The sequence below is a fragment of the Chryseobacterium taeanense genome (assembly GCF_900099685.1).
Classification (GTDB): Bacteria; Bacteroidota; Bacteroidia; order Flavobacteriales; family Weeksellaceae; genus Chryseobacterium; species Chryseobacterium taeanense.
In genome coordinates this window covers 346,028-403,698 of sequence record NZ_FNDW01000002.1, presented here as the reverse complement: position 1 = coordinate 403,698, position 57,671 = coordinate 346,028, and the positions used below count along the sequence as shown (strand labels likewise).

48 protein-coding genes and 3 tRNA genes (2 of these 51 running past the window's edge) are annotated in these 57,671 nt (G+C 36.9%); 27 read left to right on the top strand and 24 right to left on the bottom strand.

All coding sequences use genetic code 11. The features are described from left to right. From BLR30_RS04775 to BLR30_RS04750, 6 genes are all read left to right on the top strand, one after another. Window positions 1-2,781, top strand: the 3' portion of a protein-coding gene (locus BLR30_RS04775) for a TonB-dependent receptor (protein ID WP_089855544.1). It extends 504 nt beyond the left edge of the window; the window shows 2,781 of its 3,285 coding nt (coding positions 505-3,285); its start codon lies beyond the left edge, outside the window; the stop codon is at window positions 2,779-2,781. Window positions 2,782-3,065: 284 nt separating this feature from the next. After that, window positions 3,066-4,385, top strand: coding sequence for a hypothetical protein (locus BLR30_RS04770; protein ID WP_089855541.1), 1,320 nt, complete (start codon window positions 3,066-3,068; stop codon window positions 4,383-4,385). A gap of 72 nt (window positions 4,386-4,457) precedes the next feature. Continuing rightward, complete coding sequence (locus BLR30_RS04765; protein ID WP_089855928.1) at window positions 4,458-5,375, top strand: T9SS-dependent choice-of-anchor J family protein; 918 nt, start codon at window positions 4,458-4,460, stop codon at window positions 5,373-5,375. A 139-nt stretch (window positions 5,376-5,514) separates the two neighbouring features. Next, the gene (locus BLR30_RS04760) at window positions 5,515-6,255 is read left to right on the top strand and encodes a hypothetical protein (RefSeq protein WP_089855538.1); all 741 of its coding nucleotides are present in this window, start codon (window positions 5,515-5,517) and stop codon (window positions 6,253-6,255) included. A 68-nt stretch (window positions 6,256-6,323) separates the two neighbouring features. After that, a complete protein-coding gene (locus tag BLR30_RS04755) occupies window positions 6,324-7,631 on the top strand; it encodes a S41 family peptidase (RefSeq protein ID WP_228400716.1) in 1,308 nt (435 codons plus the stop codon). 6 nt (window positions 7,632-7,637) lie between these two features. Further along, window positions 7,638-7,913 carry a hypothetical protein gene (locus tag BLR30_RS04750; RefSeq protein WP_089855532.1) on the top strand — a complete coding sequence of 92 codons (276 nt, stop codon included), beginning with the start codon at window positions 7,638-7,640 and terminating at the stop codon, window positions 7,911-7,913. Between the two features lie 131 nt (window positions 7,914-8,044). Here the strand turns inward: BLR30_RS04750 and BLR30_RS04745 are convergent, their stop codons facing one another. After that, a complete protein-coding gene (locus BLR30_RS04745; RefSeq protein WP_089855925.1) occupies window positions 8,045-9,442 on the bottom strand; it encodes an alkaline phosphatase in 1,398 nt (465 codons plus the stop codon). 153 nt (window positions 9,443-9,595) lie between these two features. On the opposite strand from BLR30_RS04745, the gene BLR30_RS04740 reads away from it, so the two are divergent. The 9 genes from BLR30_RS04740 (at window position 9,596) to BLR30_RS04700 (ending at window position 21,363) form a co-directional block, all read left to right on the top strand. Then, a complete protein-coding gene (locus tag BLR30_RS04740; protein ID WP_089855528.1) occupies window positions 9,596-9,991 on the top strand; it encodes a Fur family transcriptional regulator in 396 nt (131 codons plus the stop codon). A 276-nt stretch (window positions 9,992-10,267) separates the two neighbouring features. After that, window positions 10,268-12,292 (top strand): hypothetical protein, encoded by a 2,025-nt coding sequence (locus BLR30_RS04735; protein ID WP_089855525.1) that lies wholly within the window; start codon window positions 10,268-10,270, stop codon window positions 12,290-12,292. Beyond that, window positions 12,292-13,329 (top strand): HlyD family secretion protein, encoded by a 1,038-nt coding sequence (locus tag BLR30_RS04730; RefSeq protein ID WP_089855522.1) that lies wholly within the window; start codon window positions 12,292-12,294, stop codon window positions 13,327-13,329. Before BLR30_RS04735 ends, BLR30_RS04730 begins: the two co-directional genes overlap by 1 nt. Window positions 13,330-13,339: 10 nt before the next feature. Next, on the top strand, window positions 13,340-14,290 hold the full coding sequence (locus BLR30_RS04725) for a TackOD1 domain-containing metal-binding protein (protein WP_089855519.1): 951 nt from the start codon (window positions 13,340-13,342) through the stop codon (window positions 14,288-14,290). A gap of 8 nt (window positions 14,291-14,298) precedes the next feature. Beyond that, window positions 14,299-15,606, top strand: a complete 1,308-nt coding sequence (locus BLR30_RS04720) for a glycosyltransferase family 2 protein (RefSeq protein WP_228400715.1) — start codon at window positions 14,299-14,301, stop codon at window positions 15,604-15,606. A 49-nt stretch (window positions 15,607-15,655) separates the two neighbouring features. Beyond that, on the top strand, window positions 15,656-17,683 hold the full coding sequence (locus tag BLR30_RS04715; RefSeq protein ID WP_089855516.1) for an LVIVD repeat-containing protein: 2,028 nt from the start codon (window positions 15,656-15,658) through the stop codon (window positions 17,681-17,683). Window positions 17,684-17,803: 120 nt separating this feature from the next. Beyond that, window positions 17,804-18,175, top strand: coding sequence for a response regulator transcription factor (locus tag BLR30_RS04710; protein WP_089855513.1), 372 nt, complete (start codon window positions 17,804-17,806; stop codon window positions 18,173-18,175). A gap of 144 nt (window positions 18,176-18,319) precedes the next feature. Then, complete coding sequence (locus BLR30_RS04705; RefSeq protein ID WP_089855511.1) at window positions 18,320-19,450, top strand: serine hydrolase domain-containing protein; 1,131 nt, start codon at window positions 18,320-18,322, stop codon at window positions 19,448-19,450. A 188-nt stretch (window positions 19,451-19,638) separates the two neighbouring features. Continuing rightward, a complete protein-coding gene (locus BLR30_RS04700; protein WP_089855508.1) occupies window positions 19,639-21,363 on the top strand; it encodes an FAD/NAD(P)-binding protein in 1,725 nt (574 codons plus the stop codon). 692 nt (window positions 21,364-22,055) lie between these two features. Here BLR30_RS04700 and BLR30_RS04695 read toward each other — a convergent pair. The 9 genes from BLR30_RS04695 to recQ all read right to left on the bottom strand — a co-directional run bounded on the left by BLR30_RS04695 (window position 22,056) and on the right by recQ (window position 35,146). Continuing rightward, entirely contained in the window at window positions 22,056-25,271 is a 3,216-nt protein-coding gene (locus BLR30_RS04695) for an efflux RND transporter permease subunit (protein ID WP_089855505.1), read from the bottom strand. Between the two features lie 6 nt (window positions 25,272-25,277). After that, a complete protein-coding gene (locus BLR30_RS04690; protein WP_089855502.1) occupies window positions 25,278-26,339 on the bottom strand; it encodes an efflux RND transporter periplasmic adaptor subunit in 1,062 nt (353 codons plus the stop codon). A 9-nt stretch (window positions 26,340-26,348) separates the two neighbouring features. After that, the gene (locus BLR30_RS04685; protein ID WP_089855499.1) at window positions 26,349-27,701 is read right to left on the bottom strand and encodes a TolC family protein; all 1,353 of its coding nucleotides are present in this window, start codon (window positions 27,699-27,701) and stop codon (window positions 26,349-26,351) included. A 92-nt stretch (window positions 27,702-27,793) separates the two neighbouring features. Further along, the gene (locus BLR30_RS04680; RefSeq protein ID WP_089855496.1) at window positions 27,794-28,387 is read right to left on the bottom strand and encodes a TetR/AcrR family transcriptional regulator; all 594 of its coding nucleotides are present in this window, start codon (window positions 28,385-28,387) and stop codon (window positions 27,794-27,796) included. Between the two features lie 312 nt (window positions 28,388-28,699). Then, window positions 28,700-29,524: a CvfB family protein gene (locus BLR30_RS04675; RefSeq protein WP_089855493.1), complete on the bottom strand. Its 825-nt coding sequence runs from the start codon at window positions 29,522-29,524 to the stop codon at window positions 28,700-28,702. A gap of 133 nt (window positions 29,525-29,657) precedes the next feature. Beyond that, on the bottom strand, window positions 29,658-31,061 hold the full coding sequence (lpdA, locus tag BLR30_RS04670) for a dihydrolipoyl dehydrogenase (RefSeq protein ID WP_089855490.1): 1,404 nt from the start codon (window positions 31,059-31,061) through the stop codon (window positions 29,658-29,660). Window positions 31,062-31,273: 212 nt separating this feature from the next. Further along, the gene (locus tag BLR30_RS04665; protein ID WP_175443602.1) at window positions 31,274-31,612 is read right to left on the bottom strand and encodes a hypothetical protein; all 339 of its coding nucleotides are present in this window, start codon (window positions 31,610-31,612) and stop codon (window positions 31,274-31,276) included. Window positions 31,613-31,683: 71 nt separating this feature from the next. Further along, the gene (locus BLR30_RS04660) at window positions 31,684-32,763 is read right to left on the bottom strand and encodes a glycosyltransferase (protein WP_089855483.1); all 1,080 of its coding nucleotides are present in this window, start codon (window positions 32,761-32,763) and stop codon (window positions 31,684-31,686) included. A gap of 178 nt (window positions 32,764-32,941) precedes the next feature. Beyond that, window positions 32,942-35,146 carry a DNA helicase RecQ gene (recQ, locus tag BLR30_RS04655; RefSeq protein ID WP_089855480.1) on the bottom strand — a complete coding sequence of 735 codons (2,205 nt, stop codon included), beginning with the start codon at window positions 35,144-35,146 and terminating at the stop codon, window positions 32,942-32,944. A gap of 156 nt (window positions 35,147-35,302) precedes the next feature. Here recQ and BLR30_RS04650 point away from each other — a divergent pair, with 156 nt between their 5' ends. From BLR30_RS04650 to BLR30_RS17845, 5 genes are all read left to right on the top strand, one after another. Beyond that, entirely contained in the window at window positions 35,303-36,262 is a 960-nt protein-coding gene (locus BLR30_RS04650; RefSeq protein ID WP_089855477.1) for a KpsF/GutQ family sugar-phosphate isomerase, read from the top strand. 87 nt (window positions 36,263-36,349) lie between these two features. Then, window positions 36,350-37,177: a twin-arginine translocase subunit TatC gene (gene tatC, locus BLR30_RS04645; RefSeq protein WP_175443601.1), complete on the top strand. Its 828-nt coding sequence runs from the start codon at window positions 36,350-36,352 to the stop codon at window positions 37,175-37,177. Window positions 37,178-37,335: 158 nt separating this feature from the next. Then, window positions 37,336-38,967, top strand: coding sequence for a M1 family metallopeptidase (locus BLR30_RS04640; protein WP_089855474.1), 1,632 nt, complete (start codon window positions 37,336-37,338; stop codon window positions 38,965-38,967). A 114-nt stretch (window positions 38,968-39,081) separates the two neighbouring features. Continuing rightward, window positions 39,082-40,359, top strand: coding sequence for a M61 family metallopeptidase (locus BLR30_RS04635; protein ID WP_228400714.1), 1,278 nt, complete (start codon window positions 39,082-39,084; stop codon window positions 40,357-40,359). Continuing rightward, window positions 40,337-40,927, top strand: a complete 591-nt coding sequence (locus BLR30_RS17845; protein WP_228400713.1) for a PDZ domain-containing protein — start codon at window positions 40,337-40,339, stop codon at window positions 40,925-40,927. Before BLR30_RS04635 ends, BLR30_RS17845 begins: the two co-directional genes overlap by 23 nt. Window positions 40,928-40,983: 56 nt before the next feature. Here BLR30_RS17845 and BLR30_RS04630 read toward each other — a convergent pair whose 3' ends face one another. From BLR30_RS04630 to pepE, 3 genes are all read right to left on the bottom strand, one after another. After that, a complete protein-coding gene (locus tag BLR30_RS04630) occupies window positions 40,984-42,144 on the bottom strand; it encodes a sensor histidine kinase (protein WP_228400721.1) in 1,161 nt (386 codons plus the stop codon). Continuing rightward, window positions 42,144-43,514: a D-alanyl-D-alanine carboxypeptidase/D-alanyl-D-alanine endopeptidase gene (gene dacB / locus BLR30_RS04625; RefSeq protein ID WP_089855468.1), complete on the bottom strand. Its 1,371-nt coding sequence runs from the start codon at window positions 43,512-43,514 to the stop codon at window positions 42,144-42,146. The genes BLR30_RS04630 and dacB overlap by 1 nt, the downstream gene beginning before the upstream one ends. Window positions 43,515-43,623: 109 nt before the next feature. Then, window positions 43,624-44,316, bottom strand: coding sequence for a dipeptidase PepE (gene pepE, locus BLR30_RS04620; RefSeq protein ID WP_089855465.1), 693 nt, complete (start codon window positions 44,314-44,316; stop codon window positions 43,624-43,626). A gap of 197 nt (window positions 44,317-44,513) precedes the next feature. Here pepE and BLR30_RS04615 point away from each other — a divergent pair, with 197 nt between their 5' ends. Beyond that, window positions 44,514-45,068, top strand: coding sequence for a tetratricopeptide repeat protein (locus tag BLR30_RS04615; RefSeq protein ID WP_228400712.1), 555 nt, complete (start codon window positions 44,514-44,516; stop codon window positions 45,066-45,068). A gap of 63 nt (window positions 45,069-45,131) precedes the next feature. Here BLR30_RS04615 and BLR30_RS17540 read toward each other — a convergent pair whose 3' ends face one another. Further along, the gene (locus BLR30_RS17540; protein ID WP_139164588.1) at window positions 45,132-45,368 is read right to left on the bottom strand and encodes a hypothetical protein; all 237 of its coding nucleotides are present in this window, start codon (window positions 45,366-45,368) and stop codon (window positions 45,132-45,134) included. Window positions 45,369-45,587: 219 nt separating this feature from the next. On the opposite strand from BLR30_RS17540, the gene fsa reads away from it, so the two are divergent. Next, a complete protein-coding gene (gene fsa, locus BLR30_RS04610) occupies window positions 45,588-46,241 on the top strand; it encodes a fructose-6-phosphate aldolase (RefSeq protein WP_089855462.1) in 654 nt (217 codons plus the stop codon). A 58-nt stretch (window positions 46,242-46,299) separates the two neighbouring features. On the opposite strand, the gene BLR30_RS04605 is transcribed toward fsa, so the two are convergent. The 4 genes from BLR30_RS04605 to BLR30_RS04590 all read right to left on the bottom strand — a co-directional run bounded on the left by BLR30_RS04605 (window position 46,300) and on the right by BLR30_RS04590 (window position 50,141). Continuing rightward, complete coding sequence (locus BLR30_RS04605) at window positions 46,300-46,860, bottom strand: sugar O-acetyltransferase (protein ID WP_089855459.1); 561 nt, start codon at window positions 46,858-46,860, stop codon at window positions 46,300-46,302. A gap of 96 nt (window positions 46,861-46,956) precedes the next feature. After that, window positions 46,957-47,862, bottom strand: a complete 906-nt coding sequence (locus BLR30_RS04600) for a GLPGLI family protein (RefSeq protein ID WP_089855457.1) — start codon at window positions 47,860-47,862, stop codon at window positions 46,957-46,959. Window positions 47,863-47,934: 72 nt separating this feature from the next. Continuing rightward, window positions 47,935-49,770, bottom strand: a complete 1,836-nt coding sequence (locus tag BLR30_RS04595; RefSeq protein ID WP_089855452.1) for a M56 family metallopeptidase — start codon at window positions 49,768-49,770, stop codon at window positions 47,935-47,937. A 5-nt stretch (window positions 49,771-49,775) separates the two neighbouring features. After that, a complete protein-coding gene (locus BLR30_RS04590; RefSeq protein ID WP_089855449.1) occupies window positions 49,776-50,141 on the bottom strand; it encodes a BlaI/MecI/CopY family transcriptional regulator in 366 nt (121 codons plus the stop codon). Window positions 50,142-50,472: 331 nt separating this feature from the next. Here BLR30_RS04590 and BLR30_RS04585 point away from each other — a divergent pair, with 331 nt between their 5' ends. Then, window positions 50,473-51,054 carry a hypothetical protein gene (locus BLR30_RS04585; protein ID WP_089855446.1) on the top strand — a complete coding sequence of 194 codons (582 nt, stop codon included), beginning with the start codon at window positions 50,473-50,475 and terminating at the stop codon, window positions 51,052-51,054. 114 nt (window positions 51,055-51,168) lie between these two features. Beyond that, a complete protein-coding gene (locus tag BLR30_RS04580; RefSeq protein WP_089855444.1) occupies window positions 51,169-51,375 on the top strand; it encodes a hypervirulence associated TUDOR domain-containing protein in 207 nt (68 codons plus the stop codon). Window positions 51,376-51,410: 35 nt separating this feature from the next. Here the strand turns inward: BLR30_RS04580 and BLR30_RS04575 are convergent, their stop codons facing one another. From BLR30_RS04575 to BLR30_RS04560, 4 genes are all read right to left on the bottom strand, one after another. Further along, window positions 51,411-51,821 carry a hypothetical protein gene (locus tag BLR30_RS04575; protein ID WP_089855439.1) on the bottom strand — a complete coding sequence of 137 codons (411 nt, stop codon included), beginning with the start codon at window positions 51,819-51,821 and terminating at the stop codon, window positions 51,411-51,413. A gap of 161 nt (window positions 51,822-51,982) precedes the next feature. Beyond that, window positions 51,983-52,055 (bottom strand) — tRNA-Met (locus tag BLR30_RS04570). Between the two features lie 38 nt (window positions 52,056-52,093). Then, window positions 52,094-52,166, bottom strand: a tRNA-Met gene (locus tag BLR30_RS04565). A 38-nt stretch (window positions 52,167-52,204) separates the two neighbouring features. Next, window positions 52,205-52,277: transfer RNA gene (locus BLR30_RS04560), tRNA-Met, on the bottom strand. A gap of 100 nt (window positions 52,278-52,377) precedes the next feature. Between BLR30_RS04560 and BLR30_RS04555 the strand changes: the two genes are divergently transcribed. The 3 genes from BLR30_RS04555 (at window position 52,378) to prmC (ending at window position 54,673) form a co-directional block, all read left to right on the top strand. Next, window positions 52,378-52,989 (top strand): L-threonylcarbamoyladenylate synthase, encoded by a 612-nt coding sequence (locus BLR30_RS04555; RefSeq protein WP_089855436.1) that lies wholly within the window; start codon window positions 52,378-52,380, stop codon window positions 52,987-52,989. Between the two features lie 76 nt (window positions 52,990-53,065). Continuing rightward, the gene (gene yaaA, locus BLR30_RS04550) at window positions 53,066-53,824 is read left to right on the top strand and encodes a peroxide stress protein YaaA (RefSeq protein ID WP_089855433.1); all 759 of its coding nucleotides are present in this window, start codon (window positions 53,066-53,068) and stop codon (window positions 53,822-53,824) included. After that, a complete protein-coding gene (gene prmC / locus BLR30_RS04545) occupies window positions 53,825-54,673 on the top strand; it encodes a peptide chain release factor N(5)-glutamine methyltransferase (RefSeq protein WP_089855430.1) in 849 nt (282 codons plus the stop codon). A gap of 51 nt (window positions 54,674-54,724) precedes the next feature. Here prmC and BLR30_RS04540 read toward each other — a convergent pair whose 3' ends face one another. Both BLR30_RS04540 and BLR30_RS04535 read right to left on the bottom strand, forming a co-directional pair. Further along, window positions 54,725-55,378 carry a rhomboid family intramembrane serine protease gene (locus tag BLR30_RS04540; RefSeq protein ID WP_089855427.1) on the bottom strand — a complete coding sequence of 218 codons (654 nt, stop codon included), beginning with the start codon at window positions 55,376-55,378 and terminating at the stop codon, window positions 54,725-54,727. 11 nt (window positions 55,379-55,389) lie between these two features. Next, window positions 55,390-57,671, bottom strand: the 3' portion of a protein-coding gene (locus tag BLR30_RS04535; protein ID WP_089855423.1) for a DNA gyrase/topoisomerase IV subunit A. It continues 304 nt past the right edge of the window; only the last 2,282 of its 2,586 coding nucleotides appear in the window; its start codon lies beyond the right edge, outside the window; it ends in the stop codon at window positions 55,390-55,392.

The window sequence follows — 57,671 nt, the reverse complement described above, 5'->3', positions numbered from 1 at the left end:
GAAAAACTTCAGGTAAGCAACAACGAAACCAACTCTGTTTCTTTCCTGATGAAATCTGCATCAGATAAAATTGCCAATATAAAAGAAGTAGTGATCCGTGGAACCCGAAAAGCTGATACTCAGGCCGGATTATTGGCCCAGCAAAAAAAAGCAGCCCAGATGAGTGACGGAATTTCAGCGGAACAGATTGCCAAAACACCTGATAATGATTTGGGTGCAACATTGAAAAGAGTAACGGGAATTACAACCATTGACAATAAATATGTAGTGGTGCGATCTATGGGAGAACGATGGAATACTGCCGCAATGGATGGAATTAACCTTCCCAGTACGGAAGCTTACAACCAGAATTTCTCATTCGATATTATTCCGACCTCTATGGTAGAGAGCGTCATTGTAAGCAAAACCGCCACTCCCGACATGAATGCCAGCTTTGCCGGCGGATATGTGGAAATTAGGACGAAAGATATTCCTAATGAAAATTTCACGACAGTTACCTTGGGTACTTCCTATAATGATCAGGCTACTTTTAAACAATTTCTCACCCGTCAACGCGGAAAATACGATTATTTTGGATATGATGACGGAACAAGAGACTTCCCGATGGGATTGAAAGCCGTTAACTGGGAAGATCCCCTATTTTTCCAACAGTCGAAACAGTTTACTCATGATAATTTTACGAATTATGCAACAACAGCCGATATGGGATCTAATATACAGCTTGCATTAGGAAGAACATATAAGTTAAAAAACAACAATAAATGGGGATTTGCAGGCGCTTTAGTATTGAGAAATGAACAAAATAAGCTTACAATAGATCATACAGGAAGAGGAAACTGGCTGGATACGACTTACCTTACCAGTAACACTGCAGAAGATTATCTGCAGTCACCTGTGAAATTTTATGATTTTAAAAATCAGGGAGCATCCTATTCTTATAATTCAACGGTTGCAGGAATGTTGAATTTTGGACTGCAGCTGGGTAAGAACAGATTTTCTTTCAGAAATGCATATACACACATCTACGATAATACACTGACAAGAATTACGGGATGGAATGAATATACATCGGGAAGTGGATTGCCGGCCAATGCAGAAAAGGCCTACCATTATTTTTATAACGGAATTATTCCCAATAACAATCCCGACGAGATAAAAAATTTAGATACTCCTTACACAGACAATGCCAACTATCCTGTTTTTCAGACACTTTTACAAAATAAACTTGAAGGAAATCACAAAGCAGGAAATGTTGATATCGACTGGTTTGTAGCCCGCACAGGCGTTGCATCGGATACCAAAGATTACACACTGCATCAGACTCTTTACAACTTTATAGGAAATGAAATTATTGCCTATCACCAGGTAAATAATTCTTCCAGTGATTTTGCAAGAGGATATATCGAAAACCGGGAAACCGATTATAATTACGGAGCATCTTTTAAATGGAATAAAGAATTCGGAAACTTTAAGAATGATATCAAAGTAGGTTATGCAGGAGCCTCAAAAAGTAATACTAATATGCAGCAGAAATTTTTGCTGAGAGTAGATGAAGCAGGAGCCGGAACTAATATCCTGTCAATGACAGGTTTATTATCAGATTGGTTTGATGGTTCGCATTATGTTCCGGGAGGTATAGGCTGGCTGACAAGACCACTTTACAGTGATGAAAAATATGAAGGAAAAGTAGATCAGCATGCGGGCTTTATCATGTTTGATAATCGCTGGAAGAATAAATTCCGACTGGTTTGGGGACTGAGAGCAGAATATTTTAAATATGATATGATTTCCCAACAGCTGGATCCCAGTGATCCTCAGAATGTATATAAAGTACCTGTAGAAGATAAACCCTGGCAGTTCATGCCGTCAGTTAATTTCACGTACAGCCCTACCAATAAAATTAATGTAAGGCTGGCTTACAACAAAATGGCGATCCGTCCTCAATTTAATGAAAGAACAGGGCTTCCCTATTTCGACCCCATTGCCAACGGACTGATTCACAATATGGAAATGGTATCATCCATAGTGAATAATTATGATTTTAAATTTGAATGGTTTCCAGGACTTGGAGAAATATTTTCGGCTGGTTTATATTATAAAAATATCGACCGCCCTATTGAAAGAGAAGGATATATTTCCAACGAAGGGAATTTACACCTTTTTAACGGAAATTCTAAAAACGCAAAATTAAAAGGATTTGAAGCTGAAATAAGGAAAAGCCTGGGCTTCATCGCAGCAGATTCTTTCCTCGAAAAATTATTCATCAGCGGAAATTTCACCTACAATGACACCAAAGTAATTGCTTTTAAAGACAGAGCAAAAACAACAGATCAAGATGCGACCTATGAAGTAGAGAGACCGCTTTACGGACAGACTCCTTACGCTTACAATTTGGGCGTAATGTATGATGGTGAGCGATTAGGCTTAAGTTTTTTATATAACGCAAAAGGCGATCAGTACATCACTGTGGGCTACGGCTACAACGGAGAAGAGATACAGCGTCCTTATGCTGTTGCCGATGCGCAGATCTCATATAAATTTCTTAAAAGCAAAAACTTAGAGATAAAATTTAATGCAAGAAATATTTTCAACCGGGTAAAAGAATTTTACAACAATTACAACTCTTATTCTGTATCGAAAGGCGGTGCCCAGCAGACTGAAAGAGAAATGCTTGAACTCCTTCCCGGAGCCACAGACAAATACGATAAGAATATTGATAAAATATTATTCCGTGCCTATAGCGGAAGAATATTCGGATTGAGTGTGAACTATACTTTTTAAGATCATTATAAAAATAAGAAAAGAGCTCATGCAATGTACAGGTTACGGCAGCCTGAAAAGAATCATAAACCTTACTGATGATGCGCGCCACAGTATTGATTCGGGAAAAAAGCCGCTGCCTATGTCTTCCCAAACATAGCAGTAAATATTGGGAACACTTCCCTACAGCTCCTCATGTGTGAAGTGTAACAATAAACCAAATCGCAGAAATACAGAGGCGGGTATTTCTAAATATTAAATCCAGGCTAAAAAAAACAATCAGCCTGATGATAAAAACTTTAACAATGAGAAAATTAACTTTAATCGCAGTAGCAGCATTATCTCTTACTGCTTGTCAGAATGATTCTTTAGCAGATTCTTCAAACTCTTTCGATCTGAAGTCTACTTCAGCTGAATATGTTACAGCTTCATCACTTCCTGTAACTACCGTAAATGCTGATATTACTTCAAATACTACATGGAGCGGAGTTATTGAACTTGACGGTAACATCGCAGTAAAAAATGGTGCTAAGCTTACAATCATGCCGGGAACATTTATCAAAGCTAAACCTAACTCAATTGGTGAAGGAAGAGGGGTTTTAATTATTACAAAAACCGGTTCAATCGATGCTACAGGTACAGAATCCCAGCCAATTGTTTTTACCAGCTACAGACTATTGGATGGCGATGAAGATACGACAGCAAAACCGGGAGATTTCGGAGGGGTAATTATATTGGGAGATGCTCCTACCAATTTACCTACAACAACTACGGTAGAAGGTCTTCCTTCAAGTCCTGACTTTTATTTCGGAGGAAATAATGCCAGTCACAGTGCCGGAATTATGAAATACGTTCGTATTGAGTTTGCAGGTTATGACTTTGTAGGAGCCAACTCTGGTAATGAAGTAAATTCATTGACACTTGCTGGTGTAGGAAGTGGTACTACTTTAGATCATATTCAGGCTTCTTATGGTCAGGACGATTCTTTTGAATTCTTCGGAGGAACGGTAAACGCTACCAACTTAGTTTCTTTCGCAGCTGAAGACGACAACTTCGACTTCGACAACGGATATACAGGGACAATCACTTGTGCATTGGCGCTGGCAGATTATAATTCAGATCACACCGTAAGCGGACAGGTTTCTGATACCAATGGTATTGAGCTTGATAACAATGCTGGTGGTACTTCCACTGCATTAATCACACATCCGATAGTAAACAACCTTACGATTGTAGGGCCACAGACTAATCCGCTTTATTCTTCGCCGTCTCCTTATACAGGATCTAAATATGAAAACGGAATTCATATCAGAAGAAACGGTAGATTGACCCTAAATGACGCTGTGGTTACAGGATATCCTACAGGAATCAGAGTAGAAGGTTCAGGTTCTGAATTGTCTTCTGCTTCTACGTACAGCTCAATCAAAGTACACGGATTCACTACCGCTGTTACAGGATTGGGAACTGCTGGTATTCCTGCTGCTAACCTTGTAGTTTCTGCGACTGCAGATGCTTTTGGTATGTCTCAGCCATTCTTCAACAATGGTGGATGGAATGTATCTCCAAGAAACTGTGGAAACTTCCAAGGTACTTGGACGAAATATGATTTCTCACTTGTAGATTAATTTTTAATGCAGGGAAAGTATGATTGCTTTTCCCTGCTTTTCCTTTTTTTAAATAAATTAATAATTCGTATTATGAAAAAAATAATTTTATTATCTGTAATTCTTCTGTCGCAGGCTATATTTGCCCAATATCCGGTCTGGACTAATTCTTTCGATACACCAGCCGATTTGCAGGGATGGACGTTTCATGATTTGAACAACAACGGAAACGGATGGGTGCAGGGACAAAACATTTACCATAACGGAACGAGTCTTGCCTACGGCTCCTCAGGTGTTCTTCGTTATTCGATCAACCTCGTTCCTACAGGAAACGCAACCGGTTTTGCAGGCGAAAACGACTGGATTATCTCTCCTGAGATTGATCTTTCTAATGCAGGAGGTACACTTACTTTGGCTGGCTACATCGGAAGACAGAGATCTACTCACACCAGTGTAAGCCGGGATGTATATATTTTCGTAAGTACACCGCAAAAACAGGTTCCGGAATTATCAGATTTTCAACAATTAGCTACTGACGCACAAAATACAGGAGGAGCTCCTTATAAATTCAGTGCTACAACAGCAAATCTTCCGACTGATCTTACTCAGTTTGCAGAATCTCTGATCGATATTTCCGCATTTGCAGGAAAGAAAATCTATATAGGGCTTTGGTCAAACAGAATTACTACGGGGTCAGCACCAAATTCACAAAACATAAACATCGATGAAATAACGATTTTTGCTTCAGTTTTAAAAACAAATGAAACTAAAAAAGGGAAAAGCCTTACAAAAGTGATGGAAAACCCTGTAGGAAATACTTTAAGCTTACAATTAAATCCTGAATTAAAGGAAAATGCTACAAAAATAAGTATTTACAATATGGCAGGTCAGGAAATTCTGAACACAAACTACTCTAAGAATATAAATGTCAGCACGCTTACCGCAGGAACATACATCGCGAAAGTGTCAGACGGAAAGATTACTGAAAGAGTAAAATTCATTAAGAAATAACTCATCAGTATAAAACCAATAACCATGAAAACTCATTATTTAGAAATATATCCAATTCAATTTTTATAATTCTCCTGCCCTGTGCTTTTTTCGGGACAGGGCAAGTTTTCTGAATTAATTTTTTATTTAAATAATAAAGATGAAAAAAATCTTAGCAATTACAATATTTACCGTATTATTTTCATGTACCGACAACAGCACTTTAGAGGTTTTTGATAAAGATCAACAGGCCGCAGAGGTGAACGTGAAAGGATTTTCAAAACCGGATGTCATTCAGATGAGACTGAATGGGCAACCTATTTCCATTAACGGACAAAATTCTTACACGGATAAAATTGAAACAAAAATTTCGTTTGTTCTTGACAAAGGCGAAACGGACGATCTTGAAATCTATAACAGCCAGACCGGAACTCAGATCGCAAAATATACCATTACGTATGATAATTTTAAAAATTACTACAATCTGTCATTCTTTAATCTACCTGGTATTTTCTTAAAAACCTATGCGGTAAAACCCCAGGTAAATTTAGGAAAAGTAGGCTTTCAGTTTATTTTTCCTAATCTCGGAGAATTTTCAGGATCTTCTCTGGAAGGAGTAAAAGGTATTTTGAAAAGAGAGAATGGACTTGTCCTTGCAGAATTTGATAATATCGGGAAAAATGATTTTTCAGCAGTGAAAATTTATAGTTTCTTCAGTGTTTCGGCTCCTGTTTACCTTGAGCTTTATAAGCCCGGAACTACGGAACCATATAGCAATCAGCCTTTGATAAAAGTTACTTTAAAACAGGATATCGGTGCCAATATGATTGTTCTTCAGGAAAAAATGGAAAACGGAAATGTCGTTGTCAAAGGCGATATCGATGTGGCAGATTATTTATAAAAGATCTTAGATTCATGAAAAAGTTTTTAAAAATTCAAATAATAGTTCTCATACTCATATCAATAGTAATGATATCGTGCAACCGAACTGATGATGATTCGCCGGATTTCCCCGAAGGAAGTACAGAGTACGTGAATCTTTGGGTTCAGGACAGTATGAAAAGATACTATTATTGGGCAGATCAGATGCCTGCAAAACCGGACTATCACTTGCCTACAAAAGATTTTTTTAAAAGTTTACTGTCTCCTCAGGATCGTTTTTCATTTATCGTCAATACATCAGACTCTTCTACATATCCGCTTTCTGTACGCACAATGTTTGGATTTGACTACACTCTTCTCCAATTGCCAGGAGGTGAAGTGGTAACGGTTATCAAACTGGTTCTTAAAAATTCTCCTGCTTCCAACGCCGGGTTGGAAAGAGGAGTGTTGATTAAGAAAATTAACGGACAGAATATTACCGCCTCCAATGCAGAACAGCTGACTTCTGCTATTCCGTCTCATACGGTTCTCGATCTTACGGTCGGCAGCTGGGTAAACGGATCGATTGAAAATGAGAAAGATATTAAAGTTTATTATGGCTATTCACTTTCCCAGCCCCTGGAATCGAAAATTTTTGAAAAAAACGGGAAAAAGACAGGTTATCTTTATGTGTATGATTTTCCGGATGGAATGGTGAATGTTCTCATTCAGAAATTTGCCGAATTTAAATCGTTAGGAATTCAGGAACTTATTTTAGATCTGAGGTATAATTATGGTGGTTCCGTTTCGTCTGCAGCAGCGCTTTGCTCATTGATTCCGTCAGGAATTTCTGCTAATTCGCCCTTCATTATTTATAAAGGAAATAAAAACGGCGGAGAGGTAAAAAGAACATTTTCAGAACAGATTGCCTATACATCCGGCGCTCCTGATTTCAGTGTTTTACAGGCTTATTCTTTAGGTTTAAGTAAAGTTTATGTGTTGACCTCGGGAAGTACGGCTTCTGCTTCGGAAATTGTCATTAATAATCTAAAGCCTTATTTGCAGGTGATTCAGGCAGGTGATACAACGTTGGGAAAAGATATGGCAGGATTTGTAATAGAAGACAAACGAAAACCTAAAAAAATTACCTGGCAGATTCATCCTGTTATTTATAAAGTTTTTAATGCACAAGGAGAAGGAAATTACAGTAGTGGAATTGCACCACAACTTCAGGTAAATGAGTTTAAAAATCTACCATTAAGTCCTTTAGGAGATCCTGACGAAGTATTGCTTTCATCGGTTTTAAATACAATTTATTCAAAATCAATATATAACGGAAATCCTCAGGAACAGCCAAAAATATTGTATCAGAGTGACAGTCCGGCTGCAGGATTATCAGGGTTAAAATTTAAATAAGATACTATGCAGGGAATAGAGCCAAAATTTCATCACAGCCTTACGGAAAGATTAAAATATTACAGTTTTCTGTTGAAAGAAACGGCAGATGAGTCTGAGCTGCAACAATGTGATGCCATGATCCGTGCTTCAGAATTGTCTGATCTCTATCAGGATTATTTGAATAACAAAAGAAAACTGGAAGTAAGCATTAAAAACTACAGAGACCATCATCAAAGCTTACAAAAACTGCTGACACCAAAAATCCGATATTTGATAAAAAAGTCAAAAAAGCGGCAATAAAACAAGCAAATTTTACCTGAAACAAAAATTTCACATTACATCATAATTTAAACTGTTCCGCTGGATTTCACTTTTAGGGCAGTTTATTTATTTTTAAATCAGTGAAAGAAATCTTGTATAAAGTTTAATGTTTACTCTACTGAAGCCGCTTTTAGCATAAGATAATGTAAATCTGTATTTTTAACAAAAGGTTGCAAAAGTTCGCTTCCGGGGCCAAACATTGCCAGCTCTACATAATCTCCGGAATGATCCATACTGATCCACCCTACCGAATTATGTTTTTTCTGAATTTCGGAATATGCTTTAAACGGAAGTTTTTTATAATTGTAAAGACCTGCTTCCTGTTTTTCAAGACCGGAATAGAAATTCAGCATATATCTGGCTTCGTCGTCGGTAAGTCTTATTGTATTGGTTTCATAAATCCAGTCTTTTACCTGTTGAATATTAAAATCTGCATGAATAGAATTCAGGATAAACTCATTGGTATATTTATATTCTGCTATACTGTTGAATTTCTCCGTTGCTTCCGGGCCGTAAATTGTTCCGGGATTTGCGTTTCCGTGGTCGGTAGTAACGATTACGAGTGTATTGCCATCTTTTTCGGCAAAATCCATGACGACTTTCAATGCCTCCTCAAAAGCAATCTGGTCATGAAGCAAAGCTGCAACATCATTTGCATGAGCCGCCCAGTCTACTTTTCCGCCTTCAACCTGCAACACAAAACCTTCTTTGTGATCTTTCATCTGCGAGATGGCCGATGAAGTCATTTCGGCAAGTGTAGGAATCGTCTGCAGAGCTGGTGTATTTTGCCTGTCAATGCTGTAAGGTAACGCTCCTGTGTTGAAAACACCGAGTATTTTAGTGTCTTTCTTCACATTTTTAAGATCCGATTTAGTTTTGAGAACCTCATATCCTTTTTTCTTGTAAAGATCATAAACATCCTTTTTATCTTGCCTTTTTAGAGGATTGAAAAATTCATCTCCTCCACCCATCATTACATCAAATCCTATGTTGGCATACATTTCAGCAATCTCTGGTTCTGCATTCCGGCTTTCGGAATTAATACAAAAACCTGCCGGAGTGGCATGAGTAATCGTTACTGTTGTCACGCAACCCGTTTTTTTTCCCGCTTTCATAAATTTCTGCCACACAGGAAGGTAGTGTTCTCCGTTGGAGCCTATATTAAGAACTCCATTCTTTACTCTAAATCCGCCACCAAAAGATGAACTCGCAGCAGCCGAATCTGTAACGATAGAGCTGGCAGAGGCTGTATCCATTAAAGCCCTTGAAATTTTATTTTCCCGGTAAAGATTCATCCAGTTTCCGCCATGGCCAAGAATATTTCGTGAATATAGATCTGCCATAGCAAGTGTTCCAGAACTCATGCCGTCACTAATCATAAAAATAATGTTCTTTGCTTCTCTTTTTTTTGTCTGCACGTTATGTTGTCCTGCAAACAAATCCCAGGGATTCAATGTTAATATACCTGATAATAAAGCCGAACCTTTTAAAAATTTACGTCTGTTCATTACATTGGAGTTAGGAATGCAATTTAAATCTAAAAAATATTTAATTACACTTTGTTGCATTAAAGATATATTAAGTTTTAATTCAAAATTCTTATTGTAACTTTGTTGCAAAGATAATTATAAGAATTTAAAAAGCAACTAAGTTGCATTAATATGAAGCAAATACGTAATACTCAGGCAAAAACAGAAATACTCAATCTTTTCGATAAAACTGAAAATGCCCTGTCACATAGTGAAATACAGGAAAGACTCGATGGGTTATGTAATCGTGTGACGATATACCGTGTTTTGGAACGACTGGAAAAAGAAGGGGAAATTCATAAAATAGTTAATGTAGATGGTGTAATTAATTATGCCAAATGCCATCACTGTGAAAAAGACCGGCATTCTCACAATCATCTTCACTTTAATTGCGAAAAATGTAAACATGTTACTTGCATTGAAAATATAGTTCCGCAGATTAAATTACCTGAGAATTTCATTGCTCATAGTTATAATTTTGTTATTAGTGGTATTTGTCCGAAATGCAAATCTCTAGCTACTAATTAACCGCTAAAGTAGGTTTTGAGTACATCAAATTTTAAATCACCTTAAAGTTATTTATTTTTTTCTGATAAATAAGAAATTTAGAAAAAATCAATAATCCTGTTAATTACTTCAAAATACACTATAATACTGGTCTACAAAGCTTTATAGCTCAACATTTGTGCATTTTTCACCAATAGAAGAATTTTTAAAATATTATTAAAATAATACGACTTATTTTAAATATCTGTAAAAAATTTAATAGAAATTAATAACTTTGCAGTAAAATTATTTTAAGATATGCAGAAAGTTCTACAAATTCTATTGGTAATGAATGTTGTCATTTTTTTTAATGCTCAAAACAGACCAACAGTACAGATGAATTCAAAATCATTGAGTACTCTTACTGTTGAGTATAACAAAATATATGAGTCTGCAAAAGAAATCATATCAAACCTTCTTACCGATAATAAGAACACAGCCGGATTAGAGACTTATGATTTTGCATCTGCCAATGTTTCATTGAATAAAAATGAATTTGCATCTAGCATCAGAACTACTGAAGAAAAAAAGAAAATTCACCTGAACTGGGTATCAGAAATGAGCTATAATTTCAGTCCGGGCTTTGGTGATGATGAAAATATTTTTTACCGTGCAAGAGTATCTTCCGGAATAGACTGGCTTGCGTTAGGAGAAGGAAGTTTAAGAAGTCAGAGAATTCAGAATTCTTTAAACGAAAAATTAAAAAACATAGATCTTTTAGATAAAGTAAAATATAAAAGAGAAATTGATTACAGAGCAAAAATCGATCATGTAAGAGCTGCTTTTGACGAGAAGAAGATCAGCCTTTTATCTGATTATGAAAGAATTTTAAAGCTTCTGAACGATTTCACGGCAAATCAGAATAAAATAGGACTTAAAAATAGCGCAGAACTGGCAGAAGCAAAGTACCGCCTGGAAAAAATTTCCATTGAAAAGAAATCGCTGGAAAGTCTTCTTAAAACTTCCGACAGAGTTACGGTTTCCAAAGACATCCTGTATGCCGAAATTCCGGATCTTATTCCTGTAGAAAATATCAACCTGAACGCTTTGATAAAGGATAAAGAAACGGCTCTGAAAATGCAGAAGGAAATATCTGATATTAAACAAAAAAGAGATAAACAGCTTGATCTTAGATTTAAATTTCGTTACAATTACTATTCGGCAATGTCGAGAGATAGGAATTTTGCCAGCGTAGGAGCTACCATAAACCTTCCTATAAGCAGAAGTAAATCTGATATTGAAAACGAAAGTGATCTGAAGCTTAAAGAAAACAGTCTCAGGGATATGCAGACGATTTACCGAAACAATCTAAGCAATATGTTCAGAGATTATTATCTGCTAAAATCTGAAATAGAGATCCTGCAAAGTGAAAGTACTTATCTGGAATCTGAGCTTAAGACAAAATCTTCCAACGAGAAGAGCAACACCTTCAGCCCGGCAGGATATCTTGATACTGCTGAAAAGTTTTTAAATAACCAAATACAGATCTGTGAAAAAAAATCTGATCTGTATGAAAAATACCTTGATTACAGAATGATTTCAGGTACAGATTATAATACACAATCTTTGCAAAGTGCGACCAACGACGATAACGCAGGAAATGAAACGTATATCTGGAGCAGTTTCTTTACCAACTACTCTAATACTTACATTATCAATCTGATGAATCACTGGCATATTAACAAAATTTTCCTATCTGTTGGTAAAACGCCCGATATGCCAAAAGTTGTAGATTTTATGACGAAAGCAGCAGAAAACAATATTGTAGTGTACCGACTTATCGGTGAAAATTCTTATGCTAAAACAGATGATGGTTTCACAGACTTACAGCTTGTGCTTCAGGAGGCTAAAAACCAAGGATTTGCAGGGGTACATCTTGATATCGAACCTCATACTTTTGATGATTATAAGGCCAATGTTGATCTTTATGCACAAAGACTCATTAATCTGTTCACCAACTCTAAAACATGGTGCGACCAGAATAATATGGGGCTGGGAGTAAGTGTTCCGATGCATTTGCCGTCTGAAGTTGCAACGGCATTATCTAATAACAACACTAAGGCTTATATCATGGCTTACGATGTGCTGAGCCTTGATAAAAAACTAAATAAAACATCTGTCATAAGAGACATATTGGGGCCTGATTATTATGTATGGGTTTTCCGTATTAATGATTTTCAGAATTTCAGCGATCTTCTTGATGCAGAAGCAACTGTGCAGACTGCAGGTGTTGCCCAAATAGGATACTACGATTTATCACAAATGAATAACTTTAAACCATAATGGAAATCAATTTTAACAATGATAGTATATCTGAAGAACCGTTTGAAAAGCCCGTAAAAAAACGGAAATGGGATCGCTGGATTTATTTTGCAATTTTGTTGGTGCTCGTCTTTTCTTTTCTCAGATGGCTGATATCTTCCTGGATCTTTGATTATGCAGACGGATTCCTAATGCATCAACAGTTTGATGTAAAATTTACAAGTGATGTAAGGGTTATTGATTATAAAGTAAAAGAAGGTTATGCCATAAAAAAGGGGGATACCCTTTTCAGCTATGAATTTTATGATACCAATTTACGCAAAGATTTGGTGATGGATTCATTAAAAAATCAGGTTAACAATACAACTTTTGAAAATCAGCTTGTATCCATGGGGTCGCAGATTGCAAAAAAGCAGAGCCTCGTAGCAGATATGAGAAAAAGACTGGCTTTCTGGAAAGATGAAAAAAGAAGAAAAGAAAAGCTGGTGTACATTAATCAGATTACGCCAAATGAGCTTGCTAACGTAGACCGTTCTATTGACGATCTTCAGTACGAAATTTCTTCTCTTAATGCAGATATTAAGGCTTTAAAGGATGATATGGCAAAAATGTCATCGATCAATAATAATAAAAACTTTCTTGAGAAGCAGCAAAACCAAGTTTCTACGATCCAGAATTATTACACTTCGCCTGTTAACGGAAATGTAGACCGTTTCCGTATAATGAGAGGTCAGGTTGCTTATAAATCTGATATTGTTACTTCAGTAATTGATAAAATTCAGTATGTGCAGGCTTATATCGACATCAGTGATGTTGAAGATTTCCATGAAGGAGATCATGTAGAGATTAAATTGCCTTACACCTTCCATACAATTACAGGTAAAGTAAGAAAGATTTACTCTATCTCTGAGATAAAAGATAACACCTTAATTAATAAAAGTATTGATGATAATAAATACGGTGTAGTTATTGATATTGTACCATTAAACGGCAAGTCATGGGATGTCGTTAATATCAGTAACATTCCCGTTAAAGTGAGGAAATTAAAATTTACATAAAAACATACATATGCCTGAAAAAATATTAACCCTTGAAAACGGTATGCGTGCTCAGCTCCTTGAGGACTTTATCGACAGAAATGAAATTCCCGACATTGAAAGATCAGACATCTGGATTATAAACAATGACAATGCATGTAAGGTAAAAGATTTTTTAATTACCGCGATCAGACATCCTGATCCTAAAGTTTTTCTAAAACCAGTCTTCCTTCAAAAAGAATTAAAGAAAGTTTATAAAGAATCTAATAACTGTAATCTGAAAAATTTATCAGATGGATATATTCAGAAAATAAATATTCAAAATAAGATACCATATATAAGATTTATTTTAAACTTTATAAAAAAACTGGATAATACTTCAATTCATGAAGAGGATGTACTGAAAAGAACACTGCTTTACTATTATTCAAGAAATAAAGATATTGAACACTACGAAAGCTCCGGTTCTCTCAGTGGTTATTGCTATCCTAGAATTGAAGCGCATTATACCAATATTACCGATGCATACGTTAAAGGCAGGGATTTACTGCACCACGCTTTTGAGCATGATCTTCTTAGAAGAGAATATGTAGATACTTCGCACATCTGCAAAAAATGCAATTCAGGTTTTCTGAATTACCGTGAAGAGTGTCCGAAATGTAAAGAGCACAATCTCCAGGTAAGGGTACTGATACATCATTTCAGATGTGCTTATGTAGGTACTGAACCAAGATTCCAGAAAGGAGATAAGCTTATCTGCCCAAAGTGCAGCATGGAGCTGAAAAACATAGGTGTGGATTATGATAAGCCGGGCAAAGTATTTTATTGTCTGAACGAAATCTGTAAAAATGAATTCCAGAAACCACTGGTTGGGGTTCATTGCATAAACTGCAAAACAGAGCAAGCTCCTTCCGAACTGAATCTGGAAAAGATTTATAATTATAAACTCACCCTGAAGGCGATTAACGAAATTCTCAATTAGTAACAAACGTGGAAAGTTTCTGGGAAATAATCTTTTCAAATCTAAGGTTCTCGAATTGGCCCAAAATTCTGAACTGGGGATGGTATGTCTTTATTATAGATATCCCAAGATTTCTCATTCTCGAAGTAGTTGTTCTTTTTGCGACCTTCAGAAAACGTTTTCTGAATCATGATAAATGGAAACAGGCTAATAAAAAGCTGATGACTGAGCTTCCGCTTGTCACAGTTCTTGTTCCCGGCCATAATGAAGGTAAACATCTTCATAAAATGGTGATGTCTATGAGGAAACAGACCTATAAAAATTTAGAAATTATAGTTGTTGATGACGGTTCTACAGATTATACAGGAATTATCGGAAGATCTTTCGAAGAAAATGGTCTGATCACAAAATTCATCCGCTCGGAAATCCGTGGAGGAAAAGCTTCAGCCGCAAATATTGGTTTAAAATACTCGAAAGGAAAATTTATAGTGCATATCGATGCAGACTCTTCTTTGGAACACGATGCTATACAAAAATCTCTGCTCCCTTTCTATGTATATAAAAATCTAGGTGGCGTGGGCGGAAACCTTATGGTAAGAAATGATGAAGAATCTCTCACGGCCACGATGCAGTATCTGGAATACCAGCAGTCGATAAGCATTTCGAGAATTGTAACTTCTACTCTCGGGCTTTATAAGATTATTTCGGGCGCATTCGGAATTTTTCCGAGGAATATATTGATGAGAGTCGGCGGATGGGATGTAGGACCCGGTCTCGATGGAGATCTTACCGTGAAAATCAGAAAGATCGGCTATGATATCCACTTCGAACAAACTGCGATATGCAATACCCACGTTCCGGTAGAATGGGCAAAACTGGCCAAGCAGAGGTTACGATGGTCGCGGTCGCTGGTTCGTTTCAGACTTAGAAAACATTATGATATATGGCTTCCAAATAAGAATTTCAGATGGACAAATTTCTTTTCGTTTTTTGAAAATGTATTCTTCGGATTGGTATTAGATATCACCTGGATGGTTTACATGTTCAGAATAATAATTGAAAATCCGGAATTTTTACTTTTCTGGCTGCCTTTCAAATATTTAATATACTTACTGCTGTATTTTACGCAGTTTATTATTTGCTTGTTAATAGTGAAAAATAAAAGAAAGTATTTATCAAAAATCATCTACGTACCACTCTATCCTTTGTATATGGGATACTTTATGAGGATCGTAAGAACAATTGCCTATATTGATGAATTCTTTTTTTATGATTCCTATAAAGACCCGTGGAATCCTCAGAAAACCTCAAAAAAGGCTCGAGAATTTGGTGCATAAATTTTTAATAATCAAAACCCTTAATAAAATTAAATAACATTTACCCTTAATGAAAAAAAAGCTAAGCGTAGCAGTGGGATTATTCCTTCTTATTGCTGCAACCGGGTGTTCTTCAGAAGAAAATTCACTTTCTGAAAACAATGAGAGTTCAAACTCTATTACCAATGGAGACATTACCCTTCGTTACGGAAGCGGAGATCTCAACAAAAGTATTGAGATTAAGAACTCAGCTGTTAACTTTATCAAGTTCGACCAGAGCGGTCAGAAACTTTCTGCATTGCAGAACAAAACAACTTATACCCCAAACCTTGCTGGAGCAATAGCTGCAGTAGGTAATAACTGGTATAACATTAACAACGGAGAAACGTACTACATCCCGGAAGGAACTACCTTTACAGGTGGGTTCAATTTCAACTCGGGAGGTAAGATCATCATTCTTGGTGAACTGGGCGGATCAAACTGGCTCAATGTTCCCAATGGTGGTAGAGTGGAAGTTGGAAACAACGGTAAAATCTTAAGTACTGTCAATTTTCACCTGAATTCTGCAGGTAAATTAGACAACTACGGATTTGTAACCTATACTACAGGATCTGTTGATGGTATCATCAACAATTACAACAATTTAAACTTTAGCAATTCCGAGAGTCTGAATGGTAGTTCTATCGTAAACAATTACTGTAGAATGGTTTTCAATGCACCAAACAATTACCTGAATTCAAGCCTGAATAATGAAGGATATCTTACATTCGAGAAAGGATTCCATATCAACGGCTCAGGATCCCTGAATCTTAAAGGTCAGTCATACACTGAAGTTACCGGCGGAACTGTATCGATAGACGGTAAGATAAAAGCTAACGGAAACGGAGACGGCTTTTCAAGAATGGACTTCTCCAATATGTCTTTCGGGAATATTAATGCGAATATTGCTTTCATGGGACATATTGACCTGAACTTTGTGAATACTTCTTATACTGCAATACAAAATAAGATCAACAACCAGGTTACTATAAATTCAAATGCCTACATTCAGGCAAACGAATGTACGCCTCAGAAAGGTAATGCTCCGTGTTCAGACGATCAGCTGCAGTTTACATTAGTGGCAAACGTGGCAAGCCCATCGATCAGCAATACGACGCTAAGCGCAACAGGTGTTACCATCAACAATGGTTTTGCTTATGTATCGTACCATACGAATGACGCGGTTGCAGGAAGCAATACAAAAGGAGCCATCAGAATCTTCAATGTAACTGACTACAACTCCCCTTCTTTGGTGAATGAAGCATTGTTCAACAACATAGAATTCAACAATGTAGATGTTGATAATAATAAGCTGTATGCTGTAGGTGGAGATAAAAACGGTGCTAAACTTGTTACCGCTCCACTTGTTAACAATACATTCAGCACTCAGGATCTGTCTTCATTCCTGAATTATAAGCTTCCTAGCTCTACGGCAAAAAATTCTTACTTCTACAACAATTATCTATATGCTTCTACAGGTACAACAGGAGGAGGATTCTTTAAGCTTGATCCAAACAATGCATATGCTATAACAGATCAGTATAATTTTGCTGGTGAAAGAGCTAAATATGTAGCGCACAATAATACTTATCAGGTATTCCTTGCTGTTCAGGCAACCGGAGCATCACTTAGAATTGCCAACAACGACGGTTCAAATCCGAAAGTGTACAATTACAGTACTCTTGCACAAACTGTTACTGATGGTAAAAATGTAATCGTGCTAGATGATGAATACGTATATGTTGCTTTAAGTGATAAAGGGGTAGCTAAAATCAGATTAAGCGACGGACAGCTGATGAATAACTTCATTCCTAGAAACTTCAAGGTAAATGATCAGAATGTATTCAGCCAGACAGGTCTTACCAATGCTGTTGCCGTAAACAACTGTTATCTTTATCTTGCTAATGGTACAGACGGGGTAATTGTTCTGAACAAAAATACCTTTAAGGTAGTAGGTTATTACAAACTGAGCGCTTCTGCAAACTACATCTACATCAGCAACAATCTTGCATTTGTAGCTACGGGAGAATCTGGTCTTAATATCCTTAAAATAAACTAATCGTTTACAAGACAATATTTTGTCTTTAGTGAAACATAATCCGTCTCTTTTCAGAGGCGGATTTTTTATTATTTTTCAGTCCGTAATAAAGATTGGCTTCGTTTTTGCCCGGCAACCGATATGAAAACAATTTTTATACTTGAAGATGAGACAGGCATCAGAGATGCATTACAATTGCTCCTGTCATTTGAAGATTATGATGTTCGTTCTTTCTCTACGGTTGATGCCTTCAACAAAAGAGATAATTCGGTAAAACCTGATATCTTTATACTGGATGTCATGATGCCCGACGGATCCGGGATTGAGGTTTGTAATGCTTTAAGAAACGATCCTGAAACAGCAAATATCCCGATCATGATTATGAGCGCACACGCCAAAGACACGGAAGTAACCAGCAGATGCAACGCCGATGAATTTGTAAGCAAACCTTTTGATATTGATGCAGTTCTTGTAAAGATCGAAAATCTTGTTGGTCAGAAAACAAGCATCTAAATATTGAATGAATATCAAAAAAGATAATACAACAAAAAACTGAAGAGACCACAATGGTCTCTTTTATCATTTATAGCCTACGGCACATCCTTTGAATGAAAATAAATCTACAAAACAAAGCTGCAAGACATCAAGCGTAATCATATGAAAAAAACTCTGACGTACATTATAGCCGGAACTTCAGCAATTGCCGCAGCCATCTATCTGTCCGGGTATGGATTCATCTTTAAAGCTTTGGCGATGAATGTGAATAAAGGCCCGATAACGCCATCAATTGATGATGGAGAAAAATTTCCCTCACGCAGTATTCCCAATCTTCATCCCGAGCCATGGAAAAAAGACCAGAACTATAATACCGGTGTGCTTACAGAAAAACTCGTCGGAGAACTGAAAAAAACGCGTGCCTCATCTCTCCTCGTTATCCGCGATAGCAAACTTCTTTATGAAGAATACTGGAATGATCATGATGCATCTTCATTAATGAATTCTTTTTCAATGGCGAAAGGTATCCTTTCCATATTAGTGGGATGTGCCATTGACGACGGTTATCTGGAATCTGAAAATCAGCTGATATCCTCTGTTTTCCCTCATTATAAAAACAGCCGTTACGGAAAACATCTTACCTTCAGGCATCTAATGACGATGCAGGCTGGGCTGGACTGGGAAGAAGAATACCACCACCCTTTCTCGGAAAACTCAAAACAGTACTTTGTAGAAGATCTTGCCGGGCAAGCTTTTGATATCGGGTTTAAAGAAATGCCCGGACACAATTACGAATACCAAAGCGTTGCCGCGCAGATTCTCGGTTTAGCTTTAAGAAAAGTCACCCGGAAAAATCTCGCAGATTACCTTTCTGAAAAAATATGGAAACCCCTGGGGATGGAATCTCCGGCAAAATGGAGCATCGACAAGCAAGGAGTTGAGAAAGCTTTTTGCTGTATTCATGCGACGGCAAGAGATTTTGCAAAGATCGGACAGCTTATCATGCAGAACGGACGCTGGAAAGGAAAGCAGCTCATCAGTGAAGAATACTGTAAAAGGATGCTTACTCCCACGAAAACAAACGATGCATTCTGCTTTACCATTTGGGCAGACGATGAACATCAGCTCCAATATCGTTTTTTCTATGGTTTCCTGGGACAATTTATCATCATGATTCCGGAAAAACAATTGGTTATTGTAAAGACAGGATTCTACAACAGACTTGATGTTGACGATAAGAAAAGACCGCTCCAGGTGAAAATATTTGCTGAAGAATTTGCACGTATGATATAATCGTATTGTTCTTAAAATATTCTTTCTCCCCGTCTATCATATTGTACCACATTCTCTAAAACAGGCTGATAGTGGCATACGCTTTGAAGGTTACACAGCAATTGCAATCAAAAGAAAATAATTGATATCAAATCAATATTACAGCTATTGCCTGCAACATTACAATCACTGAAGACAGAAATTTAAATATGGAAAAAATCGATAGTATCGGGATTATCGGGGGCGGCCCGGCAGCATTATTTGTTGTTAAACATCTGATCTCCGAAAACGTATATCCCCACACAATATATATCTTTGAAAAAAGCACACGACTGGGCGCAGGAATGCCTTACAGCACACAAGGCGCGGCTCATGAACATGTAGCCAATGTGTCTGCCAATGAACTCCCGGAATTGCCGGAAACCTTCACCTCTTTCATTAAACGTAAGCCTCATAAAGATTACGATGGCTTCGGTAATTACCAGGAAATCAACGAATATAAAGTTATCCCCAGGCTTGTGTTGGGCGACTATCTTGAAGAGCAGTTTAAAATTCTTCTGAATGATATCCGGAAGCACGGCGTTCAGGTAAAAGTCTGTACCGAAACAACCGTTACTGATATTCGTAAAAAAGAAGATTATTTTGAAATTATCACTAATGAGGATGATGTATATGAATGTTCTGCAGCTGTAATCTGTACCGGACATCACTGGCCTAAAGTACATGAAGAAAATATTCCCGGCTGGTATGATTCCCCCTACCCGCCTTCCAAATTCTCAGAGATCACCAACCATCCCGTCGCCATACGCGGAACTTCTCTTACCGCTGTAGATGCCATAAAAACCCTTGCCCGTCTTAATGGGATATTCAGTGAAGAAAAAGATGATCTTGTTTATACTTTACACGAAGAAAGCAACAACTTTTCTCTTACCCTTTTCTCAAAAAGAGGCTATTTACCGGCATTACGGTTTCATTCTGAAGGAAGTGCATTTTCTGAGGGCTGGATCATGTCTCAGGACGAAATCTTTGAATATAAAAGCAACCACGGTGGATTTGTAGATCTGGATTACGTATTTGAGCGAAACTTCAAGCAACCGCTGAGAAAGAAGAATGAAAAGTTCTATCAGGAAATCAAAGACCTTTCTATAGAAGAATTTGTAGAAAAAATGCTCAGTATCCGTGAAGAACTTGACAGTTTTGAGCTTTTCAAAGCAGAATATTATGAAGCTGAGAAATCAATCGACCGGCATCAGACCATTGCCTGGAAAGAAACACTTGCTGCGTTCAGCTATGCAATTAACTACCCTGCTAAACACTTTTCGGCAGAAGATATGATCCGGATGAGAAAGACACTCCTTCCTCTCATCTCCGTGATTATTGCTTCGTTACCTCAGTCATCGTATAAAGAAATCATAGCCCTGTACAATGCGGGGCTGATTAAACTGGTAAGCGTGGACGATGAAAGCTACGTAGAGCCTCATTCCGCTGAAGGAATTGTTTATCATTATGTCGATTCTGAAGGAGATAAAAAAAACGATCATTACAGAATGTATGTAGATGCTATTGGTCAGCAGCCGGTACAGTTCAATGATATTCCTTTTAAAACATTACGTGAGGACGGAATCATAAGCTCAGGATATCTTAAATTTAAAGATACAGATAGTGGGAAACAACAGTTTGAGAAGAACAGTAAAAATATCCTTAAAATAGAACCTGACAATTTTTATCTGCGTGTTGATGGTCTCAACATCAACGATCATTTTCAGGCACTTGATTATTATGGAAAAGCGACACCATCCCTTTTTATCATGTCAGTTCCATTTATTGCAGGCCTTAATCCCGATTATTCCGGACTGGATTTTTGTGATACCGCAGGAAAAAGAGTTGCCCATTCCTTAAAATTAAATATCACTGAAGATCGTATTCTCAATTAATGGTGACTTCGACTCCGCTCAGTCACCAGTCCTCCAAATGTAACCCGAGCCTTCGATTCACTATATACTTTAACGCTATGGTTCGCAAGAAATTTATAATGTTGCGTACAATCTCAGCATCGTTAGTAATATGTGTTTGGAAGTATGATAGCCATTCTGTGACGGTCTTTTCAAACCACCCCGTCAAAAATTCTTTGAATTTTTGCCACCCCTCCAAAGGAGGGGAATTTTTGTGACGCTTAACTCTTCATCGCTCACATTCCCAAACCCTCTACACTAAAACCTCAGACCTTCAAACTCTCCAACTAAAAGGTGACTGAGGTTCTCGAAGTCACTCTCCCCAAAACCCTCCCCTCTCAAAGTTGGCTGAGCGGAGCCGAAGCCAAAACTCCGACTGGAAACCTTTCCCAAGCCGGAGTAAAAATATATCATAAGAAATACCCTATTAAAGGTTGTCCGTTTTCGAGAGATGTTCTCATCGGTCGATGAGAACACCTTATCACGCTCGAGATAACCTTCTTATCTCGACCGATGAGAGATCCTTGTGTCGGTGTAAAGATCAGAGTTTTATTACTTACAATATTATGCTCTCAAGAGAATAAATTATATTATCAATTTGCCTTTGGCTCATAAAACAAAAACCGCCTTGTAATACTACAAGACGGTTTTTTGGTTAATTAAGGTTGCTATATTTAATCTAAATGTTTCGGGGTATATCCGTCTTCACTTAGTTCTCTGTGCTCATAATCGGCTTTCATTTCAGCTTCATAGTCTACTTTTTCTCCCATTTTAGTTCCAAAAATTCTATTGAATAATCGACTGAAGAAATTAATAGTAGATTCCATAAGTGAATATACCACCGGCACAATGATTAGCGTAAGGAATAGAGATGATGTTAGACCACCAATAACTACCCATGCCAGACCTTTATTCATCTCTGCCCCTGCTCCGGTTGCCAATGCGATTGGCAACATCCCAAAGATCATCGCAATGGTTGTCATCAGGATCGGACGAAGACGTGCGTGGTTTGCCTGTATCAGCGCATCATGGGTATTTGACCCTGCTGCTTTTCTTGCATTGGTAAAGTCTACGATCAGGATCGCATTCTTTGCCACCAGACCGATCAGCATAATCATCCCCAACATGGTGAAAATGTTCAGTGAATTGGCTGTAAGGGCAAGAATCACCATTACCCCGATCATCGCCAACGGAATAGAGAATAATACCACAAACGGATACACAAAACTGTCATACAAAGAAACCATCACCAGGTAAACCAATACGATAGCTGCTAATAAAGCGATTCCCAGGGTACCGAAACCTTCCTGTTGGTTTTCCATATCTCCGCTCCAGATGTAGTCTACCCCTACAGGTTTGGTTGGTTTATCCATGAATTGTTTTGCCCATTCATTCGCTACGTCTCCTACCGGTCTACCTACGGCTTTTGCTCTTACCTTCACGGAAGGCGATTTGTCTCTACGTTCCAGTAAGCTTGGTCCTGATCCCATTTTTACATCTGCAAACTGGCTCAGACGGATCTGCTGCCCCTGCGGATTGGTAAACATCAGATTCTTCACATCATCAATAGACTGTCTGTTGGCATCTGCGAAACGGATATTGATGTCGTACTCATACTCCCCTGCTCTGAATTTTCCGTCGGTATTTCCGTTGAATGCGGTCTGCATCGTTTGTCCTACGCTGGAAAGGTTTAAGCCTAAAGAAGCCATTTTATCTCTGTCGATATTCACCTGAACCTCGGGATTACCGGTGTCGGTTGATAATTCTGCATCTACTGCTCCGGGAACTTTTTTAAGCAATGCTAAAATCCTGGTGGCCTCTTTTACCGCTGTTGCGTTATCCGGTGCTGTAACCACCATTTCAATCGGCGCATTTTCAGCACCCATTATTCCGATAGGAGCGGTTTTAAATTCAACTCCTGTAAATTTCTCTTCTAAAGCTCTTTTTATTTTTGCCGCTTTAATGTTTGTGCTTTCAGAACGTTCTGATTTGTCCGTTAAGTTTACCTGCACCTCTGACTGATAAGTTGTAGCCTGAGCGCCGCCAAAACCTGTAGATTGTTGCCCTACTGTTGTGATAAGATCTACCACATCTTTATCGTTTCTTAAGAACTTCTCAACATCTAAGGTAAGCTGGTTTGTTTTTTCAACCGTTGCATCTTTTGATAACTCCATCTGCACCAAGAACTGCCCTCTGTCGATCGGCGGGAAGAATTCTCCTCCGATAAACCCGAATATGACAAGCATGAAAGAAGAAATCAGGACAAGGAAAGTAATTACTACCGTCATTATTCTTCTTAATGTGGTTTTTAAACACCATTCCAGAATTCCGGTAATCCAGTGTGTAAATTTGTCGATCATACTTTCAAACCAAAGGATGAATTTCTGGAACCAGTTTTTACCTGTTAAATGTTCAAGCTTACCAAATCTTGAAGATAGCCAAGGGATAATGGTAAAGGAAGCCAGCAATGACAATAATGTCGCAATTACTACCGTAACGCAGAACTGCGCCAGAATGTTGGCTACCAAACCTGAACTCATCGCAATCGGAAGGAATACTACTACAATTACCAATGTAATCGCCGCTACCGTGAATCCAATCTCAGAAGCTCCGTCGTATGCTGCACGGATCTTGCTTTTCCCCATCTCCATGTGACGGTAAATGTTTTCCAATACTACGATCGCGTCATCCACCAGGATACCTACCACAAGTGACAGCCCCAGTAAGCTCATCAGGTTTAAGGTATATCCCATCAGATTCATTCCGATAAATGTAGCTACCAATGATGCCGGGATAGAAACCATTACGATAAATGCGTTTCTGATACTGTGAAGGAATAATAACATTACAATAGCCACAAGAATGATCGCCAGGAAAAGGTCAAAAATTACATGGTTGGCAGATTCAAGGGTAAAGTCTGTAGTATCATTTACCACTTTTACCTTTACACCCTGTACTTTGTACGCTTCTTCCACCGTTGCAATCGTCTTCTGAACACTTTCCGAAACTGCTACTGCATTGGCATCTGACTGCTTTTTAACCTGCATCAAAATGGTCGGCAACTGATTAAATCTTGCCACTTTTTCTACATCTTTCTGAGAATCGAATACTGTCGCAATATCGGATAGACGAACCTGCGCTCCATTTTTATTGGAAACTACAAGATTGTTCATCTCTTCTATTGATTTGTATTTCCCTGATAGTCTGATGGTAGATTTTGAAGTCCTTGTCTTCAGACTTCCTGTTGGGAAATCGAGGTTGGAAGAAAGAATGGCCTGTTGCACATCTCCTATGGAAAGCCCATATCCCTGAAGTTTTTTCTCATCAAGATTTACCTGAATCTCTCTTTCTTGTCCGCCCACAAGATCAACCTGTGCCACGCCGTTCACACGGGAGAAGATCGGTTCAATCTTTTTATCTAAAAGGTCATAAAGCTCTTTATTATTGAGTTTATTTGATGAAACACTCATGGTGATGATCGGTAAATCATCAAGCGAGAATTTATTAAGCGACGGTGCATCTACATCATCTGGAAGATCTGCAATAATCGCATTTACTTTTCTCTGGGCATCATTTAGGGCATAGTCTACATCGGCTCCGTCGTTCAGCTGCACCATAATTACGGATAAGCTTTCGTAAGATGAAGATTCTACCTTTTTCACGTTTTCCAAAGATCCAACGGCATCTTCGATCTTTCGGGTCACGGAAGTTTCTACCTCTGCAGGAGAAGCCCCTGGATATACCGTAGAAATCGTTACCATATTGGTTTCAAACTTCGGAATCAACTCGTACCCCATCATGGAGTAGCTTAATATACCTCCCAGTGTAAGTATCGTAAAGAGTACGATAACAAGGGATGGTCTTTTAATGGATATTTCTGCTAACTTCATCTTCTCTTACTTTACGATATTGATTTTTGACCCGTTGCTAAGGTTGATCTGTCCGCTGGTGATTACCTGCTCGCCACCGTTTAGCCCGCTTAAAATCTGAACTTTGTCACCATATACTTTTCCTGTCTGTACCTTGATTAATTTAGCCGTTCCGTTATTAACAATAAACAACTGCCCTGAGCTTACTCCGTTTACGAAGGCTTCCGCAGGCACAGTAAGCATATTCTGAGTTTCAGCACCATTATTGGTTTTGAATGTGGCTGTAGCGTACATTCCCGCTTTCAGATTTCCTTTGTTTTGAACCTCAATTTCTACAGGGAAATTAAGTGATGCATCACTTTTAGGAGCAATAAAGGTAATTCTGCCACTGAAAGATTCGTCTGGCAATACGTTTACTTTAATAGGAACTTCCTGCCCGATCTGAATTTTACCGATCTGGCTTTCATCTACCAAAACAGAAAGTTTTAATGAATTGATATTTACGATCTCGAATAAAGCCGTTCCCGGAGCCACTACCATTCCCGGCTCTACCATTTTTTTGTTGATAGTACCGCTGATTCCTGCACGAATGCTTGCATCATTTACTTTTACGCCTTGGGCTCTTACGGCTGCCTGAGCATTTTTCAGCTGTAGTCTTGAATTATCAAGCTGCTGCTTTGTAACACCACCAGTTTTGTAAGCGTTTTCGTAACGCTGATTATCAATCATCGCATTTTGTAAATTATTCTGAGCCTGAGTAACGTCTACTTCGATAGCATCTTTCTTGATGGTCGCCAACACCTGTCCGGCACCAACTCTTGACCCTTCTTTCACTAAAACACTTACAATTCTACCTGAGATTTCAGAAGACTGATTAGATTCCTGTTTCGGAATAAATGTTCCGTTGGCAGAGTAATCTGTATCAATATTTGTTCTTGAAGCGGTTACAACATTTACGTTGATTTTATCTACCTGCTTGGCAACTTCTTTTACTTCCTGAGTCTGTTTTTCTTTGTTGCTCACTATTTTGTATGCCGCTAAACCTACCAGAACAGCCGCCACTATGATATATATTAGAGTTTTTTTCATTGTCGTTTTTTATGGGTTTTGTAATGTGTTTAATTCTCCTTTTGCTTTGATTAATTTGATTTCAGCCTGCTTATAATCCAGTAAAGCATTTGCATAGTTCTGTTTGGCCTGCGTTAAAGCGTTTTCTGCATCCAGCACTTCTGTAAGCGTCGCTAATCCATACTGGTAATTGGATTGTGTATTCTGCTGAACTCTTTCTGCCAGCCCTACATTATCTTTCATGCTTTCGATATTGATAAGTGCATTTTCCATATTGGTAACTGCATTCTTATAATCTAAGCTAAGGCTAAGCTGAGTATTCTGAATGTCCTGATCCAGATCCTGAATATCGATTTCTGCCTGATTGATCTTTGCTTTCGTAGCTCCTCCCGTGAAGATTGGAATATTGATATTTAAACCAATTGCCGAATAATCACTCCAAAGAACTCCATTATTTATTCCGTTGGTTAAAGGAAATTTTCTTCCCTGTCCGCCCCAGCCGTAATTAGCTACTAAATTCACCGTAGGGTAAAGATAGGCTTCGGTTGCTTTTTTATTGAAAACAAGAAGTTCCCTGTTTTTATTTAATACTTTAATTTCCGTACGATTATCCAGATTGACGTTACTTGAAATCAGTTCAGGTTTGGGTTCAATACTTTTTTCTTCCAACTCGATATCCGTGCTGATCGGCACTCCCATATAAAATTTCAAAGCATTCTTAGAAAGTTCTACCGAGTTGATCAAAGTCTGCCTGTTGGAACCAATATTAGTAAGCTGAACATTTGTTCTGTCCAGGTCAATGGATTTTGCAAGGCCATTATCTACAAGGCTTTTAATGACATTTCTTACTTTTTCCGTATTGGTGTAGCTTGCCTGTACGGTTTTCAGATTTTCTTCCTGTACAAAAACCTGATAATAGGCTGTTGCCACATTCTCGATGATCTGTTCATTGGTAAGCTGAGCGTTAAGAACATAAAATTCTCTTGTTGATTTCGCAGCTTTAAGTCCCGTAAAAACTCTTTGATCGAATATCGCCTGCTGAAGCTGTACCGATGCTGTAGAACTCCAAGGCTGTCCCAGTTGCGCCCTGATTCTTTCTCCTCCGAATTCAAGCAATGATTCCTGAATAACCGGATTATAGGTTAAACCCGCCGTAGCAGTGATCTGTGGTAAAGCGCCTGCCCTGGCTTCGTCAATTTTATATTCGGCTTTTTTGATCTGTAAGGCAGCTTTCTTGGCTTCTGCCTTATTTTGAAGTGCCTGCTTAATGGCTTCCTGAAGAGAAACCTGCTGTTGTGCAGTCACCGATGAAAAACCGAACATCATAAATGCAGTCGCTATTCCTATTTTTAGCTTTTTTGCAGTTATACGTTTTTTCATAATCTTATACTTCGTTTATTTTTTAATGTAAATTAGTTTCTTGATGGATGTTACTTCTAAAGGACGAATCATTTCTTAAAATACTTTAACATTTTTTAATTTTTAAACAACATATTCAAAATGATGTCTTTTCTTTCTGAAATTATCTTATCGAATTCTTCTTCTTCGATCATCAGGTTTTCCATCAGCAACGGACGAACGGCACTGGGAAAAACTAACAATGAAATCATGTTAAGCACAAATTGGATCGGCTTCATTTTTTCGATGTTTCCCAATTCCATTTCTGCTTCTACTTCTTTGTATAATTTATTCAGTTCATCTTCTTCGATATCTCTTTGCTGGCAGTTTCCTTTATTGATCTGCGATACGATATATGTTTCAAGATATGGATACTGAAGACTTGTAGACAAACTTCCTTCGATGAACTGCGCAATCTTTTCTTTGAATGGCAGATCGGAATTCATAATGATCTCAGATTTTTCGTGTTCTACTTTCTGAGCTTCATCAAAAATAATCTGAATTAAATTATCTCTCGAACGGAAATAATAATTAATCAGCGTTCTGTTGACACCAGCTGCATCGGCAATTTCCTGTGTGGTGGCATCAAACTTCCCTTTCACAAAGAATAAATTCTTCGCGGTCTCTTTTATTAGCTCCTGTGTCTGGTCTTTTTTTGATTGATTTGACATTTTTGTTAAACAAATTTGTGCAAATATAAATCAATCAATCGTTTTGACAAAATTGTTAAACAAAATAATTAATGAAATTATTATGATATGCATCATGTTTTAAACTGCTGTTATTATAATATCAGTTGTACTCTTTCTTAAAAAGTGACTAAGAATGCACATTGAAAAAATCATTCTAAGTGAATTTATATTATTTAAAAAGGCTCAGATTATAAATCCAAGCCTAACTTTTTAATTTATACACTTTTGATACAGTGTCTTTGAAAGAGAAAAAATAACAAAAAAGAGCAGAAATTTCTGCTCTTTTCATTTTTATAACAATTTGATTTTATCTTCAAGAATATCAATGATTTTATCCTTATAAAGTCCACCAATGGCTTTTTTGAAATTCTTCTTACTCATCTGTACTTCATCTTTGATCTCTTCGGGAGAAGACTTATCCGAAAGATAAAGCAATCCGTAGTTTTCTTCTAATCTGTCAAGAATTTTCTTTTTAAATTCATCGATATTTTCAAAGCCCTGAGGTTGTAATGAAACATCAATTTTCCCGTCCTCCCTTATTTCTTTAATGTAGCCGATTTCTTCAGACAGAGGATATAATTTTTTGAAAACATCAGAACTGTAAATTAATCCGATATATTTTTTATTGATGACCACATTCCAGCCCAATTCGCTTTCGTTCATCATGATAAGATCAACTTTATCTCCTTTTTTAAGCGGAAGATCCTGGTATTGTGGATTTCTCTTAAACTTTGTTGTTCCGGTTATCAATTCAAGATCTTCGTCCACATAAATATGAACGAGATATCTTTTTCCCTCAACAATTTTGGTTTTCTGCTGTTTGTATGGGATAAACAAATCTTTTATAATTCCCCAGTCCATAAAGGCACCGCTCGGAAGACTCTGCACGCAGCTCATCACAGCAAATTCACCTACTTCGGCTAATGGAATTTCTGTGGTTGCTTTTAGTTTGTTATCATCCTGATATACAAAAACCTCAATTTCGTCATCTATTTCTTTGTCCTCCTGAATGAAAATCTTAGGTAAAAATGCTTTTTCACCTGATTCGTCTGTTAAGATCCATCCTGAATTATTTTTATCTGAAATTTTTAAAGTCTGAGTTTTTCCGAGTTGCATTGATGGTAAAATTAGTCGGTAAAGGTACGGAAAATAAGTTTGAGAGTAAACGGGTTTAATACTTTTGAGTTGAGGTATTAAAAAAGGCTGCTCTCAATGATGATGCAGCCTTAGTTTAAATATTTTTTAAAGATTACATATGAATTGGTCTTTTCGCCGTAGCGTCCAAAGCCGCTTCTTTAATGGCTTCAGCATATGTCGGGTGTGCATGAGAACTTCTTGCAATATCTTCAGCACTTGCACGGAATTCCATAGCAATGACACCTTCTGCGATAAGGTCGGCCGCTCTTGCTCCAACAATGTGCATTCCCAAAACTTCATCCGTTTTTTCGTCTGCAATGATCTTAACCAAACCATCAACATCGCCACTTGCGCGACTTCTTCCTAAAGCTCTCATTGGGAAAGATCCTACTTTATAGGCAACACCTTCTTCTTTCAATTGCTCTTCAGTTTTACCAACTCCTGCAACTTCAGGCCATGTATAAACTACGCCGGGAATTAAATTATAATTGATATGAGGTTTCTGGCCAGCCAAAGTTTCAGCAACAAAAACTCCTTCTTCTTCCGCTTTATGAGCGAGCATCGCTCCTTTAATAACGTCTCCGATAGCATAAATGTTGGCAACATTCGTCTGAAGGTGATCGTTTACTTTCACTCTTCCTCTTTCGTCAAGCTCAACACCCGCTTTTTCTAATCCAAGACCATCTGTGTAAGGTCTTCTTCCTACAGAAACTAAACAATAATCTCCTTCTACAACTACTTCTTCTCCTTTTTTATCTTTAGCAGTAACTTTCACAGAATCTCCATTTCTTTCCACCGCTGAAACCGCCGTAGAAAGCATGAATTTCATCCCCTGTTTTTTAAGAACTTTAGTTAATTCTTTACTTAAAGCTCCGTCCATTCCAGGAATGATTTTGTCCATAAATTCAACAACAGTTACCTGAGCGCCCAATCTTAAGTAAACGGAACCTAATTCAAGACCGATAACTCCACCTCCGATTACTACTAAATGCTTAGGAATTTTTTTAAGATTTAAAGCTTCTGTAGAAGTAATTACTCTTTCTTTATCAATGTTGATGAAAGGCAAAGAAGATGGTTTTGAACCAGTCGCGATAATTGTATATTTGGATTCGATCGTTTCTGTAGAACCGTCGTTTTTCGTTACTTTGATCTGAGTTGCAGATTCGAAACTTCCCACTCCTTCAAAAACAGTGATTTTATTTTTGTTCATCAGATAGTTGATTCCATCTGTATTTTGCTTTACCACCTCGTTTTTACGCTCGATCATTCTTGCGATATCAGCCTGAGGTTCGTTGATAATGATTCCGTGACCTGCAAAATTGTGCTTTGCATTCTCAAAATGCTCTGAACTGTCTAAAAGCGCTTTTGACGGAATACAACCAACGTTAAGACAAGTTCCTCCCAAAGTCGGATATTTTTCAATAATTGCTGTTGTGAAACCTAATTGTGCGGCACGGATTGCAGCAACATAACCACCAGGACCGGAACCGATTACGGTAACATCGAATTGACTCATGTTATTTTATGAATTTGTTTATTATTATCTCTTTAATTCTTACAAATTTACAGATTAATTACGAAGTGAGAAAGTGAGATTTGTCAAATTTTGAAAGGGAAGATGGGTGATGGGAGTTTAAAGTATTGCAAATATTTTAATTGGTATCAAATAAAACGCTGTATTGTCTTCCAGCCTCAAGTTTATGCTTGCCGCATATTACTTACTGTAAGTCAATCCACATTCAATTTTCCCTGTCCAAATTCTCCTGTACTTTCAAAATAAGAGCCTCCGTAGACGTACCATTCAAGGCTTTCCAGATATTCTACAGCATTTTCAGGGGTGATGTTCGGGCGATCTTTTTTGGAAACAATTCCTTTATACCATCTTCCCGACTTGGAATAATGTTCAAATTCCACTAAATAATGAATCCAAATTCTCTGGCAAAGTTTACATTGTTGAAAACTCACTTCCGCATATCTTCCATTGGTATGATCGGTGCCTAATTCAGAACTTCTGTATTCAGTGTAGTTTGAGGTAGGTTTTTCACAGCTGCATCCTATTTTCTGCATTTTAATCATGAATGAAATGAGTTTAAATTAATGATGCCAAAAATAAGGAAAATAAGAAGGCTTCGGGCAAACTATTTTACAAGATCCAACAGTACTTTCTCATATTTATCTAAGATGATATTCTTAGAAAATCTTGATTTTATTGAGTTTTTAATTGCGATATTGTCATGACTATTGTGAAGAATTCTCATTATATCCTGAGAAAATATCTCGTGATCTTCAATATCTGAAATCTCTCCGTTGATGTTGCTTTGTATGATTTCGTTAATTCCGCCAGGACAATTATTGGCAAGAGAATATGTTCCACAAGCTCCTGCCTCCAATAAAACATTTGGAAAACCTTCGTACCTTGAGGAGAGAATAAACAGATCCGCATATTTCAAGAACTCATAAGGATTCTCCTGTTTGCCGTGGAAAATAACATTTTTAAGTCCTAAAAAATCTTTCATCTGATGTAAAATTTCCCGATCCTGGCCGTCTCCTAAAATGTGTAGCAGAACATTTTCATTTTTAAGCCTTGAGAAAACTTTTAATAAATTATCAAAACCTTTTCTGGCAGACAAATTTCCTATGGCCACAACATTTTTATAATTATATTTAAAGCTTTCCGGTTTCTCAGAAACAGCCAGTTTGTCTTCAATAAAATCAAAGTCCACAGGATTATTTATTTTAATGATCTTGCTGGATTTAATCCTGAAATTTTTAATTAGATCTTTCATCATATCATCGCTCTGGGCAATGATTCGGTGATAATTATTGTAAAAATTATAAAAGAATCTTATCTCCTTTCTCTTCACATGCTCTGTAACGACATTTGTCTCTCTGGCAATGAATTTTGTCTTTGGAAAAAGTTTAATAAAAAGAGATAAATAAGCATTGACCTCACCGTAACCAGAAAATACAACATCGGGTTTTCTTCGGTAGATTTCGCCCAGAATAGGCTTTAAAGAATGTCGTATTCTTTTGGTATTAAGATCAATTACCTCAACGTCTTCACGGAGAAAATTAAGATATCCACCCTGTTTACGCAAAAGCAAAATTTTAGCTTCAAACCGATCCCGTGAAAGATGATTTGCAATGGTGGTAACAATCCTTTCTGCGCCGCCTGTTTCCAGATCCGGAAGAATAAATATAACTGAAATCTTTTTCATCTGTGTAAATTTAGTAAAAAGTTTCGTTAACCTTCAATGTAAGCTTACAATTAATGATTTTTAACGTATGATATACATGATATTTTTACAGGAATGAAAGAATCATTTTAAATAAAAAAGAAACTCTCCGTCGGAAGAATTTCTTTTAAAATTATTTATTGTTTTGTTTTAAGTTGTTTTAGTTGGCAACATCGCTAATGAATTTTATCCTCAGCATTCTTACTTCTTCATCAGAAAGTTCGTCTCCAAATTCATCAAGCAGAACTTTCATACTGTCGCTTTCAGATTCGGTCATAAATTCCATGAAACCATCCACAATATCTTCATCAAAATTATCTTCAATATAATAATCGATATTCAGTTTTGTTCCCTGGTAAACGATGCGTTCCATTTCTTTCAGCAATTCATCCATCGATAAGTTTTTAGCTCTCGCGATATCTTCCAGATCAATTTTCTTATCCGTACTCTGAATAATAAACACCTTGTGACTGGATTTGTTCGCTACCTGTTTCAGAACCATATCCTGAGTACGCTCTATATTATTATCTTCTACATATTTATTAATGAAATCGGCAAATTCTTTACCATATTTTCTGGCTTTTCCTTCACCAACACCGTAAATTTTAGCAATCTCTTCAAGACATATCGGATACTGAACCGTCATATCTTCAAGACTGGGATCCATAAAGACCGTGTAAGGTGGAATTCCATGTTTTTTAGCTACTTTTTTTCTCAGTTCCTTCAGCTGGTTAAAAAGATTCTGGTCTAAACCTCCTGCCGACTGCATCTGTATTTGGTCGCTTTCGGCTTTGGTTTGTGTAAGATCAAACTCTCTATCCTCAGCAATCATGAACGAGTGTTCCAGCTTTCCATCCAAAACCAGCCTTCCTTTTTCAGAAATTTTTAAAACACCGTACATTTCAATATCCTTTTGAAGGAAATTCTGAACAGTAGCCTGTCTTAGAATAGTTTTCCAGTGGTTGTCCTTTTCTTCTTTTCCAAAACCAAAGTAAGAAGTCTGCTCCAGTTTATAGGACTTCGTAACAGCAGTTTCTTTTCCTGAAATGATTGAAATAAGATCTTTTGCTTTAAATTTTTCGCCCGTATCTCTTATTAATTCCAGAACTTTTTTAAGATCATCGGTTGCATCTTTTAGTTTTGGCGGATTAGATGAGTTGTCGCACATTTTGGCTCCATCACCATGAACAGGATCAAAGTTTTCACCAAAATAATACAAAATATACTGTCGTCGGCTCATGGAAGTTTCGGCATAACCTACGACTTCATTCAAAAGCTGTAATCCGATTTCTCTCTCCGAAACAGGCTTTTGGGCAAGAAATTTTTCCAGTTTTTCAATATCTTTCGGATCATAAAATGCCAGACAGTACCCTTCTCCTCCGTCACGGCCGGCTCTTCCTGTTTCCTGATAGTAGCTCTCGAGAGATTTCGGAAAATCGTAATGAATTACAAAACGTACATCCGGTTTGTCTATTCCCATTCCGAATGCTATAGTAGCAACGATCACATCAACCTCTTCCATCAGGAATTTATCCTGATTTGCTACCCTTACTTTTTGGTCAAGACCTGCGTGATAGGGTAAAGCATTAATTCCATTTACCTGAAGAAGCTGGGCAAATTCCTCAACTTTACGACGGCTCAGACAATATACAATTCCCGATTTTCCTTTGTTCTGATTAATGAATCTTACAATTTCCTTATCTATATTGACTTTCGGACGAACTTCATAATAAAGATTAGGTCTGTTGAAACTTTCTTTAAAAACCAATGCATTCGTCATCCCTAGTGTTTTCTGGATATCATCCTGAACTTTGGGAGTGGCAGTGGCTGTAAGAGCAATCACCGGAACATCGGCAATTTTATCTATAATAGATTTGAGATTCCTGTACTCGGGTCTGAAATCGTGTCCCCATTCTGAGATACAGTGGGCTTCATCAATGGCAAAAAACGATATTTTCACTTCTTTCAGAAACTCAAGATAATCTTCCTTAATAAGAGATTCGGGAGCCACATAAAGAAGTTTTGTTTTACCACTTTTGATATCGTCGAAAACCTGCTTGGTCTGTGTTTTATTTAATGATGAATTTAAAACATGTGCAACTCCGTTATCAGATGAAAGTCCGTTTACTGCATCCACCTGATTTTTCATTAATGCTATCAAAGGCGAAACTACAATAGCAGTACCTTCGGAAATAAGTGCCGGAAGCTGGTAGCATAAGGATTTACCACCTCCGGTAGGCATTAAAACAAATATATCTTTTCCATCAAGTAGATTGTCTATAATTTGTTCCTGCTGCCCTTTAAAAGTAGAGAATCCGAAATATCTTTTCAATTCGCCTGATAAATTGGCTTTTTTTGCGCTCATCTAATTTTATTGCTAAATTTGCATCTAATCCAAAGTTATGAATTTTTCGCTTAAAATAAAAGCGAACGAATTTATAAAAAATAAAATTTATATTAAAAATTCTTTTAAAGATATAACATTTTTTTGAGTAATTTTTATATGCCTCATATAAGTAAAATGGAAAGAGCCGATATTATTTCAATAGCGAAAAGTACTTTAGAAATAGAAATTTCAGAACTTGAAAAACTACGTGACAGATTAAGCGATGATTTTGTGAAAGCAGTAGAAATAATTCACTCTGCAAAGGGAAAGCTTATCGTTGTGGGAATCGGCAAATCAGCACACGTCGGTAATAAAATCGTGGCAACTTTAAATTCTACCGGAACACCTTCTCAGTTTTTACACGCTTCAGAGGCGATTCACGGAGATTTGGGTGTCATTCAGAAGCAGGATGTTGTTTTATGCATATCAAATTCCGGAAATTCACCGGAAATCGTAAATCTTGTTCCTTATCTGAAAGATTATTCTTCTGCACTTATAGGCATGACAGGAAATAAAAAAAGCAAGCTGGCAGAATTTTCTGAAATTATTCTGGATACTCATGTTGATATGGAAGCCTGTCCGAATAAACTTGCCCCGACAAGTTCAACAACACTACAGATGGCTTTGGGAGACGCTTTAGCCATTGCTTTAATGGAAATGAATGATTTTAAAGCCAATGATTTTGCTAAATTCCATCCCGGTGGAAGTCTGGGCAAAAATTTAATTTCAAAAGTTGATGATTTCCTTTCTTCCCAAAAGCCCCAGGTTAGTGAAAACGATACTATAAAGGATGTTATTATTTCTATAAGCGCTTCAAGACACGGTATCACGGTAGTTACTCAAGAAGATGAAATTATTGGTGTTATCACAGACGGCGATCTAAGAAGAATGCTTCTGAAAGGCGACGATATTTCAAAAGTTCTCGCAAAAGACATCATGTCTGCCCATCCGAAAACGATAGAAAGAACCGCATTGGCAAAAGAAGCTATGAAAATTTTAAAGGATAATAATATCGGGCAGCTTGTGGTTACAGAAAACGGAAAATATTTCGGGATTATTGATATTCACAAATTGTTGGATGAAGGAATCAATTAGGTGGAAGGCTGAAGCCTATACAGAAATATTTAACTTCACACAATACCGAAACTTTTTCATAAATTTGAAATCTTAAAAAAATTATCTGTGAGTGATGTTAAAGACATGTCCTTTTGGGGACATATTGGAGAATTAAGAGGTCACCTCATCCGTTGTATTCTTGCAATCATCATTGCAGCGGTTATCATTGGTTTTAATATCAACTGGATTATGGATCATATATTTTTCGGTCCTACCAGAAACGATTTTGCCACCTTTGAAATTGTCAATCACTTTTCCAAAATGATTTTGGGAGAAGACAGTATTCATCTTCCGAAAGATTTTCCGGTGCGTGCCAGCAAATTGTATCAGCAGTTTAATGTAATGATGGCAGTTTCCATTTTTGGAGGAATCGTTTTGGCTTTTCCTTACATTGTATGGGAACTGTGGCGTTTCATCAGCCCTGCGCTGCATCCTAAGGAAAGGAAAAATTCCATATTCATTATTAATTCGGTATGGATCTTATTTATGACAGGGGTTTTATGCGGATATTTCCTTATTCTTCCTTTTGCGGTTAATTTTGGGGTTATTTTCAAAATTTCAGATATTATCATTCCTCTTTATGACCTTAGTGATTACACCACCCTTTTTTTACAGGTAGTTTTGGGAATGGGGGTAATTTTTCTTTTTCCGGTTCTTATTTATTTTCTGACGACCATCGGAATTCTCACCCCAAAATTCATGAAAACATACCGTCGTCATGCAATTGTTCTTATTATGGTTGTTGCCGCAATTATTACGCCGGCAGACGTTCTGAGCATGATGATGGCTGCATTTCCGCTGCTGCTACTTTATGAATTCAGTATCATCATGTGTTCTTACACCTATAAAAAAGTACAGAAAGCGGCTGGAAATTTACCGGCTGTTCAAAAATAACAGAAGATCAACTTTATCATATTCCCGTAGGTTTTTCTGCGGGATTTTTTGTTTATATCAACAGATTAAATTTTTAAACATAACCCACGCAAACTATTTCCCGTTTTACAGTTTACAATCAATTAATTTTCTATTTTTGAAGGATTAATTTAATTCAGATGAAAAAACTTTCATATACGCTTTTGTTTGCTTCAGGACTTGTTTTCGGACAGTTCTTTGAAAAAGGGAAAACTTTCACAAAACAGGATACTTTAAAAGGCTCCGATACAGAATTCAGAAACTTTTGGGATGTCAAAAAATATGATCTTTCTGTAGAACCTGATTTTGCTGCAAAAAGCATTAAAGGAAACAATAAAATCAGCTTTGAGATTATTAAAGATGTTACCAATCCTACATTTCAGATCGATCTTCAACAGCCTATGAAAGCTGATAAAGTAGAAGCCAGCTTTCCTATGGCAGACTACAGACAGGATGGTGATTTTATCTGGATCAAAACTAATAAAGCATTTAAGAAAGGCGAAAAATACACCATCGATGTTACCTATTCCGGAAATCCAACGATTGCTAAAAATGCACCCTGGGATGGCGGATGGGTTTTCACAAAGGATGAAAAAGGAAATCCGTGGATGAGCGTTGCAGATGAAGGAATCGGAGCTTCGATCTGGCTTCCTACCAAAGATATATGGAGCGATGAACCCGACAATGGTATCGTAATGAAAATTATAACTCCAAAAGATCTTGTCGGTGTCGGAAACGGAAGGCTCATCAGCAAAAAGACGGAGGGCGAAAAAACTTCCTATATCTGGGAAGTTAAAAATCCGATTAATGCCTATTCTATTATTCCTAATATCGGAAAATATGTGAATTTTAAGGATACTTTTAGTGGAGAAAAAGGAAAACTTGATCTGGATTACTGGGTATTAGATTACAATCTTGACAAGGCTGAAAAACAGTTTCAGCAAGTAAAGCCGATGCTTTCCGCTTTTGAATACTGGTTCGGGCCGTATCCTTTTTACGAAGATTCTTATAAACTCGTTGAGTCACCTTATCTTGGAATGGAGCACCAAAGCAGCGTAGCCTATGGAAACCATTATCAGAACGGATATCTGGGACGAGATCTTTCAGGAACGGGTGTCGGACTAAACTGGGATTTTATCATCATCCACGAAAGTGGTCATGAATGGTTTGCCAACAATGTCACCGCGAAAGATCAGGCAGATATGTGGATTCATGAAAGCTTCACCAATTATTCGGAAGTTCTGTTCACTGAAAGATATATGGATAAAAAATCAGCTGATATATATGCCCAGGGAATCAGGAAAACTATTCAAAATGACACTCCTATCATCGGAAAATACGGAGTGAGAAATGAAGGAAGCGGCGATATGTATGCTAAAGGCGCAAGTATGCTTCACACGATTCGTCAGGTTATTAATAATGATGATAAATTCAGGCAGATTCTGAGAGGAATCAATAAAGATTTTTATCACCAGACTGTCACAACAAAGCAGATTGAAGATTATATTTCAAAAAAATCCGGAATTGATTTTTCAAGCGTGTTTAATCAATATTTAAGAACAACAAACATTCCGACTCTGGAATATTCTCAAAAAGGAGAAGAGCTGAAATTCAGGTACACCAATACGATAAAGAACCTGAAACTCCCCATAAGAATCGACGGCGAGCAAACCATAAACCCTACCGAACAGTGGCAAACTGTGAAACTGAAGAAAGGAAGCCCTGTACAATTCAATAATAATTATTATATTCATTATAAAAAAGTGCAGTAATTGAAAAGAGCAGATTCATTTAATAGTGAATTTGCCTTTTTTATGAAAATTTAATATTCATTTCCGTAACAAAATCATTTTTTCAGCAACTATTTAACTATAATTTTAAACTCAATGAAAAAAATTGCACTTAGTTTAGGTATTTTGACTGCATTTTTGGCAAATGCCCAATCTATAAAAACAACGATTGACCTGGTCAACGTAAAAGATGATAAAGTAGCTGTCACCATGGATTTTCCTAAAGTGAAATCAGGAGATGTAAAATTTCACTTTCCGAAAACCGTTCCCGGAACGTATTCTGTGGATGATTACGGAAGATTTGTGGAAGGCATTAAATTTTTAGATAATAAAGGAAAAGAGCTCGCATTTACGAAAGTTAATGACAACACCTATTCCCTTAAAAATGCTCAGAATTTATCTAAAGTTACGTATCTGGTCAACGACAGTTTCGATGATGAGATGGATACTTCAAAGCATAAAGCTGTATTCTCACCTTCCGGAACCGATATCGAAGCGGGGAAAGTTTATCTTATCAATACCCACGGATTCGTCGGCTATATCGACAATATGCAGGATGTACCTTATCAACTCGTAATTCAGAAGCCAACAGATTTTTATGGAACAACCGCTTTGGTCGATCAGGATACATCTGAAGCTACCGATACGTTTACTCTGGCCAATTATGCAAAAGTTACGGACTCTCCATTGATGTACACTAAACCGGATTATATCACCTTCAATGCAGGTGGGATGGATCTTGTGCTTGGCGTTTATTCCCCTTCCGGAAAATACAAGGCGGCAGATTTTAAAGATAATCTTGAAAAAATGGTAATTGCTCAGAAGAAATTCCTGGGAGATATGAATACCAATAAAAAATATGCCATCATGCTTTATCTTGCGGGAGGAGACGGGCCTCAGATTAAAGGTTTCGGGGCGTTGGAGCATCATGAATCTACAAGTGTTGTACTTCCTGAAATGATGCCGAAGGAAGCAATCGATAAAACCATTACCGACGTTGTATCTCACGAATTTTTCCATACGGTAAATCCGTTGAAAACGCATTCCGAAGAGATTCATCATTTTGATTACGCAGATCCGAAAATGTCTCAGCATCTGTGGATGTATGAAGGCGGGACGGAATATTTTGCCAATCTTTTCCAGATTCAGAAAGGTTTGATAACAAAGGATGAATTCCTTCAAAGAATGAATGAAAAAATAACCAACTCTAAGAACTATAACGATACCATGCCATTCACGGTGATGAGTAAAAATGTTCTTAAAGATGAGTACAAAGATCAATACAGAAATGTCTACGAAAAGGGAGCTCTTCTGGCGATGTGTCTTGATATTGAACTCAGAAAACTTTCCAATGGTGAGATGGGGATATCGTGATATGATCCGAAAACTGTCCCAAAGATTCGGTGAAAACAAACCTTTTAAAGATGATAAACTAATTGATGAACTGGTTACTGTAACAGGTTATCCTCAGATAAAAGATTTTTATAATAAATATATCGCAGGAAGCCAACCGACTCCATATGCGCAATATTTGAATATGGTGGGAGTAGAATTGAAAAAACAGGAAACGCCGCCAATCTTCTGGTTTATTAAAGATCCGAACCAGACAGGATATGATGATAAAGCGAATGCCTTCATATTTGATGAAAGTTCTGCACTGTCTCCGTTCGCCAAAAGTATCGGATTTAAAATCACGGATAAGATTGTTGCTTTAGACGGTAAAACGATCAATATCCAGAATATTCAGGACTTCATCAATTACTCCAAAACCATTAAAGAAGGACAAAATGTAACCGTAACCATTTTAAGGGATAATAAAAAAATGGAGCTTAAAGGAAAGGCTATTCTTGATAAAATGACAATGGAAACATTACAGTTTAAAGCTAATCCGACTCCGGAAGAAAAGAAGCTTCAGGATCAGTGGCTGGCTGGAAAAAAATAATTTTTTAACTAAAATATCTGAGCGGGGAATTTTTCTCCGCTTTTTTTGTGATGACATCAGGCTTTTTTTATCATTATCCTGAATGTCGTGCCTTTTCCAACTTCTGTCTGAGCAATCTTGATATCACCATTATGATATTCCTGAATTACTCTTTTTGCGAGTGATAAACCTAAGCCCCAACCTCTTTTTTTAGTTGAATAGCCCGGTTTGAAAGCATTCCGTGCCTGTTGTTTGGTCATTCCGCTTCCGTTGTCCTGTACCTCAATGATGATATTTTTATTACGTTCAGTGACAGACATAGAGATAGCGCCCTCTCCTCTCATAGCATCAACAGCATTTTTTATCAGATTTTCGATCACCCAGCTCATCAGAATTTTGTTATGCGGAACAGTAACCGTGTAGGTAGGAAGATGAAGCCCAAAATTGATTTTTTTGGAAATACGTGTCCGCAAATAATTATAATTATCTTCGATGGTTTTATTAAGGTCTGTATCATTCAGTTCAGGAACCGACCCGATTTTAGAGAATCTTTCGGAAATGGTCTTCAATCTTTCAATGTCTTTTTCGATTTCATGAACACCTTCGGAGTCCGGATCTTCAAGTTTCAAAATCTCCATCCAGCCGATCATGGAAGATAGCGGAGTTCCGATCTGGTGTGCTGTTTCCTTTGCCAGCCCAGCCCAGAGATAGCCTTCATCTGTTTTTTTTATGGTCCTGAAAAACCAAAAAGAAAATACGAAATACGAAAGAATAAAAACTCCTAAAATATAAGGTGAATACTGCAAATTATTTAATAATTCCGAATTGTCATAATATACAAATTGATTATTTCCATTTGGAACCTTAATTTCAATTGCAGGATAGCTCTTTTCCATTTTCTTTGCCAGCGCTATAATCTGAGACGGATCATCTCCAATATCGGCAGGTATATTTTTATGTTCCATTATCTGATCATTTTTATCTAAAATAATCATAGGAATGGTTGTATTTGAACTATAAATCTGGAGAAGTAATGCCTGAACCTCTAAACTTGGAGTCTCAACTTCCTGCTGAAATTTTAAGGCACTTACCAAAATATCGACCCTCTTAATCTCTTCCTTTTTAAGAAAATTAAAAAGAAAGGTAGAAGCAATAACAATCGTCAATACAACAATCGTCATGAGGATAAAAATGATCCAGTTATTCAGCCTTGCAAATATTGATTTTCTCAAAGTAATTATTTTAAAACGTTCAGGATCTTCTGCAATTCGGTACTTCCACTTCCCTGATAATTATTGATGATAATGGAAAATACATATTTTTTTCCATCTTTTGAAGTGTGAAACCCGGCAAAAGATTTGGTATCCCGCATGGTTCCGCTTTTCATTTTCAAACCGTTGCCCTGAACAGGAAAACCGTCGTAGAAAGATTCGAACCAGGGTTGTTTCTTTGCATAAAGCAAAGCCTGTACTTCTGCTTTTGCTGAAACATAGTTTTGTGGTGAAAGTCCGCTTCCGTCAGCGAAATTAATCATATTCGTATTGATCCCCTTTGATTTCCAGAATTCCTTTAAATACGCAACTCCAGTTTTAAAATTAGAATTCCCTTTCTTTTCTTTGCCTAAAGTTTTAATTAAAGTTTCACCATAGAGATTGATGCTTTTTCTTAAAAACCAATAAATGATTTTGTCCAGTGTTGGCGACTCATAAGTAAGAATAACTTTATTTCCCGGAATCTGTATGGTTTTCTTTCCTTCAATTTCCAATTGGGAATTTGTAATCACCTTTCCTGAAAAATCGATTCCGGAATCTTTCAGCCATTGTTTTACTTCAACCCCTAATTGTAATGGCGGATTAGGTGTTGAACCGGAAACCGTAAGTGTTTTTGCAGGTAAAGTCCCGTTAATTAATGCTACATTTGAATAAGGTGCTGTAAAGATCAGACTTTGATCGGAATTCCCTCCAACTTTTACGTCATTGAGCCAGCTTACTCCTTCCAACGGATAAGAGAAGCTTTTAATTTCATTTCCACTGATGTTGATATCAAACTGATTTTCGCGCCAGTTGACTCCCCAGACTCCCGCCCCGTAATAATTTCCGAGATCATCCCACGGCCAGCCTCCAGGAATAGTCTGGTGATCAAAATAAGAATCGTCGATCACGAGATCACCTGAAATTTTGGAAATTCCGACTTTCTTAATGGACTCAATTAATTTCTGTTTAAAATTGTCTGGTTTATAAGCATCATATCGCAAGCTTCCCAAAGTAGGATCGCCTGTAGAACTGATTATCAGATCACCTTTTAAATTACCTCCCGAAATACTACCCGAATAGGCTGAAACCGTTTTGTACGTATAGTTCTTGCCTAAAACTTCCAGAGCTGCACCAGCCGTGAATATCTTTTGTGTGGACGCTGTTGAAAGCCCCTTATTGCCCTGATATTCGTAGACAAAATTTCCATTTTCATCTGAAACATAAAATGAAAGATTGGATGAAATTGCAGATGATGAATTCATTAGGTTTTTGGTAGCTTCATCAAGCTTTTGCGATATATTCTGAGCAAAAATAATCTGCGTGGATAATGTAAGGACTGCTAATGTTTTTCTCATTCTTTAAGCTTATTTTCGATCTCTGAAAAGTAAAATTCTAATACAGATACTTCAACTGGCTCAGTGTGATCCAGCTATCGTTCTTCAATTCAAATATAATTAAATAAAATTACAGTTCAGTGCCCGGTTCAATCTCGTAAGGTTCTTTATTTCTCTCAAAAATTCTTGTTTTTTCGCTGCCTTCAACGGTAATTTTATCTCCTCTCCTGCGGATCCAGTTTCCTTCCCTAAGTCCTACGACTTTAAGGTCATTCTGGGTTAAGAATTCTTTGATCCGGGTTTCCCGAGTTTCTCCGTTATGTTTCAGATCCGGGTTCGGGTCAAGGTAATGCGGATTGATGTTAAACGGTACCAGCCCCATACAATCGAAGCTCGGAGGGTAAACGATCGGCATATCGTTCGTAGTCTTCATGTTTTGTCCGCCAATATTACTTCCTGCGCTACAGCCCAGGTATGGTTTCCCGTTTTCAATATTTCTTTTTAAAACTGACATCAGGTTTTCTTCGTGTAAGGTTTTAACCAATAAAAACGTATTGCCGCCCCCGGTAAAGAAACCTTTTGCATTGTTTAGTGCCTCTGTTTTATTATCAAATTCATGAAGGCCTTTCACTTTTATATTGATTGTTTTAAAGAATGAATCTGCTTTTGCCGTATAGTCATCATAAGAAATGCCGCCAGGTCTTGCAAAGGGTATAAAGATGATTTCATCAATCCCGCTGTAAAGACTAATCAGTTCTTCTTTTAGATATTCAAGGTATTCTCCGCCAAATAATGTGGAAGTGGAAGCTAATATAATATTCATAGGTATAAATGTCGTTAAATTGTTATCGCAAAGATAGCTTATACAAGCCTGAATCTAAAATTAATCTAAAAGACATCTAAAAGGCGTTAATTTTTTCAAAAAAAGCTTAAAGGCTCTAAATTATTCAGTTTTATGGAATTATTATTGGACTTTGTTCTATGCAATTGAAAAATATTAGAATTATGAAAATGACTAAAATGAATATCAGAAACCTGTTCACAGGTCTAATGTTAGCAGGAAGTGTAGGTTTTGTAAGCGCACAGACCACCCAGACAGATAGTGCAGCAGGTACAACCAATGCAGCTGCAACGGCTACAGCAACTCAATCAGCCAATCCGGCTATTGATGCTCTAAAGAAACAGGTAGAAGCAAATCCGAAGGATACTGAAGCATTAGCCAAATTGGCAGGAGCTTATCAGGAAGCCTCAGATTGGACAAATGCTATCGATACATGGAAAAAAGTATCAGCTGCAGTTCCGGACTGGGCTCCATCTTACTACAGCCAGGCTTATTCTTACCAAAATGCTAAAGATGATGCCAACGCCAAAATGGCTTATGAAAAATATATTGCTACGGTAAAACCTGAAGAGGTAGAGCAAAATAAGAAAAATCTGGCGTATGCTTATTTTTATATCGCATTCTCGGAACAACAGTCTGATCCTGACAAAGCAAAGGAACATATTGCAAAATCTTTGCAGTATGACCCTACCAACCAGGATGCTGTAAAACTGAGCCAGGCGTTGAATTCATAGAAAGCTTTAAATTCATATTTAAAAGATCGGAAAATTTCCCGATCTTTTTTGTGTAAAATAATATTAAACTTCGCTGCATACTCCAAGAGGTTTTCGGAGTTTCCCGAAAGTTTGCTGCAGGTTGCAGGAGGTTTTCGGACATTCCCGAAAAGTCATTGCAAGGGTGTAACGGATTTTCGGATGTTCCCGAAAAGTTGTTGCGAGGGCGCGACAGACTTTCGGGTAATAAATGGTTAGGATTTGAATGAAATATTTCAGGTATGTTACATTGATGAATGGTTTATTTTTATATGCTCGCAAATTTTGCTGATTTAGCAGATAATTAATTTATGTTTAGGCTAAAGCCGTTGGCGGTATGTTAATGTTGGCAGGCGGACTTTAGTCCACCCCTATTGATAAAGTTGTTCTAAAATTCTCACTTAAATTAATTCTGTCCAAACCTTAACCTGAATCTCCCCAATTAAAATTTCCCACTCCAAAAAGGAATGTTTATCTTTGTAATACATAAATCTGTAAAACATGAAATTTTTTATTGACACGGCTAATTTAGAGCAAATTAAAGAAGCAAAAGATCTTGGAATTCTTGACGGTGTTACAACGAATCCGTCATTAATGGCTAAAGAAGGAATTCAGGGTGCTGAAGCTATTAAGAATCACTATAAAGCAATTTGCGAAATTGTAGACGGTGATATTTCTGCAGAAGTTCTTTCTACGACGTATGAGGAAATGATTAAGGAAGGTGAGGAATTGGCTGCTATCCACCCAAATATTGTGGTAAAAATCCCAATGATTAAAGACGGAATCAAAGCTTTAAAATATTTTTCAGATAAAGGAATCAGAACAAACTGTACATTGATTTTTTCTCCGGGACAGGCTCTTCTTGCAGCTAAAGCCGGTGCAACGTATGTTTCTCCTTTCTTGGGAAGACTTGATGATATTTCAACTGACGGATTAAATTTAATCCAGGAGATCAGATTGATTTTTGACAATTATATGTATGAAACTGAAATTTTGGCAGCTTCTATTCGTCACGGAATGCATATTATCGACTGTGCGAAGATTGGTGCTGACGTTATCACGTCACCACTTCCTCCGATCTTGAGCCTTCTTAAGCATCCATTGACAGATAACGGACTGGCTCAGTTTATAGCAGATTCTCAGAAACTGGCTTAATAATCTTTTAATATTATACAGTATCGGCGCGGAAACGAAGTTTCCGCGCCGATACTTTTTACTGATCGATATTCTTTACTATCCTGCACGGATTTCCTACGGCTACAACATTGTCCGGAATATCTTTGGTTACCACACTTCCTGCACCGATTACCGTATTATTCCCTACCGAAATTCCCGGCAGTACAACGACATTTCCGCCAAACCATACATTATCTCCGATTTTTATCGGATGAGCTGTTTCAAGGTCTTCGTTTCGTTGTTTTACATTAAGAGGATGACTGGCTGTGTAAAAACTACAGTTTGGCCCGATAAATACATTGCTTCCGAAAACAACTTTGGCACAATCCAGAATCACCAGATTATGATTGGCATAAAAGTTTTCTCCCGCTTCGATATTGTAACCATAGTCGCACCAGAAACTGGGTTCAATACAGATATTCTGTCCTGTTTTCCCTAATAATTTTTTAAGTAGAACATCTCTTCCTTCCGAATCTGAATTTTTAAGCTGATTGTATTGATGGCAGAGATCTTTAGCGCTAATTCTTTCATCGATCAGCTGCTTGTCGTAGTTGGCATTGTATAAAAGTCCGTTCGCACATTTTTCCTTTTCGGTCATATTCTTATTGTAATTGGTTGATTTAATTTAAATATAACAAAAAGAAAGCAGGATAAAAAATTACTTTTACCCTGCTTTTAAAAAACAATTTATATTTTATTTTACTAAATCGGGTTCGATAGGATTATTATTTTTCGCTAAAGATTCCTTCGTTCTTTTTTCCATCTCCCTGAATACCTGATTCGGATCTGATACTTCTTTTCCGTCTTGTGTTTTTACCTTAAAGCTTACTCTTGTATTATCACTACCTCCGTTTCTCATCATCATTTCCCGCATATTTTTAGTAGGATCATTTACATAATCTTTCCATAATTTTCTGTACTGGTCTTTGGAAATTTCTATTTCCTTTCCTCCGATTCCCATGATTCTTACATTCCCCGGCATATCCATTTCATTTGCAGCAACGGGAGATTCCATTTTTTTATTTCCTACAAGCGTCATAATGTGAGATCCTGTGGTGTCTTCAAGCTTTACGATCAGCCCGGGAAGCCCGTAGAATTTATATGGTCCGTCCTGAAAAGGAATATCTGTACTGAACCAGGCAATCCATTCTCTTCCTCCATAATTTGTCGTTGCTTTCTGTGCATTGTACTCTCCTATTTTCTGTTTTTCAGGAAGAATTTTCCATTCGGGTTTCTGATCTTCTCTTACTTTATACTGATCCATAGAAACGCGCGTGAAAAGATAAGTTTTAAAATCAGGATATGATTTTGTTACTTTATAACTTACCTGCCCGGCATTATCCCTTCTATTGATGTTGATGCTTCCGGATCCGCTTTTGATCTGCTTCTGCACTTCTGCCATTGATGTGGAATCGGATACGAATTTATCGCGGCTGTAGTAATTTGATCCATTTTTATCAATATCGAGCAACATCATTTCTTTTTTAACATCCTCTTTATTGTTGGAATCGGGAATAAATTTATATTCGTAAAAAAAACGGTTGATCTGTGCATTTGCCGCCGCAGTGATGAAAAGAAAAAGTAGAACAATATTTTTCATAATTTACTTCTTGGTTTTAAAAAAAGCTCTGCCAATATTTTTAAAAATTATTCAACAGAGCTGTTTGGAATTTTATTTTCTGGTTTCAATTTTTATTACTCCGGTAGTTTTTCCTCCGTCAACCGTTCTTTTATCTATATTCATCTTTTTGATGATATTCGGATTTAAAGCTTCCATTTCAGCTTTTGAAGATTCTTTTCCGTCGATATATATCTTTAGATCTTCTGTTCCTTCCGTATTCTTAATTCCTGAAGCAATAATAGACTTCCCATTGGCAGTGATCCTTACGTTGTCACTTTTTACCTTCATGTTATTAATCTCAGGAAAACTTTTGAATGAATTGCTATAAACATATGCTCTTCTGTTACCATCCAACGCTCTTCTCTGTGCTTCCAGTTTTGCTCTTTCTCCATCAAGCTTGGCTCTTTTTTCATCCAGTCTCGCTCTTTCTTTCTCAAGTTTAGCTCTTTTTTTAGCCGTTTCAGCAGATTCCTTAGCATTTGTTGCTGATAATCTGAAAGTATTATCCATATCAGGAGACCATTTCCCTTTGAATGCATAAACTTTTACGTTTGGAGCATTTGGCGGCGGTGGCGCATCGGGATAATCAAAGTCAATTTCTGGCATTTCAGGGATATCAACCTTTATATTCTGAATGTCACTTACTTTATCTTTCCATTCTTTTGAGTTGAAATAATCATCAATTTTCACATCTTTCCCATCCATATGGATGACCATTGCTGATTTGAGAAAATCTTTTGAACTTGCAATTTTTCCGATTTCACCGGACAGCTTTCCGATTTCTTCAAGATTTTTATTGTATTCTTTACTTTCAGGAGTAAGGTCTTTCAAAGCCTGACTTTTTTCCTGAATCTTTTTACTGAGATCAGCAATTTTTTTATCATCAAGAGCTCTGTTGTAGACTTTAGGACTTATTACTTTATTATCTTTCGATTGTGGAGTAATGGTATCTTTTTTAACAACAGTTTTTTCTTCTTTTTTAATTTGCGAAACCGCTTTCTCAATTTCTATATTGGTGGCTTTAATTTCCTGGTTTTTGGCATTAACCAGATAAGCAAAAGCTACTGAAAATACTACCGGTAATGCAAAAATTCTACGCGCATACCCGAATTTAGTTTTAGGTTTTTGTAACATTTTTAATCGTTTTTTTAAATTGGAACTTAAAAACGGACTGGTGGCAGGCAACTGGTTTCCGGAAAAGTGGCTTGCTAAAAGCATCTGCGCAAATGCTTTGGTGTCCGATTGTTTTACGGCTTTTTTATCAGCCAGATATTCGTGAATTAAACTGATTTCTTTTTTAATGATATGAAAAAAAGGATTGAACCAGAAAACAGAGGTAATGATCTCAATAAAAATTTTATCGAATGAGTGTTTCTGCTCAATATGCACCATTTCATGCTTTAAAATCTGCTTTCCGACCTCCGAATTCAATGTGATGGAATTCTTCCAGAAAAGATTTTTAAAGTAAGAAAATGGCGCTTCGGTAAGATTGGTACGGTAAAAATTGATACCGTCGAATGTTTCTTTCTGAAACTGGTTTTTAAGCTGCTGAATTCTGAAAATTCCGTAGACAAATCTTCCTAAAAAATAGAAAGAAACCAGCCCCAAAGCTGAAAAAATAATTCTAAAATAAATGTAATCATTGGTCGAGTTTTTATTGTTAAAATTCTGTACCGTATCTATTAATTTATAGATATCATTGCTTACTTCAATGGTAAAATCTTCAATGTTTATCAGAGGAAGCAACAACGATATCAGCATCGCAGACAAAAGATAAAATCTGTTGTAGTGATGAAATGTCTTGTCTTTTAAAGACAATTTATAATACAAAAACATTACACCAGAACATAAAATAACTTTTCCGAAGTATAGAAGTACAGTTTCCATGGGTATTAGTTTTTCTTTTTAAGTTCGTCCAGTAGCATTTCAAGGTCTTCTACTGTCATTTCATTTTTTTCTACAAGAAATGAAACGGCACTTTTGTATGATCCTTTAAAATAGTTTTTCACCAGGCTTTTCATTGTTTTTCCAGAGTATTGCTCTTTAGAAACCAACGGAAAATATTCATGCTGCCTTCCATACACATTATAATCTACAAATTCTTTTTCCTTCAATACCTTTAAAATGGTAGAAACGGTATTGGTATGAGGTTTAGGTTCAGGAAAGAGATCAAGAACGTCTTTAAGAAATCCTTTTTCCAATTTCCATAAATACTGCATTACCTGCTCCTCTGCTTTTGTTAAGGTCTGAATTTTCATACATTCTTATTTATCATTAATTGTGATATGAACGCGTAATTCAATATCACTAAGAAATTAGTTATACAAATGTAGAAATAAAATCTATTCAAACAACTATTTTTTTAGTGATAATAAATGTATTTATTTAAATAACTGAAAATCAATGCAGTAAATTTTATTAAAATTTGTTAAATTTTTAAATATTAAAAAAAGTGACTTAAATATTAATCAGAAAAAGGAATATATATTGCTGAAATTCTTAAAACTTGTTAAATTTTATTAAATAAAATTAAAATGAATTTGTCTTAACTCAGAAAATATATTTATTTTAGTGCTTTAAAAATTTCTCATGAAAAGATATAACTTGTTAATTGTACTATTACTACTGATTTTTAATGTGACAACCGCTCAGAAAAAAGGCTCTCCTGCAGCAGATTTCAGTGCAATAGGTGAAGCTAAGACCAAGATTGAAAATACAGTTCCATTAGCGATCAAACATTTAAAAGAGATCAGCGAAAAAGAAAATGATCCTAATATCCTTACCAACGGTACCAATGCGTTATCTAAAGAATACGCCAAAGTAGAACTCGAATGGCGACTTTACAGAGGAAATATGAATAACTGTATTCTAAACAACTCTTCCAAAAAAGCAAAGAAATGTATGGAATATCATAATTCAATGTTCAGAGGTACCCTTATTAATTACAACAACTATATCACCAATCTCACCAGAAAGAACGGATATCTTGGAGTGGAAGGTGAAACGAAATTCGATTTTAATCCATCTGAAATTACCACAAAGCTGAATGAATCTTATTTCAACGCAAATGATGCTGCAAAAAGAATGAAAGGAACACAAAAGAAAGATTTTCTGGGTCAGACAATGGCTGATGATAATGCGCTTAAACCTTTTAATCAGTTGGCACAATAAAATACTCACACAACCACTTATATTGATCCCACTTTTTTAAGTGGGATTTTTTATGAATACACTTCATTATTTTATGGCATAATAATTATACTATGATTGTTAAAAATAAAAAAGATGAGTACATTAAAAAAAGGAGATATGGTAAAATGGCAATTCAGCAATGGAGAAACTCACGGAATCATTACCAAAATTCACACAAAAGACTTTGTATTTATGAACAGGCAGCGAAGAGCTTCTGAAGAGAACCCACAATATGAAGTCATGAGCGAAAAAACAGGAAAATCTGCTGTTCACAAAGCATCTGCATTGAAGAAAATGTAATTGCCACAGAAGATTCTGCGGCAATTCAATTATATTTATTTTATTTTGTCATAGATCAATTTGGTCACAACAGCACCAAAAAGATAATAGGCAACCGTCATTATTTTTTTCTGATTGTTTTCAGCAACCGGCTTATCATCAAGTCCCAGTTTTTCAGGAAGCGCTACTGCGCCAAGTCCCATGAGAACACCGGAAGCAATATTAAAACCAGTGGTTGCCGTTGCGGCGTAATACATTCCGTTTCCGATAACATCTCCTGCCAATGTTGCAGCATACAGCTGATCGTGATTGGTCACTTTTGCATCTACTTTATCCAGTGCTTTGTTTAAAGCTTCTTCTCCCACTTTATTAATCTCGGGAACATTATCGAAATTCTTTCTAATGACTTCATGCAGAAGGCTGAGTGCTACAGCGCCGCCTAAACCTGCCAGGATTTTTTTGTACATAATATTGTAATTTAAAAGGTGTTATTTAATCTATCTGCACAAATTAAGCCATTTGAATAAGGTTGAAGATTAGGTTAAGATTGTTCATTACTTAATGAAAAAATCAGGGATTCCTATATGAATAAAAAAAGAGTATTATCCGTAGACAATACTCTCTGTAGTAGCGGGAACCGGACTCGAACCGATGACCTTCGGGTTATGAGCCCGACGAGCTACCTACTGCTCCATCCCGCGGTATATTTTTAGAACGCTTACCGACAGCGTTATCCTAGTAGCGGGAACCGGACTCGAACCGATGACCTTCGGGTTATGAGCCCGACGAGCTACCTACTGCTCCATCCCGCGGTATATTTTTAAAACGTTACCGACAAACGTTTTCTTAGTAGCGGGAACCGGACTCGAACCGATGACCTTCGGGTTATGAGCCCGACGAGCTACCTACTGCTCCATCCCGCGATATTGGACTGCAAATATACGACAATATTTTTAAATTCCTAATTTTTCTTTTAAATAAAGGGATTTTACGAAAACTATTTTAATATTTGTATCTTTGGGTATGGCAAAAATATTGAAAATATATCCAGAAAACCCTCAGGAAAATCTTATTAATGAGGTCATTAAAACTCTAAATAATGGTGGATTAATTATTTACCCTTCTGATACGGTATATGCTTTGGGCTGTAATATTTTTGATATTAAAGCGATGGAAAAGCTGGCACAAATCAAAAAAATCAAGCTTGAAAAGGCAAAATTCTCTATAATCTGTAATGATCTCAGTCACCTGTCGGATTTTACAAGACCTATTGATACTTCTGTATTCAGGTTCCTTAAAAGTCATTTGCCAGGGCCTTTCACCTTTATTCTTGATGCCAATAAAAGTTTACCGCTAGCTTATAAAGGTCATAAAACGATTGGTATCCGTGTTCCGGATCATTCCATCCCGCATCTTATTGTTGAAAAATTAGGACATCCTATTGCATCAACTTCCATAAAAGATGATGACGAAATCATTGAATATTCTACTGATCCTGAGCTGATTGCAGAAAAATACGATCATCTTGTAGACATTGTTATTGATTCCGGCTATGGAGATAATGTTGCTTCTACTATTGTTGATCTCACTTCGGGAGAACCTGAAGTGATCCGTCAGGGAAAAGGAATAATTTAGGAATATTTACTAATTTATAAAGCTTAAACATTCTATAAACTGCTTACTGATATTTACTTATCTGTATTTTAACATTATGAAAATACTTACCTCTCCTGCTAAACTTATGAATACGGAAAATTCTACGGATCTGCTGAAAACGACAGTTCCGAAGTTCATAGACGAAGCAGCTTTAATACAATCTTATTTAAAAGAAAAATCTCCCAAATATCTTTCTGAACTGATGGAAATTTCAGCTAAAATGGCTGATGAAAACTGGGAAAGAAACCAGAAATGGAAAGCAAAACCTACTGTGAAAGAATCTGCTCCGGCATTGTTCGCATTTACCGGGGAAGTCTACAGAGGTGTGGATGCAAAAACACTGGATAAGTCTGCTATTGATTACCTACAGAAAAACCACAGAATACTTTCCGGATTGTACGGATTGTTGAAACCTTCGGATAAAGTCATGCTTTATCGTCTGGAAATGGGTCGCCCTTTTCAGTTTGATACATATAAAAATCTGTATGAATTCTGGAAAGAAAAGATAACAGAACAGCTGAATTCCGAAATGAAAAAGAATGAAATTCTTCTTAATCTGGCAAGCAATGAATATTTTAAAGTAGTTGACCGAAAAAAAATCAATCATAAGATCATTGATTTTGATTTTTATGAATTAAAAGATGGTAAGCCCAAAACTATTGTAGTATATACCAAACACGCGAGGGGTCTTGTAGTAAGGTTTTGTGCAGAAACGAATGCCCAGACTCTCAATGATGTGAAAGCATTTAATTATGAAGGGTACCGGATTGATGAGGAAAAATCTACGGATACAAAACTGGTTTTTACAAGATAAATGACAATTTCAGAATTTAAAAAACATTTTAAAACAGAACTTTGCGAATTATATACCGATTCGGAAAGTACTGTTTTAGCTTCGGTTTTTGTTGAAAAAATTACAGGATTCAATTCGTTTCATCAAAGGCAGTTCTCAAATCAGGAATTATCAACAGATGACGAAGAAAAGCTATGTCGTTTCATTGAAAAACTAAAAATAGGAATGCCATATCAGCATATTCTGGGCGAAACAGAATTTTACGGAATGACTTTTTTCGTTAATGAAAATGTATTGATCCCGCGCCCAGAAACGGAAGAATTGCTGGAGTTTGCCATTAAAAAGATTCACAATTCAACATTGCCGGTTGACAGTCTGAAAATTCTGGACATCGGAACCGGAAGCGGAATTATACCTTTGGTTTTAAAAAAGCACTTTCCTAATGCTGAAGTAACCTCAATAGATTATTCTGAAAAAGCGCTGGAAATAGCAAAAAAAAATGCCGATTTTCATCAGTTGAATATTAACTTGGTTCATGCTGATTATCTTAATTTTGAACTTCATCAGGACTTTAATATCATTATTTCGAATCCGCCATACATCGGAATTGATGAAGAAAATGAAATTGAAAATTCAGTAAAAGGTTTTGAGCCCGCCATTGCGCTCTTCTCTCCTACTTCAGATGCTTTGATTTTTTACCGGAAAATAGCAGAAGATTCAAAAAAATATTTGAATAAAAACGGTTTTTTATTTTTAGAAATAAACCAGAAATTAGGCCCGGAAACGTTGGAATTATATAAAGATTTTTCTGAAGCTTCCTTATTAAAAGATTTATCAGGAAATGATCGTTTTGTTTTTGGGATAAAATAAAGACCAATGAATATCTGTTTCATTGGTCTTTGACTATTATTTAATATTAATTTATCCTATCCTTTTCTTTACAAAAATTTCATACGCCAGATAAATAAGCGGAAGCGCCATAATTCCCAGGAAAGGAGAATTGGCTATTGCAGCCTGCGGTTGAGTAGCAACAGCATAAACCAATCCGAAAAACGCACCTCCTAAATGCGCTGCATGACCAATATTGTCATGCTGGTTGGGATTCAGCATCATGTAAACGGAATAGCTGAAATAAACAAGTCCGAATACAAACCCCGGAATGCCTATTGGAATAAAGAACATATAAATTTCCAGATGAGGAATCATCGCAATAGAAGCAAATAAAATCCCGGAAACTCCGCCACTAGCTCCAATTGCAGAATACCACGGCTGTCTCTGATACACAAAAAGCGAGAATATATTACCCAACAAAATAGAGCCGAAATAGATCAGAATAAAACCCAGATTTCCAAAACCGTTAATCACAACCGGTCCAAAAAAATAGAGTGTCATCATATTAAACACCAGGTGAAAAATATCTCCATGAAGAAATCCGGAAGAAAGAAGTCTTATATATTCCTGTCTGTTGCGAATAGCACCAACATTAAATTTATATTTTTCAAAATTACTGCTTCCATTGGGTGCTATAAAACTTATGATGGCAGTAATTGCTATCACTAATATTAAAATATTCATATTTTCAAACTTTAATGATCAGAATTGTTATCACTCTGAAACAGATCACCAATCATGCCATCTTCATCTGTTCCGCCTGTAGATTCCGGTTCTTCATAAATTTCCGGTTCCTCTTCTTCAGGTTCAGGAATTGTAATATTGATTGTTTTAACTTTAAATTTTGTAAACTGGTTTCCGATGGCTTTAATCCCTTTTACGGCAATAAATTCATCAATATTTACCGTTTCCGGTTCACGCTCTTTTCCTTTATCTTTAGCAAAAATAATCTCCGCAGTAGATCCGTTCGCAACAATTACGTTTTCGATAAATGACTTCGGATGCTCAGAAGGCATGAACGTCTGCAGATTAGGCGTATTTTCAAATAAGAATCTTTTAATGAAATAAATATCTTTTTCTCCATCAAAATAAATACACGTTACCGGCTGATTCGGTCTCCATTTTTCCAGAACAAGGTATTCATCATCAAATCGGTTACCCAAATCAAATGAAATCAGTTTTGCTTCTCCGTTCGTATTGATTGTTAATATTTTATCATCTCCTTTAAAACTTCCCAGTAAAGTTCCGCGCCCGTCTGCATTCAGTCTTCGTACCGTATCATCAAACCAGATTTTTCTAGGGGCAAGTGTGGAAACTCCTTCTTCTTTCAGGTCGACCTTTTTCACGGAATATTTCGTCACCAGGTTTCCTTTAGAATCACGTCCTTTGATGGCAAGTTCGGAAAAATCAACATCCATTTTATTCTTTCTGATTCTTGGATTTGGTTTTAAAAGAACACTCACTGTTTCCGCTTCACCATTAGGATTTGCTGAAAAATAAAGTACTTCCGAGCCTTTTTTATCTGAAGCCAGCGGATAGTCGGTATTTCTCGTTACCCCGGTCACCGAAAAGCGTTTCATATAATAAGGTCCTTCTCTGCCTTCACGGTAAATCATATTGTAAACCGTCCTTTTATCATTTTTCTTCCAAATCGCAACATGCAGAATGTCTTTTCCGATAAAAGTTTTTGCTTCTACCTTTACCACCTTCATGCTTCCGTCTTTTCTGAAGGTAATGATATCATCAATATCTGAACAATCGAATAAATACTGATCTTTTTTGAGAGAAGTTCCGATAAATCCTTCTTCGAAGTTGGCATAGAATTTCTCATTCGCCACAGCAACTTTTGTAGCATCAATCGTATCGAAAATTCTTAGTTCCGTTTTTCTCTGACGGTCTTTTCCGTATTTTTTCTGAATATTCAGATAATAATCAATCGCATACTGAACAAGATGAGCAAGATGATGCTTTACCTGTTCGATTTTCCCCTCTAATGCGGCAATATTTTCTTTAAATTTATCTAAATCAAACCTTGAAATTCTCTTGATTCTGATCTCTGTTAGCTTTAAAATATCCTCTTCCGTAACAGCTCTTAAAAGGTGTCCCGTATGAGGTTTAAGGCCTTCATCGATGGTTTTCAGAACATCTTCCCAGGTTTTTACCTCTTCTATGTCGTGGTAAATTCTGTTTTCGATAAAAATTCTTTCCAAAGAAGAAAAATGCCAGCTTTCCTGCAATTCATGAAGTTCGATTTCGAGCTCTTTTTTAAGCAATGACACCGTATGATCGGTATTTATCTTTAAAATATCGGAAACATTCATGAACATTGGCTTGTCGCCAACAATTACACATGCATTTGGTGAAATTGTTACCTGGCAATCGGTGAATGCATACAAAGCATCGATTGTTTTATCAGGCGAAACGTCATTATGAAGATGAATAAGAATTTCAACCTTATCCGAAGTGTTATCTTCGATTTTTTTAATCTTGATCTTTCCTTTTTCGTTCGCTTTCAGAATCGAATCAATCAAATCACTTGTCGTCTTAGAATAAGGCAACTCCGTGATAATCAGCGTATGTTTGTCGAGCGGAGAAATCTTTGCTCTGGCTCTTACTTTTCCGCCTCTTTGTCCGTCATTGTATTCGGATACGTCGAGATATCCCGCCGTTAAAAAATCAGGGAACAGCTCAAACCTTTTCCCTTTAAGATAAGCAACGGAAGCATTAATCAGTTCATTAAAATTATGCGGAAGAATCTTTGTAGAAAGCCCTACTCCGATTCCTTCGACTCCCTGAGCAAGCAGTAAGGGAAATTTAACCGGAAGATCAATCGGTTCGTTGTTTCTACCGTCGTATGACTTTGCCCATTCTGTGGTTTTGGGATTAAAAACAACTTCCAGCGCAAACGGAGTCAGTCTTGCTTCGATATATCTTGCTGCAGCTGCCGAGTCGCCGGTATAGATGTTTCCCCAGTTTC

Excerpts from the sequence above, each read along its gene's own strand:
- BLR30_RS04595 (WP_089855452.1), bottom strand. The coding sequence starts at position 49,770 with ATGGAAACTGTACTTCTATACTTCGGAAAAGTTATTTTATGTTCTGGT.
- BLR30_RS04725 (WP_089855519.1), top strand. The coding sequence starts at position 13,340 with ATGCCTGAAAAAATATTAACCCTTGAAAACGGTATGCGTGCTCAGCTC.
- BLR30_RS04640 (WP_089855474.1), top strand. The coding sequence starts at position 37,336 with ATGAAAAAACTTTCATATACGCTTTTGTTTGCTTCAGGACTTGTTTTC.
- lpdA (WP_089855490.1), bottom strand. The coding sequence starts at position 31,061 with ATGAGTCAATTCGATGTTACCGTAATCGGTTCCGGTCCTGGTGGTTAT.
- BLR30_RS04600 (WP_089855457.1), bottom strand. The coding sequence starts at position 47,862 with ATGAAAAATATTGTTCTACTTTTTCTTTTCATCACTGCGGCGGCAAAT.
- BLR30_RS04680 (WP_089855496.1), bottom strand. The coding sequence starts at position 28,387 with ATGTCAAATCAATCAAAAAAAGACCAGACACAGGAGCTAATAAAAGAG.
- BLR30_RS04750 (WP_089855532.1), top strand. The coding sequence starts at position 7,638 with ATGCAGGGAATAGAGCCAAAATTTCATCACAGCCTTACGGAAAGATTA.
- BLR30_RS04540 (WP_089855427.1), bottom strand. The coding sequence starts at position 55,378 with ATGAATATTTTAATATTAGTGATAGCAATTACTGCCATCATAAGTTTT.
- BLR30_RS04765 (WP_089855928.1), top strand. The coding sequence starts at position 4,458 with ATGAAAAAAATAATTTTATTATCTGTAATTCTTCTGTCGCAGGCTATA.
- yaaA (WP_089855433.1), top strand. The coding sequence starts at position 53,066 with ATGAAAATACTTACCTCTCCTGCTAAACTTATGAATACGGAAAATTCT.
- BLR30_RS04730 (WP_089855522.1), top strand. The coding sequence starts at position 12,292 with ATGGAAATCAATTTTAACAATGATAGTATATCTGAAGAACCGTTTGAA.
- BLR30_RS17845 (WP_228400713.1), top strand. The coding sequence starts at position 40,337 with ATGGTGAGATGGGGATATCGTGATATGATCCGAAAACTGTCCCAAAGA.
- prmC (WP_089855430.1), top strand. The coding sequence starts at position 53,825 with ATGACAATTTCAGAATTTAAAAAACATTTTAAAACAGAACTTTGCGAA.
- BLR30_RS04745 (WP_089855925.1), bottom strand. The coding sequence starts at position 9,442 with ATGAACAGACGTAAATTTTTAAAAGGTTCGGCTTTATTATCAGGTATA.
- BLR30_RS04760 (WP_089855538.1), top strand. The coding sequence starts at position 5,515 with ATGAAAAAAATCTTAGCAATTACAATATTTACCGTATTATTTTCATGT.
- BLR30_RS04650 (WP_089855477.1), top strand. The coding sequence starts at position 35,303 with ATGGAAAGAGCCGATATTATTTCAATAGCGAAAAGTACTTTAGAAATA.
- dacB (WP_089855468.1), bottom strand. The coding sequence starts at position 43,514 with ATGAGAAAAACATTAGCAGTCCTTACATTATCCACGCAGATTATTTTT.
- BLR30_RS04735 (WP_089855525.1), top strand. The coding sequence starts at position 10,268 with ATGCAGAAAGTTCTACAAATTCTATTGGTAATGAATGTTGTCATTTTT.
- BLR30_RS04755 (WP_228400716.1), top strand. The coding sequence starts at position 6,324 with ATGATATCGTGCAACCGAACTGATGATGATTCGCCGGATTTCCCCGAA.
- BLR30_RS04635 (WP_228400714.1), top strand. The coding sequence starts at position 39,082 with ATGAAAAAAATTGCACTTAGTTTAGGTATTTTGACTGCATTTTTGGCA.
- BLR30_RS04710 (WP_089855513.1), top strand. The coding sequence starts at position 17,804 with ATGAAAACAATTTTTATACTTGAAGATGAGACAGGCATCAGAGATGCA.
- BLR30_RS04605 (WP_089855459.1), bottom strand. The coding sequence starts at position 46,860 with ATGACCGAAAAGGAAAAATGTGCGAACGGACTTTTATACAATGCCAAC.
- BLR30_RS04740 (WP_089855528.1), top strand. The coding sequence starts at position 9,596 with ATGAAGCAAATACGTAATACTCAGGCAAAAACAGAAATACTCAATCTT.
- BLR30_RS04665 (WP_175443602.1), bottom strand. The coding sequence starts at position 31,612 with ATGCAGAAAATAGGATGCAGCTGTGAAAAACCTACCTCAAACTACACT.
- BLR30_RS04675 (WP_089855493.1), bottom strand. The coding sequence starts at position 29,524 with ATGCAACTCGGAAAAACTCAGACTTTAAAAATTTCAGATAAAAATAAT.
- BLR30_RS04575 (WP_089855439.1), bottom strand. The coding sequence starts at position 51,821 with ATGTACAAAAAAATCCTGGCAGGTTTAGGCGGCGCTGTAGCACTCAGC.
- BLR30_RS04615 (WP_228400712.1), top strand. The coding sequence starts at position 44,514 with ATGAATATCAGAAACCTGTTCACAGGTCTAATGTTAGCAGGAAGTGTA.
- fsa (WP_089855462.1), top strand. The coding sequence starts at position 45,588 with ATGAAATTTTTTATTGACACGGCTAATTTAGAGCAAATTAAAGAAGCA.
- recQ (WP_089855480.1), bottom strand. The coding sequence starts at position 35,146 with ATGAGCGCAAAAAAAGCCAATTTATCAGGCGAATTGAAAAGATATTTC.
- BLR30_RS04590 (WP_089855449.1), bottom strand. The coding sequence starts at position 50,141 with ATGAAAATTCAGACCTTAACAAAAGCAGAGGAGCAGGTAATGCAGTAT.
- BLR30_RS04580 (WP_089855444.1), top strand. The coding sequence starts at position 51,169 with ATGAGTACATTAAAAAAAGGAGATATGGTAAAATGGCAATTCAGCAAT.
- BLR30_RS04705 (WP_089855511.1), top strand. The coding sequence starts at position 18,320 with ATGAAAAAAACTCTGACGTACATTATAGCCGGAACTTCAGCAATTGCC.
- BLR30_RS04555 (WP_089855436.1), top strand. The coding sequence starts at position 52,378 with ATGGCAAAAATATTGAAAATATATCCAGAAAACCCTCAGGAAAATCTT.
- BLR30_RS04660 (WP_089855483.1), bottom strand. The coding sequence starts at position 32,763 with ATGAAAAAGATTTCAGTTATATTTATTCTTCCGGATCTGGAAACAGGC.
- BLR30_RS04585 (WP_089855446.1), top strand. The coding sequence starts at position 50,473 with ATGAAAAGATATAACTTGTTAATTGTACTATTACTACTGATTTTTAAT.
- BLR30_RS04700 (WP_089855508.1), top strand. The coding sequence starts at position 19,639 with ATGGAAAAAATCGATAGTATCGGGATTATCGGGGGCGGCCCGGCAGCA.
- BLR30_RS04695 (WP_089855505.1), bottom strand. The coding sequence starts at position 25,271 with ATGAAGTTAGCAGAAATATCCATTAAAAGACCATCCCTTGTTATCGTA.
- pepE (WP_089855465.1), bottom strand. The coding sequence starts at position 44,316 with ATGAATATTATATTAGCTTCCACTTCCACATTATTTGGCGGAGAATAC.
- BLR30_RS04715 (WP_089855516.1), top strand. The coding sequence starts at position 15,656 with ATGAAAAAAAAGCTAAGCGTAGCAGTGGGATTATTCCTTCTTATTGCT.
- BLR30_RS04690 (WP_089855502.1), bottom strand. The coding sequence starts at position 26,339 with ATGAAAAAAACTCTAATATATATCATAGTGGCGGCTGTTCTGGTAGGT.
- BLR30_RS04770 (WP_089855541.1), top strand. The coding sequence starts at position 3,066 with ATGAGAAAATTAACTTTAATCGCAGTAGCAGCATTATCTCTTACTGCT.